Source organism: Amycolatopsis sp. NPDC028719, assembly GCF_055565395.1.
Window position 1 is genome coordinate 1 of the sequence record NZ_JBVHUL010000019.1, and the last position, 57,671, is coordinate 57,671.

Genomic DNA, 57,671 nt, shown 5'->3' on the forward strand with positions numbered 1-57,671 from the left:
CGGGCGGCGCTGGCGAATGCGCGCTTGTCTCTGTCCGATGTGGACGTTGTCGAGGCGCACGGTACCGGTACGACCTTGGGTGATCCGATCGAGGCTGGGGCGTTGTTGGCGACGTACGGCCAGGAGCGGTTCGAGGGTCGGCCGTTGTGGCTGGGTTCGGTGAAGTCGAACATCGGGCACACGCAGTGCGCGGCGGGTGTCGCCGGGGTGATCAAGGTCGTGCTTTCTTTGCAGCACAGTACGTTGCCGAAGACGTTGTTCGCGGAGGAGCCGACTTCTCAGGTGGACTGGGGTTCGGGGAACGTCCGGCTGTTGCGGGATTCGGTGGAGTGGCCGGCGGGTGAGCGGCCGCGCCGGGCCGGGGTGTCGGCGTTCGGGGTCAGTGGCACGAACGTCCACGTGATCGTCGAAGAGGCACCAGCCGCCGAAGCCGATCCCGGGGAGGTGCCCGAACCGGTGATTTCGCTCCGGGCGCCCGTGTGGGTGGTTTCCGGCCGCGGCACCGCGGCCCTCGCCGGCCAGGCGGAGCGGGTGCGCGAGCACGTCCTGGCGCGGCCGGACCTGCCGGCGGCCGACGTTGCGTGGTCCCTCGCCACGACGCGGGCCGCCCTGGACCACCGGGCCGTGGTCCTCGGCGACGATCCGGTGACCGGGCTCGCGTCGGTCGCCGCGGGGCAGCCGAACCCCGACGTCGTGACCGGAGCCGTGGCGCCGGGCGGTGTCGGCCGGACCGTGTTCGTCTTCCCGGGTCAGGGCAGTCAGTGGGTCGGGATGGGCCGGGAGCTGGCTGAAGTGTCGCCGGTGTTCCGGGACAGGTTGGCGGAGTGTGCGACTGCTCTAGGGTCCTTTGTGGACTGGGACTTGGCCGACGTGTTGGCGGGTCGTCATGGTTTCGAGGCCGCCGACGTGGTCCAGCCCGCGTTGTGGGCGGTGATGGTGTCGCTGGCGGCGGTGTGGCAAGCGGCGGGTGTGGTGCCAGACGCGGTGGTCGGACACTCTCAGGGCGAGATCGCGGCTGCGGCGGTCGCGGGAATTCTGTCCCTCGAGGACGCGGCCAAGGTGGTTGCGTTGCGCAGCAAGGCGTTGACGGCGCTGGCCGGCCGGGGCGGGATGCTGTCGCTGGCCGAGCCGGTCGACGACGTCCGGGCGCGGATCGCCCCCTTCGGGGAGCGGGTGTCGGTCGCGGCGGTCAACGGCCCGTCCGCGACGGTGGTGTCCGGTGACGCCGACGCACTGCGGGAACTGGCGGAGTCGTGCGGGGACTCGCCGCGCGCCCGGATGATCCCGGTGGACTACGCGTCGCACAGCGCGCACGTGGACGAGCTGCGCGACGAGATCTCGGCCGTCCTGAGCGGGATCACACCCGGCGATGCGCAAGTTCCGATGATCTCCGCGCTGACCGGGGAGTGGCTGACGGGCCCGGAGCTGGACCCGGCGTACTGGTACGCCTCGCTCCGCGAGCCCGTGGAGTTCGACCGCGCCGTGCGTGCTCTCTCCGGCGCCGGCCACGGCGTGTTCCTCGAGGTCTCGCCGCACCCGGTGCTCACCCCGGCGATCGCCGAGAGCTCGGACGAGCGGTCCCCGGTCGTGGCCGGGACGCTGCGGCGAGACGATGGCGGAGCTCGACGCCTTCTCGGCTCCTTCGCCGAGGCCTACGTCCGGGGCGCCCCGCTGGACTGGGCGGCGGTGCTCGGCGGCGGAGCGGTCGTCGAGCTGCCGACGTACCCCTTCCAGCGGAAGCGTTACTGGCCGGAGCCGTCCGCACCGAGGGCCGCGGCGCCGGTGGACGACTGGCGTTACCGGATCACCTGGCAGCGGGAAGGCGACGACGGCCCGGCCGCCTTGAGCGGGACCTGGTTGGTGGTGGGCGAAGGCCCGGACACCGCGGTGGTCGCGGCCGCGCTGAGCGCACACGGCGCCGACGTCGTGACCGCGGCCGGACCGGAGCACCTCGACGCCGCCGCGACGGCCGGCGTCACCGGTGTCGTGGCCCTGCTCGCGCTCGACGAGGAGCCGCTGGCCGGCCACCCCCTGGTCCCGGGCGGCCTGGCGGGCACGGTCGAGCTGGTCCAGGTGCTGGGCCGGCTCGGTGTGCCGGCCCCCTTGTGGGTGTTGACGCGGGGCGCGGTCCAGGCCGCGCCCGGCGACGTGACCAGCAGCCCGGTGCAGACCCAGGTGTGGGGGCTGGGCCGGACGGTCGGCCTGGAGCACCCGGACCGCTGGGGCGGCCTGATCGATCTGCCGCCCGTGCTGGACGCCGAGGCCGGCGCCCGCCTGGCCGCCGTGCTCGCGGGCGGCGGGGAAGACCAGGTCGCCCTCCGCCCGGCGGGGACGTTCCTGCGCCGCCTCGTGCGGGCCGCGCAACGCCGGGTGGAAGTGCCGCCGTGGCGGCCACGGGGGACGGTCCTGCTCACCGGCGGCTCGGGCGCGATCGGGGTGTGCCTCGGCCCGTGGCTGGCCGAACACGCGGCGCCGCGCGTGGTGCTGACGTCGCGGTCCGGCCCGTCGGCGCCCGGGGTGGCCGGGCTGGTCGCCGCGGTGGTGAACGCGGGATCGGCGGTCGACGTGCTGTCGTGCGACCTTTCGGTGCGGGCTCAGGTCGGGAACCTGGTTCCGTGGATCGAGCGCACTGGCCCGGGCCTGTCGACCGTGCTGCATTCGGCGAACACGCCGTTCCTCGCGCGCCTGGAGGAGACGGATCGTGACGGCCTGGCCGCGGCGTTGGGCGCCAAGGCCGCCGGCGCCGTCCACCTGGACGAGGCGACCGCCGAATCGGACCTCGACGAGTTCGTCATGTTCTCGTCGATCTCGGCGACGTGGGGCAGCAACGACCACGCGGCCTACGCGGCGGGCAACGCGTTCTTGGATGGACTGGCCGAGGATCGGCGGGCCCGCGGTCTGCCGGGGACGTCGATCGCGTGGGGCGTGTGGAACACGCGTGACTGGGACGCCGTCGACGCCGCGATGGATCAGGCGCCGGGCCGCGTGACCCCGAACCGGTTACTGCGTCAGGGAATGAACTTCCTCGACACGGGCCGGGCGTTGACCGCGCTGGGCGAGACTCTCGCGGACGACGAGACGTTCATCGCGCTGGCTGATGTGGAGTGGGAGAAGTTCGCGCCGGTGTTCCGGGCCGCGCGGCCGCGTCCGTTGCTGGACACGATTCCCGAGGCGCACGAGGACACGACGGTCGCCGACGAGCGGGGTGAGTTCGCGTCCCGCCTCACCGGAATGACTCAAGCGGAACGGCGGCGGACGGTCGTCGAACTGGTGCGGTCGCACGCGGCGGTGGTGCTGGGGCATGATTCGGTCGAGGAGATCGTGGCGACGCGGGCGTTCCGCGACCTGGGGTTCGACTCGCTGACCGCGGTGGAACTGCGCAACCGCCTCAACACCGCCGCGGGCGTGCGGCTGCCGTCCACGGTGATCTTCGACCACCCCAGTGCCGCCGCGCTCGCGGACGAGATCCTGGCCGAGGTGTTCGGGGCCGTGGACGAGAACCCGGCCACCGTGGCCCACGCGAACTCGGAAGACCCGATCGCGATCGTGGGCATGGCCTGCCGGTACCCGGGTGGCGTCCGGACGCCCGAGGAGCTGTGGGAACTGCTCGCGTCGGGCGGGGACGCCATCGGTGGCTTCCCGTCGGATCGGGGGTGGAACGTCGAGGAGCTGTTCGATCCGGATCCGGATGCCGAGGGTTCGACCTACGTCGTCGAGGGAGGTTTTCTCAGCGGGGCGGCGGATTTCGACGCCGGGTTCTTCGGGATCAGCCCGCGCGAGGCGTTGGCGATGGATCCGCAGCAGCGGTTGTTGCTGGAGACGTCCTGGGAGGCGATCGAACGGGCCGGCATCGACCCGCGGTCCCTGCACGGCTCCGCGACCGGTGTGTTCGTCGGCGCCGCGTCCTCCGGTTACATCGCGACCGGCGCCACGGTGCCGGGCGCGGAGGTCCACCTGATCACCGGCAACGCGCTCAGTGTGCTGTCCGGCCGGGTGTCCTACACCCTGGGCCTCAACGGCCCCGCGGTGACCGTCGACACCGCGTGCTCCTCGTCGCTGGTCGCGCTCCACCAGGCCGCGCAGGCTCTGCGGTCCGGCGAGTGCGGGATGGCACTCGCGGGCGGTGTCACCGTGATCGCCGACCCCGCCGAGTTCGTGGGTTTCTCCCGGCTGCGGGCCCTGGCCTCGGACGGCCGGTGCAAGGCCTTCGGGGACGGCGCCGACGGCATGGGCATGGCCGAAGGCGCCGGCATGCTGGTGCTGCAGCGCTTGTCGGACGCCCACCGCGCCGGCCGTCGCGTCCTGGGCGTCCTCCGGGGCAGCGCGGTCAACCAGGACGGTGCCTCCAACGGCCTGTCCGCACCCAACGGCCCCGCCCAGCGGCGGGTGATCCGGGCCGCGCTGGCGAACGCGGGTGTCTCGCCGTCCGAGGTGGACGTCGTGGAAGCGCACGGCACCGGCACCGAACTCGGGGACCCGATCGAGGCGGGCGCACTGCTGGCGACCTACGGTCAGGACCGAGTCGCGGACCGGCCGCTCTGGCTGGGCTCGGTCAAGTCGAACATCGGGCACGCTCAGCAGGCCGCCGGCGTGGCCGGGGTGATCAAAGTGGTGCTGGCGCTGAACCACGGTGTGCTGCCCCGGACACTGCACGCCGAGCAGCCGTCGACGCACGTCGACTGGGACACGGGCCACGTCCGGCTGCTGCAGGAGCCCGTCGAGTGGCGGCGGGGGGACCGGCCGCGGCGGGCCGGGGTGTCGGCGTTCGGGATCAGCGGCACCAACGTCCACCTGATCGTCGAGGAGGCGCCCGCGACCGGCGACGCGGCCGAGCCGGCGCCCCGGGCTCCCCTCGTCTCCGGCGGGACGTCGGCCTGGCCGGTCTCGGGCCGGGGCTCCGAGGCATTGGCCGGGCAAGCGGGCCGGCTGCGCGAGCACGTGCTGGCGCACCCGGACCAGTCGCCGCGGGACGTGGCGTGGACCCTGGCGACGACGCGGTCGGTATTCGAGCAGCGTGCCGTGGTGCTGGGGGCGGACCGGGCCGGTCTCGCCTCGGGCCTCGCGGCCGTCGCCACCGGGCAGCCCGCGCCGGGCGCCGTGACCGGCTCGGTGCCGCCCAACGGCGTGGGCCGGACGGTGTTCGTGTTCCCGGGTCAGGGCAGTCAGTGGATCGGGATGGGCCGTGAGCTGGCCGAGTCTTCGCCGGTGTTCGCGGCGCGGTTGGCGGAGTGTGCGGCTGCTCTTGAGTCCTTTGTGGACTGGGACTTGGCCGACGTGTTGGCCGGGAAGCACGGGTTCGAGGCCGCGGATGTGGTGCAGCCGGCGTTGTGGGCGGTGATGGTGTCGCTTGCTGCGGTGTGGGAGGCGGCCGGGGTGGTGCCGGACGCGGTCGTGGGGCACTCCCAAGGGGAGATCGCCGCGACTGTCGTCGCGGGGATCCTGTCGCTGGAGGACGCGGCCAAGGTGGTTGCGTTGCGCAGCAAGGCGTTGACGGCGCTGGCGGGCCGGGGTGGGATGGTGTCGCTGGCCGAGCCGGTGGCCGACGTCCGGGCCCGGATCGCGCCCTTCGGCGAGCGGGTGTCGGTCGCGGCGGTGAACGGTCCCGCCTCGACCGTGATTTCCGGCGACGCCGACGCCTTGCGGGAGCTCGCCGAGTCCTGCCCCGAGCAGGTTCGCGCCCGCGTGATCCCCGTGGACTACGCGTCCCACAGCGCGCACGTCGACGAGCTGCGCGACGAGATCACGGCTGTGCTGCGCGGGATTTCGCCCGGTGCGGCGCGGATCCCGATGGTGTCGGCGCTGACCGGGCAGTGGCTGACGGGTGCGGAGCCGGGCCCGGCGTACTGGTACTCGAGCCTGCGCGAAACCGTGGAGTTCGAGCGCGCGGTCCGCACCCTCGGGGAAGCCGGGCACGGCGTGTTCGTGGAGGTCTCCCCGCACCCGGTGCTCACGCCGGCGATCGGCGACGCGCTCGAGTTCCCGGTGGTGGTGGGCACGCTGCGGCGCGGCGACGGTGGCGCGCACCGCCTGCTGAGGTCGTTCGCGGAGGCCCACGTCCAGGGCGTCGACGTCGACTGGGCCGCGGTCACCGGCGCCGGCGCGGCCGTCGAGCTGCCGACCTACGCCTTCGAACACCGCCACTACTGGCCCGGCCTGGACCTCCGGCGCCCGGCCGACGCCGAGGCCACCGGGGCCGAGGCGGGGTTCTGGGCCGCGGTCGAAGACGGCGACGAAACCGCGCTCGGCGAGCTGCTCGGCGTCGATCCGGCGGAGGTCACCCTGGCGGCGCTGACCGATTGGCGGCGTCGCGAGCGGTCCGGCTCGTCGGTCGCCGACTGGCGGTACCGGGTTTCGTGGACGCCGGTGCCCGAGTCCGGTGCGGTGCCCTCCGGGACGTGGCTGGTGGTCGGGGAGGGTCCGGACGCCGTCGCGGTCGCGGAAGGATTGGAGTCGCGCGGCGTCGTGGTCGTTCGCACGTCGGCCGGCCGGGTCGGCGACGTCGCGCACGCGGGACTCGGCGGCGTGGTGTCGCTGCTCGCCCTCGACGAGACGCCGGCCCCGGCCGCCCCCGGCGTGTCCCGTGGCGCCGCGGACACCCTCGCCCTGATCCGGACGCTGGACCAGCTCGAAGTCACGGCTCCGTTGTGGGTGCTGACGCGCGGCGCGGTGCGGACCGCGCCCGGCGACCGCGCGCGGCCGGTCCAAGCACAGCTCTGGGGCCTCGGGGTCGTGGCCGCGCTCGAACGGTCCGGCCGGTGGGGCGGGCTCGTCGATCTGCCGCCGGTCGTGGACGCGCGTGCGGGTGCGCGACTGCTGTCGGTGCTGGCCGGTGCCGAGGACCAGGTCGCGGTGCGGGCCACCGGGGTGGTCGCCCGGCGGCTGGTGCGCGCGCGGCGTCCCGTGATCCGCGAGCCGTGGGCTCCGCGGGGTTCGGTATTGGTGACCGGTGGCACGAGTGGCATCGGCGCGATCACCGCCCGCTGGGTCGCCGGTCGGGGCGCGTCGCGGGTGGTGTTGACGAGCCGATCGGGAGCCGGTGCGGCCGGGGTGGCGGAGCTGACCGCTTCGATCGCCGGCCTCGGTACGGCGGTGGACGTGGTGGCTTGCGACGTCGCCGACCGTTCCGCGGTCGGGAACCTGCTGGCGCACATCGATTCCACGGGACCGGCGCTGTCCTCGGTGGTGCATTCGGCCGGGGTCGGCGGGAGCGTGCCGGTCGACCGGCTGGAGCCGGCCGAACTGGCGCGGCTGTTGTCCGCCAAGGCCGGGGGCGCCTCGCTGCTCGACGAACTGACAGCCGACCGGGACCTGGACGCGTTCGTGCTGTTCTCCTCGGGCGCGGGTGTCTGGGGTAGCGGTGGACTGAGCGGCTACGGCGCGGCCAACGCCCACTTGGACGCGCTGGTCGAGGACCGCCGTGCCCGGGGGCTGGCCGCGTCCTCGATCGCCTGGGGTTTGTGGGCCGGCGTGGGCATGGCCGCGGGCGAGGGCGGCGACCGGCTGCGCGACTTCGGTATGAAAGGCATCGACGCCGCCCGCGGCATGGCCGCGCTAGGGCAGGTGCTCGACGCCGACGAAGGCGCGATGGTGGTGGCCGGGTTCGACTGGCCCCGGTTCCTCCCGACCTACACGCTGCACCGTACCAGCCCGCTCCTCGCCGACCTGCCCGAAGTCCGGTCGGCGCTGGCCGACGACCTCCCCGGGGCCGGGAACGGCGATGGCGAGTGGGCGTCGCGGCTGGCCGGGATGCCGGTCGCGGAGCAGCGGCAGGTGCTGACCGAGCTGGTCCGCGGCCACGCGGCCGCGGTGCTCGGGCACACCTCGGCCGAGGACGTCCTCCCGCAACGCGCGTTCAAGGACCTGGGCTTCGACTCCGCGGCCGCGGTCGAGCTGCGGAACCGGCTGTCGGCGGCGGTCGGGGTCCGGCTGGCCTCCACGATGGTCTTCGACCACCCCAACGCAACCGCGCTCGCCGAGCACCTCCGGGGCGAGCTGGCCGGCACGGGCGTCCAGGCCGACGCCGCGGTCCAGGTCGTCGCCGCGGCCGCCGGCGAACCGATCGCGATCGTGGGCATGGGCTGCCGTTACCCGGGCGGGGCGACCGGGCCCGAGCAGTTCTGGGACCTGCTCGCCGCGGGGACCGACGCCGTCGGAGGCTTCCCGGCCGACCGCGGCTGGGAAGCCGTCGAGGCGGAGTTCGGACAGCGGCAGAGCTACCGGCGCGACGGCGGGTTCCTCTACGACGTCGCCGACTTCGACGCCGGCTTCTTCGGGATCAGCCCACGAGAAGCGCTGGCGATGGATCCGCAGCAGCGGTTGTTGCTGGAGACGTCGTGGGAGGCGATCGAGCGAGCGGGGATCGATCCGAGGTCGTTGCACGGTTCGGCGACGGGGGTGTTCGTCGGGGCGAGTCATTCCGGTTACGACGGCAGCCTGCCGGTCGACGACCGGAGCTTGGACGGTTACCGGTTGATCGGCGCGGTGTCGGCCGTCGTGTCGGGCCGGATCTCCTACTGCCTGGGGCTGACCGGGCCGGCGGTGACCGTTGACACGGCTTGTTCGTCGTCGCTGGTCGCGATGCACCAGGCCATGCTCGCGCTGCGTTCGGGCGAGTGCTCGATGGCGCTGGCCGGTGGGGTGGCGGTGATGGTGTCGCCGGGTGCGTTCATGGAGTTCTCCCAGCAGGGCGGCATGGCCTCGAGCGGGCGGTGCAAGGCGTTCTCGGAGGAGGCCGATGGCATCGGCTGGGGCGAAGGCGCCGGGATGGTGCTGCTCGAACGGCTTTCCGACGCCCGCCGCAACGGGCACCAGGTGCTGGCGGTCGTCCGAGGCAGCGCCGCGAACCAGGATGGCGCGTCCAACGGGCTCGCCGCCCCGAACGGTCCTTCTCAGCGGCGGGTGATTCGGGCGGCGCTGGCGAACGCGAGGTTGTCGCCGTCCGATGTGGATGTGGTCGAGGCGCACGGCACCGGTACGACCTTGGGTGATCCGATCGAGGCGGGGGCGTTGCTGGCGACGTATGGGCAGGAACGTCGTGACGACCGGCCGTTGTGGCTGGGTTCGGTGAAGTCGAACATCGGGCACACGCAGTGCGCGGCCGGGGTCGCCGGGGTGATCAAGATGGTTCTCGCGCTGCGGCACGAAGTGTTGCCGAAGACGTTGTTCGCCGAGGAGCCGACTTCTCAGGTGGACTGGGGTTCGGGGAATGTCCGGCTGTTGCGGGATTCGGTGGATTGGCCGGTGGGTGAGCGGCCGCGCCGGGCCGGGGTGTCGGCGTTCGGGGTCAGTGGCACCAACGTGCACCTCATCGTCGAGGAAGCCCCGGAGCCCGCGCCGCGCGCCGAGCCGACGCGCCCGGTCTTGACCGCCGAAACGGTGGCCTGGCCGGTCTCCGGCCACGGGGCGGCCGCGCTCGCGGACCAGGCGGGCCGGCTGCGGGAACACGTCCTGGCACGGCCGGAGCCGGCGCCGTCGGACGTAGCGTGGTCCCTCGCCACGACGCGCGCCGCGTTGGAGCACCGGGCCGTCGTGCTCGGTGGCGACCGGGTCGAACTCGCGTCCGGGCTCGCGGCGGTGGCGACCGGTCAGCCCGCCGCGGGCGTGGTCACCGGAGCGGTGGTGCCGGGCGGTGTCGGCCGGACCGTGTTCGTGTTCCCGGGGCAGGGCAGCCAGTGGGTCGGGATGGGTCGGGAGCTGGCGGAGGTGTCGCCGGTGTTCCGGGACAGGTTGGCGGAGTGCGCGGCCGCGCTCAGGTCCTTTGTGGACTGGGAGCTGGCCGACGTGCTGGCCGGGAAGCACGGGTTCGAGGCCGCGGATGTGGTGCAGCCGGCGTTGTGGGCGGTGATGGTGTCGCTGGCGGCGGTGTGGGAAGCGGCGGGTGTGGTGCCGGACGCGGTTATCGGGCACTCTCAGGGCGAGATCGCGGCGGCAGCGGTCGCGGGGATCCTGTCCCTGGAGGACGCCGCGAAGGTCGTCGCCCTGCGCAGCAGGACGCTGACCGTGCTGGCGGGCCGGGGCGGGATGCTGTCGCTGGCCGAGCCGGTCGAGGGGGTCCGGGCGCGGATCGCCCCCTTCGGGGAGCGGGTGTCGGTCGCGGCGGTCAACGGCCCGTCCGCGACGGTGGTGTCCGGTGACGCCGGCGCGCTGCGGGAGCTGGCGGACTCGTGCCCCGACTCGGTGCGGGCGCGGATGATCCCGGTCGACTACGCCTCGCACAGCGCGCACGTGGACGAGTTGCACGGCGAGATCTTGGCGGCGTTGCACGGCATCTCGCCGGGTGAGGCGCGCATCCCGATGGTGTCGGCGCTGACCGGTCAGTCGCTGACGGGGCCGGAGCTGGACCCGGCCTACTGGTACGCGAGCCTGCGCGAGACGGTCGAATTCGACCGGGCGGTGCGGGTGCTCGGGGACGCGGGACACGGCGTGTTCCTCGAAATCTCACCCCATCCGGTGCTCACCCCGGCGATCGCCGGCAGCCTGGACGAGCGGTCCCCGGTGGTGGTGGGCACGTTGCGGCGTGACGACGGCAGCGCCGGCCGTCTGCTGGCTTCCTTCGCCGAGGCCTACGTCCAGGGCGTCCCGGTGGACTGGGCGGCGGTGCTCGGCGGCGGTACGGCCGTCCAGTTGCCGACCTACGCGTTCCAGCGGAAGCGCTATTGGCCCGACACCCCGGTCCCGAAGCTGTCGGTCGGCGACTGGCGCTACCGGATCACCTGGCAGCCGGCGGCCGACGACGGACCCGGCGTCCTGTCCGGCGCCTGGCTCCTGGTCGGGGCCGGGCCGGAGGCCGAGGTGATCGCCGAGGCGTTGACGGACCGCGGAGCCGAGGTCGTGCGCGCGAGCTCGGCCGATCTGGACGGGACCGTCCCGGACGTGCGTGGCGTGGTGTCGTTGCTGGCCTTCGACGAGACCCCGGACGCGGAGTTCCCGTGGGTGCCGTGCGGCAGCGCCGCCACCCTCGCCCTGATCCAGGCGCTGGGCCGGGCCGGGAGCACGGCGCCGCTGTGGGTGCTGACGCGCGGTGCGGTGCAGGCCGTGCCCGGCGACGTGACCACCAGCCCGGCGCAGACACAGCTGTGGGGCCTGGGCCGGACCGTCGGCCTGGAGCACCCGGACCGTTGGGGCGGCCTGGTCGACCTGCCCGCGGTGGTCGACGCCGAAGCCGCCGGGCGGCTGGCCGGAGTCCTCGCCCGGAGCGGTGAGGACCAAGTCGCCGTCCGGTCGCGGGGGACGTTCCTGCGCCGGCTGGTCCGGGCCGAGGCCCGACGGGCCGAGCCCGGCCCGTGGACGCCGCGGGGCACGGTCCTGCTCACCGGTGGCACGGGTTCCATCGGCGTGTGCATCGGTCCCTGGCTGGCCGAACACGCGGCGCCGCGCGTGGTGCTGACCTCGCGGTCGGGCCCGTCGGCCGCGGGCGCGGCCGAACTCGCCGCCGTGGTGGCGGGCGCAGGCACCGCGGTCGAGGTCGTCTCGTGCGATCTGGGCGAGCGGACGAAGGTGACCGGCCTCGTCGGCTGGATCGAGCGCACCGGCCCCGGGCTGTCGACCGTGCTGCACTCGGCGAACACGCCGTTCCTGGCCCGGGTCGAGGACACCGGCCGGGAAGGGCTCGCCGCGGCGTTGGGCGCCAAGGCGGCGGGAGCGCGGCACCTCGACGAGGCGACGGCGGATCTGGCGCTGGACGAGTTCGTCATGTTCTCGTCGATCTCGGCGACGTGGGGCAGCAACGACCACGCGGCCTACGCGGCGGGCAACGCGTTCTTGGATGGACTGGCCGAGGATCGGCGGGCCCGCGGTCTGCCGGGGACGTCGATCGCGTGGGGCGTGTGGAACACGCGTGACTGGGACGCCGTCGACGCCGCGATGGATCAGGCGCCGGGCCGCGTGACCCCGAACCGGTTACTGCGTCAGGGAATGAACTTCCTCGACACGGGCCGGGCGTTGACCGCGCTGGGCGAGACTCTCGCGGACGACGAGACGTTCATCGCGCTGGCTGATGTGGAGTGGGAGAAGTTCGCGCCGGTGTTCCGGGCCGCGCGGCCGCGTCCGTTGCTGGACACGATTCCCGAAGCGCGGGAAGAAGCCGAGCCTGAGACAGCCGATGGCCGGAGGAGCGAGTACGCCGCGCGGCTGGCCGGGATGACTCCGGAGGAGCGGAGCCGCACGGTGGTCGAGCTGGTGCGGTCGCACGCGGCCGCGGTGCTGGGCCACGACTCGGCCGAGGAGATCGTGGCGACGCGGGCGTTCCGCGACTTCGGCTTCGACTCGCTGACCGCGGTCGAGCTCCGCAACCGGCTGACCACCGCCACCGGCGTCCGGTTGCCGGCGACGCTGGTCTTCGACCATCCGACCCCCGAGGCCATGGCCGGCTTCCTCGTCACCGAGCTGACCGGCCGCGAACTCGTCGGCCACACCGCGGTGCTCGACGAATTCGACCGCCTAGCCGCTGGGCTCGCGCCGCCGGACGACGCGACCCGCGCCGAGATCGTCGCCCGGTTGGAGGCGCTGACCCGGCGCTTCCGCGGCCACGCCGATCCGGAGGCGGCCGAGGCCGGCCGGCTCGAACAGGCCACGGCGGACGAGATGTTCGCTCTCCTGGCCGACGAGCTCGACGACCCCGACTTCGACTGACGGCCGGTCCCGTCGGCGCCCACCCACTCCGAACCCAGGTCGAAGGATGTAACGCGACATGCAGAACGAGGACAAGCTGCTCGACTACCTCAAGCAGACGACCGCGAAGCTCCGCAGCACGCGGGCGCGGCTGCGCGAGGTGACGGAGCGGGAACGGGAGCCGATCGCGATCGTCGGGATGGCCTGCCGGTACCCGGGCGGCGTCCGCACCCCCGAGGGTCTGTGGGACCTGCTGGCCTCCGGCGGCGACGCGATCGGCGGCTTCCCCGGTGACCGCGGGTGGGACCTCGGATCCCTCTTCGACGCTTCGGTCGACGCCGGCGCCACGAGCACCGCCGCGCAGGCCGGCTTCATCACCGGCGCCGCCGACTTCGACGGCGGGTTCTTCGGCATCAGCCCCCGTGAGGCGCTGGCGATGGATCCGCAGCAGCGGCTGCTGCTGGAGACGTCCTGGGAGGCCGTCGAACGCGCCGGGATCGACCCCGCCACTCTGCGCGACACGGCGACCGGGGTGTTCGCGGGCGCCGCGCCGTCGGGTTACGCGACCTCCGGCGGCGACCTCTCGGGGTCGGAAGCGCACCTCATCACCGGCACGGCGATGAGCGTGCTGTCCGGCCGCGTGTCGTACGCGCTCGGCCTGGTCGGCCCGGCCGTGTCGGTCGACACCGCGTGCTCTTCGTCCCTGGTGGCACTGCACCTCGCCGTGCAGTCGCTGCGCACGGGCGAGTGCACCATGGCACTGGCCGGCGGCGTGACCGTGATCGTCAGCCCGGGCGAGTTCGTCGGCTTCTCCCAGCAGAACGCGCTCGCGCCGGACGGGCGCTGCAAGGCGTTCGGCGCCGGCGCCGACGGCATGGGGCTCGCCGAGGGTGCCGGCATGGTCGTCCTCGAACGGCTTTCGGACGCGCGGCGCCACGGGCACCGGGTACTGGCCGTGGTCCGGGGGAGTGCCGTGAACCAGGACGGCGCGTCGAACGGCCTGTCCGCGCCCAACGGCCCGTCGCAGCAGCGCGTGATCCGCGCGGCGCTGGCCAACGCCGGGCTGACGACCGGGGACGTCGACGTCGTCGAGGCGCACGGCACGGGCACGACCCTGGGCGACCCGATCGAGGCGCAGGCCGTGCTGGCGACCTACGGGCAGGCCCACCCGGCGGACCGGCCGCTGCGGCTCGGGTCGGTCAAGTCGAACATCGGGCACACCCAGCAGGCGGCCGGCGTCGCCGGGATCATCAAGATGGTGCTGGCGCTGCGGCACGGAACCCTCCCGGCCACGCTGCACGCGGCGGAGCCGACCCCGCACGTCGACTGGTCGGCCGGGCACGTGAGCCTGCTCCGGGAACCGGTGGAGTGGCCGGCCGGCGACCAGCCGCGCCGCGCCGGCGTCTCGGCGTTCGGCATCAGCGGCACCAACGCCCACGTCATCCTCGAAGAGGCACCCGCCGAACCGGCCGCCGAACCGGATGAGGCCGGGGTTCCGGTGCTGCGCGGGGACCTGGGCGTGCTCCCGGTGACCGTCTCCGGGCGGTCCGCGGCCGCGCTGGCCGGCCAGGCCGAGCGCCTGCGGGAGCACCTCCTGGCGCGGCCGGACGTGGTTCTCGCCGACGTGGCGCGGTCGCTCGTGGTCACCCGGACCGCGTTCGAGCGGCGCGCGGTCGTGCTGGGCGAGACGCGCGCGGAGCTGGCGGCGGGATTGGCCGCCGCGGCCACCGCCCGGCCCCGGCCGGGCCTGGTGACGGGCGAAGTCCCCTCGACCGGACCCGGCCGGACGGTGTTCGTGTTCCCGGGGCAGGGCAGTCAGTGGGTGGGGATGGGTCGGGAGCTGGCCGAGGCTTCGCCGGTTTTCGCGGCGCGGTTGGCGGAGTGTGCGGCCGCTCTTGAGTCCTTTGTGGACTGGGACCTGGACGATGTACTGGCGGGCCGGCGCGGTTTCGAGGCCGCGGATGTGGTGCAGCCGGCGTTGTGGGCGGTGATGGTGTCGCTGGCGGCGGTGTGGGAGGCGGCGGGTGTGGTGCCGGACGCGGTGGTCGGGCACTCTCAGGGCGAGATCGCGGCCGCGGTGGTGGCGGGAATCCTCTCGCTCGAGGACGCGGCCAAGGTGGTCGGGTTGCGCAGCAAGGCGCTGACGGTGTTGGCGGGCCGGGGTGGGATGGTGTCGCTGGCCGAGCCGGTGGCCGACGTCCGGGTGCGGATCGCGCCGTTCGACGGGCGGTTGTCGGTGGCGGCGGTGAACGGTCCGTCGGCGACGGTGGTGTCGGGTGACGTCGATGCGCTGCGGGAGCTGGTGGATTCGTGCGACGAGTCGGCGCGGGCACGGGTGATTCCGGTGGACTACGCGTCGCACAGCGTCCACGTAGACGAGTTGCGCGACGAGATTATCTCGGTGTTGCAAGGAATTTCGCCGAGCGAAGCGCGGGTGCCGATGGTCTCGGCGTTGACGGGGGAGTGGGTGTCGGGCCCGGAGCTGGACCCGGCCTACTGGTACGCGAGTCTGCGTGAGACGGTCGAGTTCGATCGGGCCGTGCACACTCTGGCCGACGCCGGTCACGGCGCGTTCGTCGAGGTTTCCCCGCACCCCGTGCTGACTCCGGCCATCGCCGCCGGCCTCGACGCGCGGTCCCCGGTCGTGGCCGGCACCCTGCACCGCGACGACGGCGGGGCGGGACGGCTCCTGCTTTCGCTGGCTCAGGCGTACGTCCAAGGCGTCGCCGTGGACTGGACGACGCTGATCGGAGGCGGGAGCCGGTCGGTCGAGCTGCCGACGTACGCGTTCCAGCACCGCCGTTACTGGCCCGAGTTCCCGGAAACGGCGCCCCGCGCGGCCGGGAACCCGGTCGACAGCTGGCGCTACCGCCTCTCCTGGCAGCCGCTCGGCGAGCTTCCGGGCGCTTCGCCGTCCGGGACCTGGCTGGTGGTCGCCGGCCGGGAAGGGACGGCCACCGCCGGCGAGGTGGCCGGCTCGCTGCGGGCGAACGGCGTCGAGGTCCGGGTGTTCGCGGCCGAGGCCGCCGAGCGCGGAACCTTCGGCGACGTCTTGCGGGGCAGCGGCGACGTCGCCGGGATCGTCTCCCTCCTCGCGCTGGACGAGACGCCGCTGCCGGGTTGTCCGCGCGTGCCGGCCGGCTTGGCGGCGACCACCGCGCTGCTACAGGGAATCGTCGACGCGGACCTGGTCGTGCCGCTGTGGGTGCTGACCCGCGGCGCGGTCGCGGCGCTCCCCGGCGAGATGCCGAGCCTCGCGCAGGCGCAGGCCTGGGCCTTCGGCCAGACCGCGGGCCTGGAGCAGGCGAAGCAGTGGGGCGGACTGGTCGACCTCCCGGACGCGTTCGACGCGGCGACCGGGGCCCGGCTGGCCGGCCTGCTCGCCGCCGGTTCGGGCGGCGAAGACCAGGTGGCGCTGCGCGGCCCGGGCGCGTTCGCGCGCCGGCTGGTCCGCGCGCCGCGTCCGGATGCCGGGGCGGAGCCGTGGCGGACCGCCGGCACGGCGCTGATCACCGGCGGCACCGGCCTGATCGGCGGCCGGTCGGCACGCCTGCTCGCCGGGCGCGGGACTCCCCGAGTCGTGCTGGCCGGACGTTCCGGACCCGCCGCGGCGGGCGTCGCGGGACTGGCCGCCGACCTCGCGGCGTGCGGCAGCGCGGTCGACGTCGTTTCGTGCGACGTCGCCGAGCGCCGGGCCGTCGGCGGCCTCCTGGACCGCATCGCCGCCACGGGTCCCGCGTTGTCGGCCGTGGTGCACTCCGCGGGCGTCGGGCACGGGGCGCCGGTCGTCGCCCTGACCCCCGACGGCCAGCAGGAAGCGTCGGGCGTCAAGGTCGGCGGTGCCCTGCACCTGCACGAACTGACCATCGAACGCGGTCTCGAGCTGGACGCCTTCGTGCTGTTTTCGTCCGGAGCCGCATCTTGGGGCAGCGGTCTCCTCGCGGGTTATGCGGCCGCGAACGCGGCGCTGGACGCCCTGGCCGAGCGGCGGCACGCGGCCGGGCTGGCCGCCACGTCGGTGGCCTGGGGGCTGTGGGGCGGCGGCGGCATGGGCGCGGGGGAGGCCGGCGAGCAGCTCAGCGGGTACGGGCTGCGGACGATGGCGCCCGACCGCGGGATCGAAGGACTCGCGCAGGTCCTGGACGACCGCGAAACCCTGCTCGTCGTCGCGGACGTCGACTGGGACCGGTTCGTGCCGGTGTACACGCTGCACCGACCCAGCCCGTTGCTGGCCGTGCTGCCCGATGCGATCCGTGTCCTGAAGGACGAGGACGACGCCGAGGTGGAGTCCGGCGCCGAGGACGCCCCGCTGCGTCGCCGGCTCGCGGCGTTGCCACCCGCCGACCGGGAGGCCGAGCTCCTGGCCGCCGTCCGTGCCGAGGCCGCCGCCGCGCTCGGGTACCGCGACGCCGACGAGGTCGAACCCGACCGGGCGTTCCGCGACATGGGCTTCGACTCGGTGATGGCGGTGGCCCTGCGCAACCGGCTCCGCGACCTCACCGGGCTGCGGCTGCCGTCCACCGTGGTCTTCGACCACCCCTCCGTCACCGCGCTCGCGGCGCTGGTGTCCGGCGAGCTCCTCGGCACCGCCGCGGCCGCCGTCGCCGAGCCGCTCGTCACCCGGCCGGCGGACGACGATCCGATCGTCATCGTCGGCATGGGCTGCCGCCTGCCGGGTGGTGTCGGCACCCCGGAATCGTTGTGGCAGCTGCTTTCCGACGGCACGGATGCCATCGGCCCGTACCCCCGCTACCGCGGCTGGGACATGCGCACGGCGTACGGCCAGGAGGGCGGCTTCGTCGCCGAGGCCGCCGACTTCGACCCGTCGTTCTTCGGGATCGGTCCCCGGGAGGCGCTGGCCATGGACCCGCAGCAGCGGTTGCTGCTCGAGACGTCGTGGGAGGCGCTGGAACGCGCGGGCATCGACCCGGCGAGCCTCAAGGGGTCGCGCACCGGCGTGTTCGTCGGCGGCTGGATGCAGCTCTACACCTCGGCGGTGGCGGAGAGCGAAGCCGGTGTGCAGGACAGCACGCCGGTCAGCGACGGTGGCGCCGTGCTGTCCGGCCGGGTTTCTTACGTCCTCGGCCTGGAAGGCCCGTCCATCACCGTCGACACCGCGTGCTCCGCTTCGCTGGTCGCGCTGCACCTGGCCTGCCAAGCGCTGCGGACTGGCGAGTGCACGCTCGCGCTGGCCGGCGGCGTGACGGTGATGGTGTCCTCGGGCGCGTTCGGGTTCGGCTCGGCATTGGGCCTGTCCAAAAACGGGCGCTGCAAGGCGTTCTCCACGACCGCCGACGGGATGGGGATGGGCGAAGGCGCGGGCATGCTCGCCGTGGAGCGCCTTTCCGACGCGCGCCGCCTGGGACACCCGGTGCTGGCGGTCGTACGTGGCACGGCGGTCAACCAGGACGGCGCGTCCAACGGCTTCACCGCGCCGAACGGGCCGTCCCAGCAACGGGTGATCCGCGCCGCCCTGGCGGTCGCCGGGCTGACGCCGGACCAGGTCGACGCGGTCGAGGCGCATGGCACCGGCACGGTGCTCGGCGACCCGATCGAAGCGGGCGCGCTGCTGGCCACCTACGGGAAGGACCGGCCCGCCGGCCGCCCGGTGTGGCTCGGCTCGATCAAGTCCAACATCGGCCACGCCCAAGGCGCCGCGGGCGTCGCCGGGATCATGAAGATGGTGCTCGGCATGCGGCACGGCGTGCTGCCCCGCACCCTGCACGTCACCGAGCCGTCCCGCGAGATCGACTGGGAGTCGGGCGGGGTGCGGGTGCTGACCGAGCCGAGGCCGTGGACCACCCCGGTGGGCGCGCCACGTCGCGCCGGCGTCTCGGGCTTCGGCATCAGCGGCACCAACGCGCACGTCGTCCTCGAAGAGCCGCCACCCGCGGAAGCGGAGCTCGACGTCCCGCCCCCCGACGGCATCCCGGTGCTGCGCGAGGAACTCGCCCACACCGCTTGGGTGCTGTCCGCGCGCGGGGCCGGCGCCCTGGGCGCGCAGGCCGCCCGGCTGCGTCCGTTGGCATTCGGCGGGCCGGAAACCGCCGCCGTCGCCGATGCACTGGTCACGCGCCGCGGTGTGTTCCCGCAGCGGGCCGTGGTGGTGGGAGCGGATCGGGCGGAGCTGGCCGACCGGCTCGCGGCCGTGGCCGAGGACCGGCCCGACTCGCTCGCCGCCGTGGGCGCCGTGCCCGCGGGAGGACCGGGCAAGACGGTGTTCGTCTTCCCAGGGCAGGGGAGTCAGTGGGCGGGGATGGGCCGTCGGCTGCTGGTCGAGTCGCCGGTGTTCGCCGCGCGGTTCGCGGAGTGCGTGGCGGCGTTGCGGCCGTTCGTCGCCTGGGATCCCTACGCCGTGGTGGCCGGTGACGAAGGCGCGCCGGACCTCGAGGGCGTCGCGGTGCTGCAGCCGGTGCTGTGGGCGGTGATGGTGGCACTGGCCGAGGTCTGGCGGGCGGCCGGGGTGCGCCCGGACGTCGTACTGGGGCACTCGCAGGGTGAGATTGCGGCGGCGACCGTCGCCGGGGTGTTGTCGGTCGAGGACGGCGCGCGGGTAGTCGCGACGCGGGCGGAAGCGCTGGCGGGCTTGGGCGTCGAGGGCGGGATGATCTCGGTGGTGCTGGGCGTCGACGCCGTGCGGGAACTGCTGACGCCGTTCGGTGACCGGCTCGCCGTCGCCGCGGTGAACTCGCCGGCCGCGACCGTGGTCTCTGGGGAACCGGATGCGCTGCGGGAGTTCGAGCGCGTGCTGCGGAAGCGGAAGATCCGGCGCTGGCGCGTGCCGGTCGCGGACTTCGTCGCGCACTCGCGGCTGTGCGAACCGCTCGAGGCCACCCTGCCCGGGCTGCTGGCGGGCATTGAGCCACGATCCGGTGCGGTGCCGTTCTTCTCGACGGTGCGCGGACACGTCGTGGCCGGCGCCGAGCTGGGGCCGGACTACTGGTACGCCAACGTGCGGCACACCGTCCGCTTCGCCGAAGCGGTGGAGAGCCTGGCCCGATCGGGACATCGCACGTTCCTCGAGGTTTCGGCGCACCCGGCGCTGCTGACCGCCGTCGAAGAGGTGCTGGCCGACCGGGCCGACCTGCCCGACCCCGTACTCGTCGACACGCTGCGGCGGGACGACGACGACGCCGGCCGGCTGCTGCGCTCCTTCGGCACGGCGTTCGTGAACGGGCTGCCCGTAGACTGGACGGCCGCGCTCCCGGCCCCGCCCGCCGTGCGGGCCGCGACGCCCGGCGTCGAGTTGCCCACGTACGCCTTCCAGCACCGCCGCTACTGGCCGGAACTGCCGGAGCCGGCGGCCCGGGACGTCGTGGCCGCCTGGCGCTATCGCGTCGCCTGGCAGCCGCTCGACGACCGGCCGGAAGCGGAGCTTTCCGGTACGTGGCTGGTGCTTTCCGGCCCGGCCGGGGCGGAGCTCGCCGGCGACGTCGCGAGCGTCCTGCGCGACCACGGCGCCGACGCCCGGGTGGTCGAGCCGGTGGACGCGGAACGCGCGACCTTCGCGGGGGTCTTCGAGGAGACCGGCGCGGTGGCGGGTGTGGTGTCGTTGCTCGCGCTCGACGAGCGGCCGCTGCCCGGTCCCGGGCGGGTGCCGCACGGGCTGGCGGCCACCGCGGCCGTGGTCCAAGCGGCGGCCGGCACCGGGGCCGCGCTCCCGGTGTGGGCGCTGACCCGGGGCGCGGTGGCGGCGGAGCCGGGAGAGGCGCCGAGCCCGGCGCAGGCACAGGTCTGGGCGCTCGGGCAGACGGCGGGTCTGGAGCTCGCCAAGCACTGGGGCGGCCTGATCGACCTGCCCGGCGAATTCGACGCCGCGACCGGCACCCGGCTGGCCGCGCTGCTCGCCGCCGGACCCGGTGGCGAAGACCAGGTGGCGCTGCGTGGTTCCGGCGCCTACGCGCGGCGGCTGGTTCGCGCCCCGCGCCCGGAAACGCCGGCGGCCACGCCGTTCCGGCCCGCGGGTACCGCGCTGATCACCGGCGGCACGGGGTGGATCGGACAGTGCACGGCGCGGTTGCTCGCCGACCGGGACGCGCCGCGCCTGGTGCTGTCCAGCCGGTCCGGGCCGGCCGCCGAGGGGGTCGCGTCGCTCGCCGCCGAGCTGGCCCGGCGGGGCAGCGCGGTCGACGTCTTCGCCTGCGACGTCGGCGAGCGGCCGGCCGTCGGGGCCCTGCTCGACCGCGTCGCCGCCACGGGCCCGGCGCTGTCGAGCGTGGTGCACTCCGCGGGCGCCGGACACGGCTCTCGGGTCGCCGACCTGACGGCGGAGGGCATCGAGGAGGCGTCGGCCGTGAAGGTCGGCGGCGCGCTGAACCTGCACGAGCTGTCCGTGGAGCGCGGCCTGGAGCTGGACGCCTTCGTGACGTTCTCCTCCGGTGCCGCGGTCTGGGGCAGCAGCCTGCTCGGCGGCTACGCCGCGGCCAACGCGTTCGTGGACGCGCTGGCCGAACAACGCCGCGCCGCCGGGTTGGCCGCGACGTCGGTGGCGTGGGGCCTGTGGGGCGGCGGTGGTATGGCCGTCGGCCAGGCGGAGGATCTGCTAACCGGGTCCGGGCTGCCGCTGATGGCGCCCGAGCACGGTCTCGAGGGGCTCGCGCAGGCTTTGGACGACGACGAGACACGCCTGGTCGTCGCGGACATCGACTGGGCCCGGTTCGCGCCGCTGTACACGCTGCACCGACCGAGCCCGCTGCTGTCCGAGCTCCCCGACGCCGTCCGCGTCCTGACCGAGGACGACGACGAAGAGACGGCCGCGCCGCCGTCGTCCGCGGCCGCGCGGCTGTCGGCCCGGCTCGGCGCCGCCGGTTCCCCGCTGGAGCAGGAGACGATCCTGCTCGACGTCGTCCGCGAACACGCCGCCGCGGTGCTCGGGCACCCGGACGCGGCCGCTGTCGAGCCGGACGCCACGTTCCTCGAGCAGGGCTTCAACTCCCTGAGCGCCGTGGAACTGCGCAACCGGCTGTCCCAGGCCACCGGCCTGCGGCTGACCGGACCGCTCGTCTTCGACCACCCCACCCCGGCCGAGGCGGCCGCGCACCTGCGCGACCGGCTCACCGGCGACCCGGCGGACCAGGACCGGCCCGGACGTCCGGAGCCGCGGTTCGCCCTGATCGCGGCTCCGGATGGGGAGCCCGGGACGGCCGGGGCGTCCGAGGCATTGGTCGGCCTCTACCTCCGGGCCAACGGCCAGGGCCGGGGCGTCGACGCCATGCGGATGATCACCGGCCTCGCGCACTTCCGCCCGTGCTTCGGCAGCGCGAGCGAGCTGGCGGCCATCCCACCCCTGGTCGCGCTCACCCGCCGGTCCGCCGACGTCGCCGGGCCGGCCCTGGTCTGCCTGCCGTCGTTCGGGGCCAGCGCCCACGCGCAGGAATTCGCCCGCCTGGTCCAGGGTTTCCGCCGGCCCCGGCACGTGCTGGCGGCGGTCATCCCCGGGTACACGCCGGGGGAGCCGATGGCCGACGGCCCCGACGCGCTGCTCGACCTCTGCACCGAGACCGTGCTCGCCGCGCCCGAACTGGCCGGGGACGCCGGCTCTTTCGTCCTCGTCGGGTACTCGTCCGGCGGCCTCATCGCGCAGGCCCTCGCCACCCGCCTCGCCGACCGCGGCCGGAGCCCCGCGGCGATGGTGCTGCTCGACAGCTTCGCCCCGCAGATGGCCGGCGTGCCCGACGAGATCATCGGCGTCCTCCCGGCCGCCGTGCTGCTCAACAACCGTGAGGGCATCGACGCCGGCGGCATCGGCGGCGACGACTGGCTGACCGCGCTGGCCCACTACTACGACTACGACTGGCGCAGCCATCTCCCGTACAACGCCGACCTCCCGACGCTCATGCTCCGGCACGGTGGCGAGCTCGGCACCACCCCCGGCGAGGACGGCGCGATCGACGCCCCGTGGGGCTTCTCCGGTGACATCACCACGGAAGTCGTGCCGGGTGACCACTTCAGCATGATCGGCGCCCACGCGCAGACCACCGCGCGGGCCGTCGAAACCTGGCTCGACGCGCAGTTCACCAGCACCGAGGACGGAACCGATGACTGATCCCCAAGCGCAGCACCGCCTCGCCGTCGTCGGCGGCGGCGTCATGGGCACCAACATCACGGCGCTCGCCCTCGGGCACGGCGTGGACGTCACGCTCGTCGACGTCGACGAGCCGGCCCTGGCGACGGCCCGCAAGACGATCCGCCGGAAGCTCAAGCACGCCCAGCTGCTGGACGTCCTGCCCGAGGGACGGGCGGTCGGCGCCCTGACCACCACCACGTCGCTGACCGACGTCGCCGGCGCGACCACCGTGATCGAGGCCGTCGTGGAGGTCACCGAGGTCAAACGCAAGGTGCTGACCGAGGTTTCCGAGGTGACCGCGCCGGGCACGCTGCTGATCTCCAACACCTCGTGCATCCCGGTCGACGAGATGGCGGGCTGGGTCACCCGCGGCGACGAGCTCGTCGGCGTGCACTTCATGAACCCGGCCTACCTGATCAAGATGGTCGAGGTGATCCGGGGCGCGGCCACCGGCGCCGCCACGATGGCCGCCGTCACCGGGCTGCTCGCCGCGCTCGGCCGCGAGGCCCTGGTCGTCGCCGACGCGCCCGGTTTCGTCATCAACCGGCTGCTGCACCCGCTGATCAACCGGGCCGCGATGCTCGTGGAGGAGGGCGTCGCCTCCGTCGAGACGGTGGACGGGCTGCTGGAGGGCTGCCTCGGCCACACCACCGGACCGCTGCGCACGGCCGACTTGATCGGCATCGACAACCTCGTCGACTCCCTGCGGGTGCTGCACGACCGCACCGGCGACCCCGAATGCGACCCCTGCGAGCTGATGCTGCGGAAGGTCCGCGACGGGCAGCACGGCCGCAAGACCGGCCACGGCTTCTACGAGTACCGCTGAGCGCGGGCGGCCCGCCGGCAACCACACCGAACCGAAAGGCACACCGATGACCACCGCGAACGCCGGCGCCACCGCCGTCGAGCAGAACCTGACCGAGTTCATCACGCGACGGACCGGCGCCGAACCCGAGGTCGACCAGGACCTCTTCGCGACCGGCGCGATCTCGTCGATGTTCGCCATGGAGCTGGTGGTGCACCTGGAGGACACCCACGACATCGAGATCCTCGGCCCCGAGCTGTCCCGGGACAACTTCCGCAGCGTCCGGGCCATGGCGGCGATGGTGCTGCGGCTCCGCGCGGGGGAGGAGGCGTGACCGTCGAGACCGCCGAGATCGACGCACTGGTCGGCGGGGGCCCGGCCGGGTGGGACAGCGCCGGGCGCATCCCGGTCGAGCTGCTGCGCAAGCTCGGCGCGATGGGGGTGCTGTGCGCGGAGGTGCCGGCCCGGTTCGGGGGCCCCGGCCGCACGGGCCTCGAGAACGGCGAGCTGACCGCGCACGTCGGCGCTCTGTGCAGCTCGCTGCGCAGCATCATGACGGTGCAGGGCATCGCGGCCGCCACGATCGGCCGCTTCGGCGATCGCGAGCAGCGCGCCCGGTTACTCGGACAGCTGACGAGCGGCCGGCTGGCCTGCGCGGCGTTCAGCGAACCCGGCGCGGGCTCCGACATCGAGGGCATGACCACCCGGATCCGCCCGGCCGGCGACGGCACCGGTGATCTGGTCGTCTCCGGCGAGAAGGTATGGATCACCGGGGCCGCGTACGCGGACTTCGTCGTGGTGTTCGGCCGCTTCGGCGACAGCGAGGACGGCGCCGTCGCGGTGGTGCCCGCCGACGCCACCGGGGTGGCGATCGAGCCCGTCGCGGCGCCACTCGGCTGCCGCGCGGCGACGCACTGCCGCGTCGTGCTCGACGACGTCCGGATCCCCGCCGACGCGGTGCTCGGCGGTGGCCGCCAGCCGCTTTCGCTGCTGTTCACCGTCGCGCTGTCGTACGGCCGGATGTCGGTGGCCTGGGGGTGTGCGGGCATCCTGCGCGCCTGCCTCACCGCCGCGCTCGCCGACGCCCGCACCCGCGAACAGGGCGGGGTCCCGATCGCCGAGCACCAGCTCGTCGCCCGGCACCTCGCCGGGCTCTACACCGACGAGCGGATCGTCACCGAGATCTGCCGGTACGCCGCCGGACAGTGGGACCGCGGCGCTGCCGACGCGGTGGTGGCCGCCGTGCTGGCCAAGCAGGTCGGCGCGACGCACGCGGCGCGCGGCGCCGCGACGGCCGTCCAGGTGCTCGCCTCTCGCGGCTTCACCGACGGCCACGTGGTGGCCCGGGCGTACCGGGACGCCAAGGCCATGGAACTCATCGAGGGCAGCACCGAGATCTCGCAGCTGGTCCTGGCCCGGCACGCCCTCGACACGCAGTGACCGAACCCGCGAAAACGCAGCGGCAGCAACCGAACGAGCCCGAGGAGAACCCCGTGCCCGACGCATCGACCCTCGTCAAGTGCCTGGTCTGGGACTTGGACAACACCCTGTGGCGGGGCACTCTCCTGGAGGACCCCGAGGTCGAGCTCTCCGACGAGATCCGCCGCACGATCTTCGAACTCGACGCGCGCGGCATCCTGCAGACGGTGGCGAGCAAGAACGACCATGACCACGCCTGGCAGCGGCTGGAAGCCCTCGGCGTCGCCGAATACTTCGTCCTGCCGCAGATCGGCTGGCACGCCAAGTCCGAGTCGGTCCGGGCGATCGCCGACGGGCTGAACTTCGCGCCGCCGACGATCGCCTTCATCGACGACCAGCCCGCCGAGCGCGCCGAGGTCGCCTACCACCACCCGGAAGTCCGCTGCTACGACGCCACGCGGGCGGCCGAGCTGACCACCCTGCCGGAGTTCAGCCCGGCCGTCGTCACGGTCGACGCGGCCCGGCGGCGCGGCATGTACCAGGCGGGGTTCCGCCGCACGGCGGAGCGGGCGGAGTTCGCCGGTCCCGACGAGGAGTTCCTGCGCTCGCTGGACCTGGTCATGGAAATCAAGCGCGCCGACGACGCCGACCTGTCCCGGGTCGAGGAACTCACCCTGCGCACCAGCCAGATGAACGCGACCGGCGTGCACTACTCCGACGCCGACCTGCGGGGCCTGATCGCCGACCCGGAGCACGAGGTCCTCGTCGTCACCCTCACCGACCGCTTCGGCCCGCACGGCGCGGTCGGTGTGCTGCTCCTCGGCTACCACGAGCGGGTCTGGCACCTGAAGCTGCTAGCCACCTCCTGCCGGGTGGTCTCCTTCGGCGCGGGCGCCGTGCTGCTCGACTGGCTGATCGGCGAGGCGGCGACGGCGGGGGTCCACCTCACCGCCGACTTCCGCCGCACCGACCGCAACCGCATGATGGAGATCGCCTACCGGTTCGCCGGGTTCACCGACGATCCCTGCGACTGCCTGGCCGGGCTTCGCGCGGGCGACGCCGAGCGGACGGGCATCGAGTTCCGGCACTTGGTCGCCGACCACCGGCCCGCGCCGACGACCGTCCGGGTCACGGCCCCGGCCCTCGGCGCCGCGCCCGCGGCGGGCGGGCCCCGCACGTGACCACCGAACCCCTGGCCGTCGTCGGCATGGCCTGCCGCTACCCGGGCGGCATCGACTCGCCCGAGCGGCTGTGGGACGCCCTTGTCGAACGCCGCACCGTCGGCGGCCCGTTCCCGACGGACCGCGGCTGGGACCTCGAAGCCCTGCGCTGCGCCTCGGACCGCGGCGGCTTCCTCGACGGCGCGACCGAATTCGACGCCGCGTTCTTCGGCATCCCGCCGCGTGAGGCCGACGCGATGGATCCGCAGCAGCGGCTCGCTCTGGAGGTCGGCTGGGAGGCACTCGAACACGCCCGCCTCGATCCCGCCGCGCTGCGCGGCTCTCGCACCGGCGTGTTCCTCGGTGCCGAGGCCCGCGCCTACGGACCGCGGCCGCACGAGGCCGCGGACCTGGCCGGGCTGCTGGTCACCGGCACCGCGCCCAGTGTCATCAGCGGGCGTCTCGCCCACGTGCTCGGCCTGCGGGGGCCCGTTCTCACCGTCGACACGTCGGCGTCGAGTTCGCTGGTCGCGCTGCACCTGGCCGCGGGGGCGCTCCGGAGCGGGATTTGCGACGTGGCGCTCGCGGGTGGGGTGTCGGTGCTGACGACGCCGGCCTACCACGTGGCGTTCACCGCGCTGGGCAGCCTCGCCCCGGACGGCCGCTGCAAGCCGTTCTCCGCGGACGCGGACGGCGTGGCCTGGTCCGAGGGAGCCGGCGTGCTCGTGCTGGAACGACTGGACCGGGCGCACCGCCTCGGGCACCGGGTGCTGGCGGTGGTCCGCGGCTCGGCCGTCAACTCCGACGGTGCCGGCGTCAGCCTCACCGCGCCGAACGGTGACGCGCAGCAGGAGGTGATCCGCGCCGCGCTGACCGACTCGGGCCTGGCTCCCGCGGACATCGACTTCGTCGAGGCGCACGGCACCGGGACCCGGCTCGGCGACCGCGTCGAGGCCCGCGCGCTGGTCGCCGCCTACGGTCCGGATCGGCCGGCCGGGCGGCCCCTCCTCGTCGGGTCGGTGAAGTCCAACCTCGGGCACACCCTGGCCGCTGCGGGCGTCGCCGGCGTGCTCAAGACGATTCTCGCGCTTCGGCACGGGACGCTGCCCGCGTCCCTGCACGCCGCGACGCCCACCCCGGCCGTCGACTGGGCCGCCGGTGCGGTCCGCCTGCTGACGGAGGCGGCGCCGTGGCCCGAATCCGGGCGCCCGCCTCGCGCGGCGGTTTCGGGGTTCGGCATCGGCGGCACCAACGCCCACGTCGTCCTGGAAGCCGCACCCGCCGTACCGGACGTGCCCGAGCCCGCGCCGCCTTCCGTGCTCCGGGACGCTCTTGCCTGGACGCTCTCCGCCCGGACACCCGCGGCGCTCGCCGCCCAGGCGGGCCGGCTGGCGGAGCACGTCGCGGGCCGGCCGGAGCTGCCGGATCGAGCGGTCGCCTGGTCCCTGGCGACCACCCGGGCCACGCTCGATCACCGGGCCGTGCTGCTCGGCCTGCGGCCGCGGGAGGGTGCCGTGGCGCTGGCGGGCGGGCTGCCGTCGGCCGGCGTGGTCACCGGGCACGTCCGCCCCGGCGGCCCCGGCCGGACTGCGTTCGTCTTCCCGGGCCAGGGGAGTCAGTGGGTCGGGATGGGCCGGGAGCTGGCCGAGGTGTCGCCGGTGTTCCGGGATCGGCTGGCGGAGTGTGCAGCCGCTCTTGAGTCCTATGTGGACTGGGATCTGGACGGGGTGCTGGCGGGCCGGCACGGGTTCGAGGCCGCGGATGTGGTGCAGCCCGCGTTGTGGGCGGTGATGGTGTCCTTGGCCGCGGTGTGGCGGTCGGCGGGTGTCGAGCCGGACGCCGTGGTGGGGCATTCACAGGGTGAGATCGCGGCGGCCACGGTGGCGGGCATCCTGCCCCTGCAGGACGCCGCAAAGGTCGTCGTGTTGCGGAGCAAGGCATTGGCGGCCGTGGCCGGACGCGGCGGGATGATCTCCCTCGCCGAACCGGTGGACGACGTCCGGGCGCGGATGGCGCCGTTCGGGGATCGGTTGTCGGTCGCGGCGGTGAACGGCCCGGCCGCGACAGTGGTGTCCGGCGACGTCGACGCGCTGCGGGAACTGGAAGAGTCGTGCCCCGAATCGGTGCGCACCCGGATGATCCCCGTGGACTACGCATCGCACAGCGCGCACGTCGACGAGCTGCGTGCGGAAATCCTGACCGTGCTGCGGGGGATTTCGCCCGGTCCGGCCCGGATCCCGATGGTGTCCGCGCTCACCGGCGCGTGGCTGACCGGACCGGAGCTGGATCCGGCGTACTGGTTCGCGAGCCTGCGCGAGACCGTCGAGTTCGACCGGACCGTGCGGACCCTGGCCGACGCCGGCCACGGCGCGTTCGTCGAAGTTTCCCCGCATCCGGTGCTGGCCGGCGGGATCACCGGTGCCGTCGCCGTAGGCACCCTGCGCCGGGGCGAGGGCGGCGCGGACCGCCTGCTGGCTTCGTTCGCCGAAGCCCACGTGCGCGGCGTGCCCGTCGACTGGCGCGCGATCCTGCCGGACGGCCCCACCGTCGACCTGCCCACCTACGCCTTCCAGCGGACCCGCCACTGGCTGACCGACGACCACCGCACCCCGGCGGCGGTCGCGCCGTCGGTGCCCCCGGTGAACCCGGAGACCGAACGGGCCGTGCTCGACCTCGTCGTCGGCCACGCCGCCGCCGTTCTCGGCCTCGCCGACGCCGGCGACGTGCACCCGGCCCGGACGTTCAAGGAGCAGGGCTTCAGCTCGGTCCTGGCGATCGAGCTGCGCGGCCGCCTCGCCGACGCCACCGGCCTCGACCTGCCGCCCGGCCTGGTCTACGACCGGCCGTCGCCGGCCGAGCTGGCTTCCCACCTGTTCGCGATCCTGCACCCGGACCCGCTGCCGGCCGCCATCGACACCCTCGAAGCGCTGCTGGCCGCCACCACCGATCCCGAGGCCGCGGCCCGCGCGCTGGCCCGGCTCGCGGCCCTCGCTGGGGCCGTCCCCGCCGGCGCCGGCCCCGGCACCCTGGCCGGAGCCACCGACGACCAACTGTTCGCCCTGATCGACACCGAACTCGGTCGCGACCGCGATCACTGAACGGAGAACCATGTCCGCCATACCCGAACCCGTCGACGACGACCTGTGGCTGCGCCGCTACCGCCGGACCGCGGCGCCCGCCGTCCGGCTGGTGTGCTTCCCGCACGCGGGCGGCACCGCGCCGTTCTACCGGCCGGTGCCCCACGCACTCGGTACCGCGGACCGCGTCGAGGTGCTGGCCGTCCAGTACCCCGGCCGGCAGGACCGGCGCGCCGAGAAGCCGATCGCCGACCTGGGGCGGCTCGCCGACGGTGTTTTCGACGCATTGGCCCGGCGCTCCGGCTTGCCGCTCGTGCTGTTCGGGCACAGCATGGGCGCCGTCGTGGCCTTCGAGGTCGCCCGCCGGTGCGAGCGCGCCGGGACGCCCGTCGCGCGCCTGATTGTCTCCGGCCGCCGCGGCCCGGCGATCGGCCAGGAGACCGCCGACGACCTGCACCCGATGGGCGACGACGCGATCCTGGCCGAGATCCGCTGGCTGGACGGCTCCGCGTCGATCGTGCTCGACGACCCCGACCTGATGGCCGCGGCCCTGCCGTCGCTGCGGGCCGACTACCGCGCGATCGAGACCTACCGCGTGGGCGCGGAAGCCATCGTGTCCTGCCCGGTGACCTCGCTGACCGGCGACCGCGACCCCAAGACCTCGGTCGCCGAAGCGGAGGACTGGCGGTCGCACACGACCGGCGAGTTCGACCTGAACGTGTTCCCCGGCGGGCACTTCTTCCTCGTCGAGGAGATGCCCCGCGTCATCGAGATCCTCGATCACCGCCTGGTGGAAGCGATGTCGGCGCCCGCCGCCGGGTGAGCGCCCGCCCCGAAGAACACCGACCGAACGCAGAGCGAAGAGGAGAGAACAGTGTGCGGAATCACCGGATGGGTGTCCTACCAGCGCGACCTGCGGGGTGAGACGGCCGCAGTGGACGCGATGACCGAGACGATGGCCTGCCGTGGCCCGGACGACCACGACACCTGGATCGCCGAGCACGTCGCGCTCGGTCACCACCGGCTCGCCGTCATCGATCTGCCCGGTGGCCGGCAGCCGATGAGCGTCAACCCGACCGGCGCGCCCGACGGCGCGGTCGCGATGGTGTATTCGGGTGAGGCCTACAACTTCACCGAGTTGCGGGCGGACCTGCGTGGGCGCGGGCACCGGTTCGAGACCGAGTCCGACACCGAGGTCGTGCTGCGCGGGTACCTGGAGTGGGGCGAGGCGGTCGCGGACCGGCTCAACGGCATGTACGCCTTCGCCATCTGGGACGCCCGTGAGCGGAAGCTGGTGATGATCCGCGACCGGATGGGCATCAAGCCGTTCTTCTACTACCCGACCCCGGACGGTGTGCTGTTCGGCTCGGAGCCGAAGGCGATCCTGGCCCACCCGCTGGCCGAGCGGACGGTGACGTTGGACGGGCTGCGCGAGCTGTTCGCGTTCATCAAGCCGCCGGGCAGCGCGTTCTGGGAGGGCATGCGCGAGGTGCGGCCCGGCACCGTCGTCACGGTCGACGTCAACGGCGTGCACGAGAAGGTCTACTGGAGCCTGGAGACCAAGCCGCACGAAGACTCCCGGGAGGACACGGTCGCGCACGTGCGCGAGCTGCTCGACGACACCGTGCGCCGGCAGCTGGTCGCCGACGTGCCGCGGTGCACCCTGCTCTCCGGCGGCCTGGACTCCTCGGCGATGACCGCGATCGCCGCCGACCAGCTGGCCAAGGGCGGTGAGACGGTGCGCAGCTTCGCGGTGGACTTCGTCGGCCGGACCGAAAACTTCGTGCCCGAAGAGTTCCGCGAGGCTCCGGACGCGCCGTTCGTCCGCGACGTCGCCGAGAAGTCCCGGACCGAGCACCAGGACATCGTGCTGTCCGCGGCCGACCTGGCCGACCCGGACCTGCGCGCCGCGGTGGTCCGTGCCCGGGACCTACCCGCCGGGTTCGGCGACGTCGACACGTCGCTGTACCTGCTGTTCAAGGCGATCCGGCAGCATTCGACGGTCGCGTTGTCGGGTGAATCCGCCGACGAGGTCTTCGGCGGCTACAAGTGGTTCTTCGACCCGCTGGTGCACCAAATCCCGACGTTCCCGTGGCTGGTGCAGTTCATCACCAGCGCCGGCGACTCCAAGCCGATCCTGCAGCAGTCCCTGCTCGAGGCCATGGACCTGCCGGGCTACATCACCGAGCGGTACAACGCCGCGATCGGGCAGGTCTCCCGGCTGGACGGTGAGGACGACTTCGAGTACGTGATGCGCAAGATCTCGTACCTGCACCTGACCCAGTACCTGCAGATGCTGCTCGACCGAAAGGACCGGATGTCGATGGCGGTCGGGCTCGAGGTCCGGGTGCCGTTCTGCGACCACCGCCTGGTGGACTACGTCTACAACGCGCCGTGGGCGTTCAAGAACTACGACGGCCGCGAGAAGTCGTTGCTGCGCGGTGCTTCCCTCGACCTGCTGCCCGCGTCGGTCGCCGAGCGCGTCAAGTCGCCCTATCCGTCCACCCAGGACCCGCGATACGCGACCGCGTTGCGGGCGCAGTGCCAGGACCTGCTTTCCAAACCGTCGCACGCGGTCTTCGACCTGATCGACAAGGACGTGCTGCGCGACGCGGTCGCGGTCGACACGCCGCAGATCACCGAGGGGTCCCGGCGCGGCATGGAACGGGCGCTGGACATGGCCGTCTGGATCGACCTGTATTCCCCGGACGTCAAGGTTTCGTGACGATCCCGCCGACGCTGTTCGATTGCGAATTCCGGGGCAGTTGAACAGCGTCGGCCGATGGTATTAATAAGGGGTGAATATGCGAAACGGCGGTTCTCGATCTTTTGTCAGAATCATCGGTACGCTTGCGCTCGTCGCGGGTTTCGTGAGCACATTCGCTCCGGTGGGCGCGGCCGCCGGAGCGGTCTGGGACCAGCTTTCCTTCCCCTACGGGTACAACACCCCCCAGAAGTCGCTCGACGACGTCGCGGCCCTCGACAGCACGCACGCATGGGCGGTCGGCGAGGTGCGGTGGAACGGCCCGCCCCCCATTCCGGCGGGCACGGTCTGCGCGGACCTCTACCGCTGGGACGGTCGAACGTGGACCAAGCAGCCGCCGCTGGATTCCTGCCGGGGCGCGCTGCACGCGGTGTCGGCCGCGTCGAGTACGAACGTGTGGACTGTCGGATCGACCACCACTTACCACTGGAACGGCACCACCTGGACCTCGAGCCCGTACCCGACCGACCCGGACAACCCCCTCTACCTCGATGACGTCGCCGCCGTGGGGAACACCGCGTTCGCCGTGGGCCGCTCGTACCGGCCGGTCGGTGAGGTGTCCACAGCGGGCGTGCTGCGCTGGGACGGGACGGTCTGGCGGAAGATGACCATCCCGCTGCCCGCCGGGAACACCGATCTCAGCAGCGTGTACGCGGTCTCGCCGGACGACGTCTGGGCGGTGGGTATGACGAACCGGTACGGGCCGGGAACCGACGGCCACACTCTGGTGCTGCACTGGAACGGCACCGCGTGGACCCTGCTGCCGAATCCGCCGAAGGCCGCCCTGGTGGAGACCGAACTCGACACCGTGGTCGCCCGCGGCGGCGAGGCCTGGGTCGGCGGCGAGAAGGTGACCTACGAATCCAACGGCATCACGGTGAAGAGCCGGGACGCGGTCGCGATGCGCTGGGACGGCCACGCGTGGACGGAGACCCCGACCCCGGTGCCGGGCAACGTCCAGGGGTCGGCCATCGGTTCCCTCGCCCTGAACGGTTCCGAGCTGTGGGCGGGCGGCAACACCTATGACGGCTCCAGCGGCAAGTGGCGCGGAACGCTGCTGCGCTGGGACGGCAGCGCCTGGCAGCAAGCGCCGAAGCCGCCGCTGTCGGCGTACGGCGTGAAGCAACTCGGCGGTGTCCCGGGTGGCGGCCTCTGGGCCACGGGTCTCGGCACCCGGGAAACGGACGATCAGGCAACCGGCGAGTACCTCGCCCACATCACCGGGCCGGTGGGCTGAGCCGTGCGGTGGGGCCGAGCCGCGTTCGGCGGCTCGGCCCGGTGATCCGGCAGAGCAATTCGGGAGCGCGGGCTCCCGGCCCGTGACTGGCGAGGACCAACGATGAGGCACCGACACTCCCCGGCGCTCGACCGGCCGGTGAACAGACGCGAACGCACCGCTTTCGAGGACCGCGCCGAGGAGGCATCGTGACCGCGTCCCGCGCCGCCGGCGAGCAGGTCTTCCGCCGGAAGATCTCCCCCCTCGAATGGTGGTTCCTGGGCCATCCCGGGGACCTGAACCCGACCTTCGGGATAGTCGTCGAGGGAGAGGGATCGCTCGACACCGGCCGGCTCGCCGAGGCGATCGCCACCGCCTCGGAAGCGTGCCCGGGAGCGCGGCTCGTCCGGCGCGGGCAGGAGTGGGTGGACGGCGGGACGCCCCCGCCGGTGAAGGTCGTGGACATCCCCGCGGACGCCGATCTGCTGAAGCTGCCCGAACTGCGGGACTGCGTGACCGGGCCCTTCTGCGAAGTCGTGCTCGTGCGGCGCCCGGCGGGCGGCCGGCTCGCCGTGGCCTTCCGCGCCCATCACGCGGTGATGGACGCCAATGGGCTGCTGACCTGGGCTCGGGACGTCTTCCACGCGCTGCGCGGCGAGCCCGTGGCCGGTGCGCCCGACGCCATCGCCGACCGGGACGTCTACACCCGGCTGCCGGGCCGGGCCGACAGCGACGCCCCGCGGGCGGACAAGCCCCCGATCATGGGGTCGTGCGAGCCGGTCGCCCGGTCCCGGATCGTCCTCGCGCGCCGCTCCCTCCAGGGCCGGTATCCGGGCATCACGGCCCGGCTGGCCGCACTGCTCGCGGAGGTGGTCGCGGAGCAGCCCGGCGCCCGCGAGGCGGCCTTCTACGTGCCCGTCGACCTGCGGTACTACCGGCCCGAGGTGCGCAGCACGGCGAACCTTTCGCTCGGCATGCCCGTCCGGGTCTCGGCCGGGGAGGACTGGCTGGACGTCCACGCGCGGCTGCTGCGGGCGGTGAAGGATGGCGCGCCGGCCCAGAACGTGGTCCCGGACGTGGCCCTCACCGCGCCGCTGACGGCGATCGAGTCGATCCTGCTGGACACGGACCGCCGGACACGCGCGGCGGAACGCTTCCCGGTGGACGCCGTCCTCTCCCACGCCGGCCGCATCGACCTCGGCGACCTCTGTGCTCCCGGGTTCACCGCGCACACGGCGTTCGTCATGGAGCGTCCGCTGCCGGGCGAGGCGCCGGTGTTCAACGTGCTCGAGCTCGACTGGCACACCGAGATCACGGTGGCCTGGTGGGACGGGGACGTAACGCGGGCGCGTCTCGACGCGCTGCTGGCGCGGCTCGTGGCCCGGCTCGGGACGCACGCCACGCCGTTGCCGCAAGCCGGCCGGCCGGCGACTGGCCCCGGGCCCGTCGACGTCGTCACCCGTTTCCTGCGGCGCGTCGACGAGACGCCGGACGCGCCCGCCCTCGACGGCGGCCCGGACGGCGTCCTGACCTACCGGCAGCTGGAACGGCGCACCGCCGCGGTGGCGGCCGCGCTGCGCGCCCGCGGCGCGGGCCCCGAGACCGTCGTCGGTGTGCTGGGCGACCGGTCGGTCGCCGCGACGATCGCGGTGTGGGGGGTGCTGCGTGCCGGCGCCGCGTACCTCCCGATCGACGCGCGTAACCCGGACGCGCGAATCGCCGGCCTGCTCGCCGACGCACAGGCCCCGGTCTGCTTGGTGCAGCGCCCGTACGACGTGCGCGACTGCCTGCCGCCGGGGTGCGTGCGGCTCGTGGTCGACGAGGATCTCGCCGCCGACGCGGACCTGCCGGCCCCGGAGATCGGGGACGACCAGCTCGCCTTCCTCATCTACACGTCCGGGTCGACCGGCCGCCCGAAGGGGGTGGAGATCCCGCACGGTGCGCTGCGAGCGTGGACCGACTGGGCCATCCGCGACCTCGGGTTCGACGCGGACACGCGCGTGCCGATGCTGGCCTCGCTCGGGTTCGACGTCGCGGCCTGCGCCCTCTACCTGCCGCTGCTCGCCGGGGGCACCGCGGTGCTGCGCCCCGCGGAGATCAACCACGCGATGCTGCGGGAGCTGCTGCTGGACTCGGGCGCCAACACGTTGCTGATGACGCCGTCCCACCTCGCGTTGATCAACCGGCTGGGGTTGCGGCCGAAGGGTTTCCGTGCGGTCGTGCTGATGGGCGAGCCACTGTCCACTGCGGTGGCGCGGGAAGCCCAGCGCGTCTTCGGCGAGGACTGCGCCATCGTCAACTCCTACGGGCCCACCGAGACCACGGTGGTCATGACGCTGCATCCGTTCGACGCGAACGGCTGTGCGCCCGATACCGCTGTGGTGCCGCTCGGTCTGCCCACGACCGGGACCAGCGTCTTCGTACTCGACGAGCACGGGCGGTTCGCCGCCGACGGGGAGACCGGCGAGATCTGGATCGGGGGCCCGCAGCTGGCCCGCGGTTACCGGGGACAACCGGACCTGACCCAGCGGGCCTTCGTCCGCCTGGCCGACGGCACCCGCGTCTACCGCTCCGGCGACCTCGCGCGCCGGGCTCCGGGCGGCCCGCTGGAGTTCGTGTCGCGGGTGGACGACCAGGTGAAGATCCTCGGGCACCGGGTGGAACCGGCCGAGACCGCCCACGTGCTGCGCGGTCACCCGGCGGTCGCCGAGGCGGTCGTGCTCGCCCGCCCCTCGGGCGAGCACAAGGTACTGGCCGCGTATGTCGTGCGGGCACCGGGCACGGCCGTCTCGGCCGATGAACTGGCGGCCTATGCCTCGGCCGCACTTCCGGCGTATCTCGTTCCGGCCGCCACAGTGTTCGTGGATGCCATCCCGCACACCATCAACGGCAAGGTCGACGCGCGCCGGCTGCCGGACCCCTTCGCGCACCTTCCCGTTCCGGCCGCGTCCGCCGGCGGACGCGACGCGCTCACCGCCGCGATCGCCGGGGTCTGGTCCGAGCTCCTCGGCATCGATCCCGAGCGGCTGGACGACGACACCGACTTCCAGCAGCTGGGCGGCAACTCCCTCGAACTTCTCACCATGCTGGCCACGGTCGCCGGCCGGGTGGTCGACCTAGCGGCCCGCGCGGGTTTCGACGCCGCGTTACCGGCGCTCGTCCGCGCTCCCACCCTGCGCCGTGTCACGGCCGCCGTGCAGGATGCGTCTCGGGTAAAAGCCGTTGAACCGAACGAACCTCGGTCTGCCTACGGCGTCAAGTAGCCCTGGGAGAACGCGGCGGCCACGGCGGCCGCCCGGTCGTTGACGCCGAGTTTCGCGTACACGTGCAACAGGTGCGTCTTGACCGTCGCCTGGCTGATGAACAGCCGTTCCGCTGCCTCGCGGTTCGTCGAGCCCGCCGCGACCAGCTCCAGAACCTCGAGCTCACGCTGGGACAGGGGTTCGGACGCGGGTTGCCGCACCTGCCCCATGAGCCGGGTCGCGACGGTGGGGGAGAGCACCGCTTGCCCCTGCGCGGCCGCCTCCACCGCGCGGAAGAGCTCCTCCTTCGGCGCTTCCTTCAACAGGTAGCCGGTGGCGCCGGCCTCGATGGCGGCCAGGACGTCGTTGTCGGTGTCGTACGTGGTGATCACCAGGATCCGTGCGGAAACCCCGCGCTTCGCCAGCTCCTTGATGGCGGTGACGCCGTCGGTCCTCGGCATCCGCAGGTCCATCAGGATCACGTCCGGCCGGAGCTGCTCGCCGGCCGCGATCGCCGCGGCGCCGTCGCCGACCTCGCCGACCACGTCGAAGCGGGGGTCGGCGCTGAACATGCCTCGCAACCCGTCCCGCACCACCGGGTGGTCGTCGACGATCAACAGGGAGATCACGCCGCACCTCCGGCCGGGATGGCCGGCACCGTCGCCGAGATCGCCGTGCCACGCCCCGGTTCCGATTCGATGTCGAGCCGGCCCGCGAGGCGCTGCACGCGCTGCCGCATCCCGGCGAGGCCGAAGCCGCCGTTCGTGGAACCGTTGGCGCGCTTGGTGTTCGGTTCGAATCCCACACCGTCGTCCCGTACGTCGAGGGTCACCTGGTCCGCCATGTACGACAGCGTCAGGCCGACCCGGCCGGCCCGCGCGTGCTTGGCCACGTTGGCGAGCGCCTCCTGCGCCGTGCGCAGGAGCGCCACCTCGACGTCGGTGTGCATCGGCCGGGCGTCTCCGGTGGTGGTCAGCACCGCGTCGACGTCGTTGACCTCCGACCACCGCCGGGCCACGTCGCCGATCGCGTCCGGGAGCTGCGCCTGCGCGAGCACCGACGGCTCCACCGCCTGCACCGTGCGGCGGGCCTCGACGAGGCTTTCGCGGGTCAGGTTGGTGGCGTTCGCGAGGTGCTGCCGCAACGCCGGAGGGTCGCCCAGCGTCTGCTCGGCGGCCTGCAGCTGTGTCAGGATCCCGGCTAGACCCTGGGCGAGCGTGTCGTGGATTTCCCGCGCCATCCGCTGCCGCTCGTCCAGGACGCCCGCCTCGCGCGCCTGGACCAGCAGCTGCGCCTGCAACCCGGCGTTCTCGGCCAGGGCGGTCTCCAGTTTGGCGTTGACCTCGTGCAGCTCGAGGAGGGCCTGTTTCTGCATGTCGTTGCGGTGGCTGCCCATCTCCACGAAGTAGAAGAGCGCACCGGCGAGCACCGACGACACCGCGCCGACGGCCAGCCACACCCACCACATTTCGGCGGCGTCGATGGCGGCGACACCACCGAGGAACGCCGCCGCGGAGGTCATCGCGGTGGCGGCGGCGCCCGCGTACCGCCAGCGACCCTGGAGGTACTGGAACGCCTGCGGGTAGCCGACGAAGGCGAAGAAGCCGTACCACGGAGCGATGGCGACCAAACCGGCGACGAGAATCATCAACCCGGAGTAGTACAGGCCCATCAACGGATGGTTCTCGTGCCATTCGGGGTGAAGCGTCGAAAACCACAGCATCCAGAGCAGGGCGCCGGCGGAGAGACCCAGAATGGTCGGAAGGTCGTCCGGTACTTTCCAGAACAACTGCACCAGCGTGACGGTGATGCTGACGGCCAGGAGGAAATAGGGGAGAACCGTAAAGGTCGCCGTTTCCTTGCTTTCCCAGCGGTCGAACTCCGCGCGCAGCTCGCCCTCGATGCCCACCCTCACTCCCAGCGGAAGTATCGTGCTGCCAGGCCACCGGCCAATACCGTCCAGCCTAGCATGACACCCAGGTGCAGCAGTTGCGGCCAGTGACCGGCGGTGGCGTCCTGTAGCGATTGGACGCCGGCGCCGAGCGGGGTCAGATCACTGATCGTCAGCAGGACCTTGTTCATGCTGGCGCGCGGCAGCCACAGTCCCGCGAAGAACACGAGCGGGAAGAACACCAGGGAGCCGATCGCGCTGGCACTCTTGCTGGACGGCGCGAGCGCGGCGACGAGCAGGCCGATCGCGAACAACGCCAAGGCCAGCAGCAGGAAACTGATCAGGAATGCGGGAAGCTGCTGCGGGAACTCCACGTCGAACGCGAAGTGGCCGATGGCGACCATGATCACCATCGTGATGATGGACAGCACCGTGGCCATCAGCAGCTGCGCCCCGAGCATGACCGCCGGCTTGACCGGAGTGGTCCGCATCCGGCGCAGCACGCCTTTCTCGCGGTAGGAGGCGAACAGCTGGGACAAGCCGCTGAGCGAGAACAGCGAGATGCCCATCGAAATGACGATCGGCAGGTACAGGGTGATCAGCCGGACTCCGCCGAGATCCGCGTTGGGTTCGCGCATCGAGGGGATCAGGCCAAGGATGACGAGCAGGATCGGAGAGAAGGCGAGCGCGAAGAAAACGACGATCGGTTCGCGGAAGAACAGCTTCGTTTCGGTGGCGGTGAGCCGGAGCAGGGCGGGCATGGTTCGGGTTCTCCTCAGGATTCGATGGCGCGGCCGGTGAGCGCGACGAACGCGTCGTCCAGCGTCGTCTGCTCGACCCGCAGGTCGGCCACGGTGATCTGGTTGCGGGCGAGCACGGTCGTCACGGCGAGCAGCAGGTTGCCGGTGCCGGTCACCACGAGCTGGCTCCCGGCCCGCTCGACGCTGGAAACCTCGGGCAGGGCGGTCAGGACGGAGTGGTCCAGCGGTGCGGACGGCCGGAACCGGATCCGCTGCTGATCATCGACCTTCGAGACCAGCCCGGCGGGGGTGTCGACGGCGACGACGCTGCCGGAGTCGATCAGGGCCAGCCGATCGCACAGCCGTTCGGCCTCTTCCATGAAGTGGGTGACCAGCAGGATCGTCACACCCCGGTCGCGGATGTTCTCGATCAGGTCCCACACGTCCCGGCGGGCTTGCGGGTCGAGGCCCGTGGTGAGCTCGTCGAGCACCGCGACCTTCGGGTTGCCGAGCAGCGCGAGCGCGATCGACAGCCGCTGCTTCTGCCCGCCGGACAGCCGCCGGAACTGCGTACCGAGCTTGGCGCCGAGGTTGAGGACGTCGACCAGTTCGCGCCAGTCGGCCGGCTCGCGGTAGAAGGAGCTGTAGAGCTCCATCGCCTCGCCGACCTTGAGCTTGTCGGGGAGCTCGCTCTCCTGCAGCTGGGCGCCGAGGATCTGCCGCAGTTCGCCTTCGTCGCGCTGCGGGTCGAGCCCGCAGACGCTGATGGTCCCGCCGTTCGGCGTGCGCAACCCCTCGACGCACTCGACGGTCGTGGTCTTTCCGGCCCCGTTGGGACCCAGGATGCCGAAGATCTCGCCCTGCTCGACGGCGAAGCTGACCCCGTTCACCGCGGTGTGGTCGCCGTAGCGTTTGACGAGGCTGTCTACCTCGATGATTGCCATGGGAGAAGTGTGGGTCCCGGAGCGGGTGCGGCGGATCGACTCCACGGCTGGAATTCGGGGCGGGGCGGGGTGGAGGACGCTATCAGCCGATCGGTTGATGTGGCCGCTTCCACGGGCGGGAAGGATGGGCCCATGGCGGTGTCGTGATGAGCCTGGCCGCACCCTGAGTGCGACGTCACGACCGATCGACATTGAACCGGGATCGGTTCCGACGAACGTGACTCCGGTCCGTGCCCGGATTTCGGCAGTCCGTTTTCGGAGCGGCTTGTGAATCGGAGCGATTCGTCGACACGCGTCGCCCGGGAAGCCGCGGGTCGGCGGCGAACCTCAGTACGGGTTATTCGGAGGAGAGGATTCGCTGGCGCGCCCCAAGCTCGAGCGCCCGCCTGGCGGTTCGACGGAGCGCATGTCGACGATCGCGTCAAGAATTTCCGGCGAAGCTCGAATCACAGCCGGCAGCTGTTCGAGATGCTGCTGAAGATGGCGCATCGCTGCGGTCAAGTACGTCACTGACCTGACGGTGATCGGCAGCCGCTAGTTAGTGCTGGATCAACCAGGAGCATGAGTGAACTCGAGAAGCTTTTGTGACGGGTGCTGTCACGAGAGCTGCAGGTCAGTGGCGAACTTGAGCGTGGGGTTGTAGATCAACTCGGTCTCGGACACTCAATTACCCCATAGAAGCGCGCGTCGCGGCCAGGTCAGAGTAACAGCAGCTGGTCGCCGACGGTCTCAACTCTCGTGGTAAGTGCGGAATGTGGGCTGTACGCCCTGACTTCGCGTGTCGGGCCGCCGCACATGATCGTTAGGTCATTCGTTCTCAGGTAGTCGGCGATCGCGGACCCATCATCGCCTACGGTCTGGGCGAATCGCACGCGGAGATCGTTGAACAAGTGGTCTTCACGGACGTAGACGTTCTTGGCGAGTTCTGGTGGGCGGTTGCGGGCGCTCGTGTGACCGTGGCAGCAGCGGTAGCCGGGGCGTCCGTTCACCCAGTGCGAGTCCAGTCGGCGGCCGCACAGTTGACATTGCACGACTCCCGCCAGCACGTACGTCCTGGTGCCGCCGTCCTGGGTGAGCCGGGCTGCGCGCATGCCCTGGACCTCGAGGAAGGTGGCCCCGTCCACGAGTGCCGGATGTGTCACCTTCTTCGACTCGGCCCAACCTCGTGCCGCCGATGGCCGGACTGGAGCACCCTGGTGAGCCGGGCCGGGTGTTCTGGCGCCGTGCCGGTTCCACACCTGCCGCCCCGTGTACCGCGGGTTTTCGAGGATCCCGATCACCGTCCGGACGATCCACTCGTGCTTCGTCCGGTGACGATTCCGGTCCCGCTCGGCGCTTGACGGGCATGGGATGCCGCGGTCGTTCAACTCCCGCGCGATCCCGGCCACGCTGCGTCCGGTGGCTCGTTGCTGGAAGATCCACCGCACCCACGGCGCGGTGACCGGATCGGGTTCCAGGCGGTGCAGACGGCGGCCCCAGCTCGCGTGAGCGCGGTTCGGGTGCGGGCCGGCATCGGCGAGGCGGTAGCCGTAGGGTGGCCGGCCGCCGAGGAATCTGCCCTGCACGCAGGTTTGAATGTGCATCGCTGCCAGTACCCGGTGCCGGGCCTGTAACACCTCGCGGCGTGACTGGGATCCGAGCAGAAGCATTAATGCCTGGTGCGGGGTCGTTGAGGTTCACCGGGCCGTTTGCTTCGGGGAGCCACAGCTGGATACCGTGTGCTTGGAGCGTGGTCAGCACGGCGTTGAACTGGTCGCCGTAGAACGCCCGCTCGTACTCGCCGATCACGACGGCATCGAACGAACGGTTCGGGTGCTCCGCGGCTGCCATCAGCTGCGCCGTCGCAGCTCGTTCGCGCCAGGGCAGCCGGCGTGAACATCCTTCGTCGAAGTACTCCGCCACGATCACGCCGTGCCCGCGGATCGTCTCCTCGGCGACGTCGCGCTGCCACCCCGACGACGTTGCCCGGTCCTGGAAGTCAACGGTGGACATCCGCCCGTAGAACGCGAACCTCAGCCCATGACCTTCGACAGTTCGCTGGCGGCGCCGGGCGCCGGCCCGACGCGGCGAGACTGCGCATGGCATGGCGGCTGGGCGAGCGCTACTGATCATCGTGCACCTCGGCGCTTGAGGCGGGTTCGGGTCGAGGGCGGAACGCAATCGCCTGGCACCGATGACGAGATGGAAGCTGATTTGCACCCGAATGGCCGCGTTGCTGCTCGTATGACCGTGTGCGATGTAGTCGGTCGACCTCTGTCCGTGACTAGCAGGCCGGGAAGGCATCGAATGTCGACACACCGTCGTCCCCGTGGCCGGTGAACTGCGGACGAGTTGTGTGACATGAGTCTGTTGATACGTTCGGCTACTGCGTCTCTCTGCGCGCGGCTGGGGGACGTCATGTTCGGCGAGTGCCTTTGGCTCGATGGTCCGGTAAGCAGGCGACCCAGGTCCTGCTTGTGACTCACAGTGATCATTTGGTCACACTGAGCGCCGACAAGATCGCCACCATGTGCGTGAACGGCTTGAACGGCAGAGCCGGCTTCCGATCGCCGCCGGCTGGGCGCGTCTGGCGCGCATGCGAAGGAGCAAGCTGCCAAGGCGCCGATCACCTGTAACGGACGCAGAGGATCATACGATCAGAGTATTGCCTCAACTGTCGTGGTCGAGCATTCTGTACTGTTCGAAACTGGAAGCATCGCCGATTGTCTGTGAGGGAAGCGAACGTTGACCGAAGCCGTGGACTCCGCCCCGAGTTTTGAATTCCAGCGGCCTCGGTCGCTGCCTGTCGTCGTTCTTGCCGACGCGAGCGGCAGCATGGGGCAAGACGGCAAGATCGAAACGCTCAACACCGCCATCCAGGCGATGGTGCGCCGGCTTGCGGCGGAAGACAGCGGCAGCGCGGAGATCACCGTGGCTGTGGTTGTGTTCTCGCAGGAGCATGCAGTGCTGCACCAGGAACCCACGCCAGCCGGCGAAGTGCAGTGGAGGAAACTGCTGCCGTCGGGCAAGACTCCGATGGGGGCGGCGTTTCGCCTGGTCGCCGACCTGATGCGGGATCCGGGTTTCCTGCCTGCGGACGCGTACCTTCCGACACTCGTGCTGGTTTCCGACGGGATGCCGACCGACGACTGGGAAAGTCCGTTGAAAGACCTTTTGAGCACCAAGGCCGCCAAAGCGGTACGGCTCGCCGTTTCGGTAGGCGAGGACTCCGATGCAGCCGCGTACCGCGTGCTCGAGGCGTTCGTCGCCAATCCCGCGTATCCGGTCGTCCGCGCCAACGAGGTGGACAAGCTCGCGGTGTTCTTCCAGGGTGTCACACGCACGGTCACCACCCGGGTTCGGAGTATCGAGCCAGACAACCTGGCCTCACTCGACTTCGGCGAGCTCCGGAACCTAGTGGACTGAAATGAACTCTCCCATCACGGACGTGTCGTCTTTCACGCCCGCGTCCGGTCTACGCGTACGTGACGAGCTTCAGAATGAGTTCGTGCTGCGCGAGGAAATCGGTCGTGGTGGCCAGGGCGAGGTCTGGTCGTTGCAAGGCGGCAGGCTGGCGGCCAAGTTCCTCAACCACGCTGACCGGGCGACGCGCGAGGAACTGCAGGCCCGGCTGCGCCGCATCGCCCGCACCGACCTGCGCGGAATTCCCCTTGCCAAGCCTCAGGCGATCCTCGACGGGCCGTCAGGCTACGTCATGGAACTACTCGAAGAAATGGTGTCACTGAAGACCTTGTTCGTGCCGCCGCGCGGCTTGGACCAGCGACAGTGGTACCGGGACACCGGTGGCCTGCGACGCCGCCTCACGGTACTCGCGAACACTGCCGACGCCCTGCATCGTCTACACGCGCGAGCGCTGGCGTACTGCGATCTTTCGCCTGCAAACGTCCTCGTGCCGCGGTCGGCGTCGTACGACCACGTCTGGCTCATCGACCCGGACAACGTGACCGTCGAGTCAGACCATTCGGCGACCGGGCTGTTCACTCCCGGCTACGGCGCGCCGGAGGTCGTCCGGGGGGAACGTCCCAACGACGCGCTGAGCGACCTGTTCTCGCTGGCTCTGGTCGTGTTCCGGGTGCTCGTCGCTGTCCATCCGTTCGTGGGCGCCGCGGTCCGGAACGATCCGGGCCTTGAGGCGCAGGCCTATTCCGGTGCTCTTCCGTGGGTGGATGACCCCGCCGACGATCGCAACCGGGCGACTTCCGGACTCAAGCGTGACTGGGTGCTCACCGGTGGGCTGCGTCGGTTAGCCGGCAGGGCCTTCGAGATCGGTCTCACGAACTCGCAGGCGCGCCCTGCCGCCGCGGACTGGCGGGACGAGCTCATCCGCGCCGCCGACTTCACCATTCCCTGCCCCGGCTGCGGGATCACCGGCTACGCCTTCCTGGAGAAGTGCCCGTGGTGTTCGGTTGGGAGACCAGTCTTGCTTTTTGCCGCCCTGCTCACGCGGCTGCCGTCGTATGCATCCAAGGGTGATCCGGCCGTGCCATGCCACACCATCGTCCTCGCTCCCGGCGGGCCCGTGTCTGTCGACGCACGGCGGGCGCTGGCCCTACTCGATCCGGGGCCGGCGGGGCAGCCGGTGGATCCGTCGTCTCCAGTCGCCGAGGTGAATTGGCAGGTCGGGGGAGACGTGACGGTTCGGCGCACCGGACACCAGCGAGTCGGCCTCGTCGACCGCGACGGTTCGCGGTCGCTGGAGCTGAAGCGGTCGGAAGAGCGCTTGCTACCGCGTGGCGAAGCGGGTTTCTGGGACGTCCGGTTCGGTCGGCCGGATCAGGTGCACCGGATATTGAGCATCAGCCGCAACCCAAGGGAACGCCGGTGACCCTTTCCGAGAACCTCAGCGGCCCGCCCGAGTTCTTCTGGATCACCGGCCCGGACCAGCGGCTATCCGCGAGCCGGGCGCGCCACGGCGAAATCCTGCTGGGGGAGCGTAGCGGCATCATGGACGCGGCGCTCTACGCAGCAGACGGTGAATTGCTTGCTGAGTGGCCCGCACGCGCCGTCGACCGCGAGTCGGAAGACCGCCTCCGCACCGTGATGGGCTCGTCGATCGCGATCGTGCACAAGGTGACTACCGAAGCGGGCGCCGGACACCGGCTCCTGGTCCGGGCGCACCGGTACCGGCAGACCCACCTGTGGGAACCGATGACAGCAGGCGTCACCGACGCCGCGCTGAACAGTCTGCGCAGCCTTGCCGGTGACCTGAAGGGGCAGGACCCGGTTGTGTGGTTGTCCGAGCAGCTGCTGCTGCCCGCGGCGCCAGGCGGGCCTGCCGCCGCTCGGGTTGTGGCCGTGGCGCTGCCGTCGGCCGAGCTGGGGGCACCAGAGCCGTGCCGCCTGCGCGGTCGAGACTTCGAGGCATTCCTCGACCAGGTCGACGGCCAGTGGTGGATCACGAGGGTTCGGCGGGTGGGCGCCGGTCAACTGTCCGAACTGGTCCTGGTGCACGTCGATCTGAAGCTGGTGGACCGGTCCACGGCGGCCAGACTGCGAGAAGACCTACGAGCCAGGCTGGCACGGCTGGGCGATGCCGCGCCTGGTCAGTCTTTCGTGCGCCGTTGGGAGGAGTATCAGCGGCTGGAAAACGAGCAGGCGCTGCGGGAGATCCATGCGCTGGGCTGCCTGACTTACAGATCGTGGCGCTGGCTGGACGCCGGCGGCGGCCTCGCCCAGTTCACCGTCGAGCAGCAGGGCGGCCAAACGTTGCTGCACCACCTGGCCCACCAAACCACTGGCCGGGTGCAGTTGGAAGCGAGTGCCGTGAAGCCACCGGTCCTCGGAGGCGCGGCGGTCGGCACCTCAGACGGGTTGCTCGACCACGAGCTCGGTGAGCGTGGACAGGTCGGCGAGGTGCTGCGCGTCGACCTCGCGCGAGGCGTCGTCGAACTCAAGATGCTCCAGCAGCCTGACCGTGCGGGTGAGCTGGACACCGCAGAGGCCCCGCGACAGGGCTTCCTCTTCCGGTCTTACCGGGGTGACTATCGACGGCTGCAACGTCGTCAGCATGCGATTGACCGGATCCGGAAGGGTCTGACCCCCATGCCGCACCTGCTGGGAGTGCTGGAGGGCAGCCCCCTGCGCGGGCCACGCCGTCACCGTGAGAACGCGGTGAGTGCGGGCGTCCTGCGGTTCTTCGACGGCAAGCTCAACGACGCCCAGCGGGTCGCCCTCGACATCGCGGTCAATACGCCCGACTTCGCGGTCATCCAAGGACCGCCGGGGACCGGGAAGACCGAGTTGATCGCTGCGCTCCAGGTGCGTTTGGCCGAGCTCGGGCGGTCCACTGCCACGGTGAGCCGAAGCATGATGCTCACCAGCTACCAGCACGCCGCTGTCGACAACCTCGTCGAGCGCAGCAAGGTGTGGGATCTCCCCGCCTTGAAGATCGACTCGCGTGACCGCGGCTCGACCGTGCACCTTGAGTCGTGGCGGCGAACCACCGAGAACCATTTGCGCGCCCGGCTGTCCGAAGGGGGCGACGACGGACTGGCTGTTGCAAAGCGAGCTGTCTCGCGTGCGGCCACGGCTTACCGCGTCTCACCGCTCGATGCCGCCGACACGGCGGTGATGCTCGACGATCTTCGGAGCCGAACCGCCGGTCTCCTTTCGGACGAGGTGCGCCATCGCCTCGACGATCTCTGCGCAAAGCTGACCGCAGTCCGGCAGGCGGCCGCGTTCGACGCGTCACCTCGCCGGGAGAGCCTGCGCCGTGCCGTGCGCGGCTTGCGGGTCTTGCCTGTTTCATTCGCGGACGACGGACCCTTGACCGCGGCGAAGCTCTCGGTGCTGCTCGGCGAGGCCGAGGTGGCGGAAGTTGGTGCCGACGTGTTGGACCTCGTCGAACGCGCGGCCGCATGGACCGGGGACGGTGCGCCGAAGTTCCTCGACGAGCTCGCCGAGGCGCGGGGAAGGTTGCTGGATCTCTTGGCTGGGACGACTCGCGGACTGGTCCGGCCCACCGTTCGTGAAGACGTGGTGGTGCTGCTGCGCGACGCGCGGATCGACTTGGACGAGCGGGCACGGACAACGGCACACGGGGTGCAGACCGCGCTGCTTGACTACCTCGAAGACCTCGGAAGTGACCCCGGATCGGTGCTGGCCACGCTCGGCTTCTACACGACATCGCTGGGAACGACCTGTCAGCAGGCGGACTCGCCGAAGATCCGGGACGCCAAGCGTGGTGGTCTCGACGGCGGGAGCGAACGGGTCACGTTCGACACCGTCATCGTCGACGAGGCGGCCAGGGCCAACCCGCTCGACCTGATCATCCCGCTGGCTATGGCCGCGCGTCGGGTAGTGCTGGTGGGGGATCACAAGCAGCTGCCGCACATGCTGGAGCCCGATGTCGACCGGGAACTACGTACCCGGGAGCCGGAATGGGCGCGACTACTCGAGGAAAGCCTGTTCGAGCGGTTGTTCCGAATGTTCGGTTCCGAGGAGGCGCCCCGTGCGTGGACTCTCGACGCCCAATACCGCATGCACCCGGTGCTCGGTCGGTACGTCAGCGACAACTTCTACGAGTCGAAGCTGAAGTCACCGCGGCCGGCGGAGGAGTTCAGGCACGGGCTCCCCGGCTATGAGGGAACCTGTGCGGCATGGCTGAGCGTTCCGAAGGCACATGGGCCGGAGGAATCAGTGGGAGCTAGCAAGAGCCGTCCCGCCGAAGCCCGCGTCGTCGCAGCCGAATTGGAGCGGCTGCTGGCGGCCGAACCCGACCTCACGTTCGGGGTGGTCAGTTTCTACAGCGCGCAGGTTCAGCTGATCCGGAAAGAACTGACGAAGCGCAATCTCTTGGAGGAGACTGATGGCGGATGGGTGCCGCTCGGAGCCGCCGGCCGGAACGGCGCGGGGGAGCGGGTCGAGCGGCTCCAAGTCGGGACGGTGGACGCCTTCCAGGGCAAGCAGTTCGACGTGGTTCTGCTGTCGCTGACCCGCTCCGGCGACCCCGCGGACGCACGGCGCGCCTATGGCCACGTTCTCGTGCCGAACCGGCTCTGCGTGGCGACGAGCCGACAGAAAAAGCTGTTGATCGTGGTCGGCGACGATGCGATGGCCGACCCCCTGACCGCGTCCCCGGACGCTGAGCGGCTGACCAGTTTCTGGCGGATCTGCCACGAGAACGTGGCCGGACGCATCCGGCGGGCGGAGGTGAACCGTGCCGGTGCCTGACCGTGTCCTCGTCTACCATGTTCCGCCGGAAGCCGAGTCCGAGTTCCTGCTCTGGCCAGTGCTTATCTATCGAGTTGTCGCCCCGGTTCAGGCCGTCCGGAAGATCGACGTCTTCGAGAAGGTGGTGCTCTCGTTGTGCGCGGCCGGCGTTCGCCGCAGCGACGACCTCGCACGGCACACTGGCCTGCACGTCGAGTTGTGCGAGCACATCGTGACCCAGCTGGTCGACGGACGCCGCCTCGACCGGGCCAGAGGGCTCACCGACGAGGGCCGCCGGGTGCACCAGAGCGGCCGCTTGGCCGAGAGCGCGGAGCTGGTGGTCACCCACGTGTTCCAAGACGTTTTCTCGGGTGAGCTCTTCCCTCGCTCCGCCAAGGAGCTGCGGTACCAACGCGTCGACTCGCACCTCGACGACCTGGTCGCCGTACGACTGGGTAAAAGCGGGTCGCCGCGGATCGTCACTGCGACGGCGGTCGCCTGCACAGACCCGGGAGACCGAACCCCGGAGCCTGAGGCGATCATCAACGCTCTTGCCCAGCACCGGCAGGCCGTCTCCCGGCACGGGGGAAGCACGCAGGAGAACGGTCACGAGCTCTTCGATGTCTACGGCGAGGACGACCTGTCGGCTGAGGAACGATTCGAATACCTTCCGGAGGTCCACCGGGTCGTGGAGATCGGGGAGGCGCGGCACGAACTGTTGCTTTGCTCGCTGGACGTCAGCGGCTCGCCGGCCGACGACGGGCTCCCGCCTGATCCGTTTGGACTCGGGCCGAGCTTCTTTTTGCGGCAGCTGATGCGCGCCCGGGGTCGCGCCGACCAGCGGTTCGCCGCGTGGTTCGAAGCGGCTCGGGCCGAAAAGGGCAAGCAACTGCAGGAGCGTTTGCGCGATGCGACCGTCAGTTGGGCGGATCACGTCGAGGAAGAGCTGGTGAACCGGCTTGGCGAAGGCCTCTTCACCCATCCGCACACCCTCAACCTGCTGAAGGATGTGTACGAAAAGGCCGGTGGCCCGGCATCGGATGCGGCCGCCGAAAGCGTCCGCGTCGTGACATTCCGCATGTACGAGTACCTGTTGCTCAGGCTCGTCGAGCTGTATCCGCCGCCAGCGGACTGGTCGGGTGCGCCACTCGCGGCCCCGGCGGAGAGGGCGGACCGCCAGCAGGCTTGGGAGGTGCTCGAAACGCTGGCCATTCGGCTCGGCTTCGACCAGCTGCCCGTTCCCCAATACAAATCCGCACTCGGGAGCACCCTGGGCCGGGACTGGGGCCGGGTGACCAAACACCCGACGACCTGGGAGCTGATGTGTTGGTCGATCGTCAGCGCTGCAGACCCGGTCAGTCCGCACCGGCGTGACCATCCCCTGGCCGACCTCGCGAGACGTTGGCCGAAACTACTCACCGACCTCCTTGCTCTCGGGCCGTTGCGTAATGACAGCGCCCACGGACAGAGATCGGATCGGACGCTCGGCACGACCGAGTGGAGCGTGCAGCTCGCTACCGAAGCAGCCAGGACAGCATTGCTTCTCCCGCCGGAGAACGACTGAAGGAGCCGCCCACAGTGGGCAAGAACAACCAACGAAAGGGCGCGGCAGCCCGGCGTCGGCCGAACCTGCGACCTGCCGGGACCGACACCGCCGCGCTGGTACGTCAAGCCGCCGAACTCGCTGCCGAGGAGAGCCTGCTGGCCAGCGCCCAGGGCGTACCGGCTGTTGACGACCACACGGTGCCGCAGACGCCCGCCGCCGAAGCAGACTCGGTCACGTTGCGCGCCGCGCTCGACGCCGCGCGGCAAGCCCATTCCATCGCTCAGCGCAGGCAGGCGAAATGGGAGCAAGAGAGCGCGAAGGTCGCCCAAGCAGAAGAACGCCTGACAGCGGATCGCGCGACGCTGCAGTCCGACAAGGCGGAAGTCGCCGACGAACGGCGTGCTCTCGCCGAGGAGCGGAGCCGGCTGGAAGCCCTGGAGACCAGGCTGGCCGACCAGGCCCGCGAAGCGGAATCCGGCTTCACCGCTTTGCGGGAGGCACGGCTGGGAAAGCTCGAAGAGGAGCTTGACGACCTTCGCGCGTCGTGGGAGCAACGCCGCACGAGACGGCTCGCTGAGTTCGAAGAGATGCTGGCGGAGCGCGATCGGGCAGCAAGCCAGCGGATCGCCAGCATTGAAGCCAGGCTCGCCGAGCGAGAGGACCTCCTGCTCAAGACGGAAACCGAGCTCAACACCCGACTGGCGGAGGTGCGCCGAGCCGAGTTTAAGGCCGGCGCCCAGGAACAGGTGCTCCGGCAACAAGAGCTCGACCAACGGTTGACTCTGGAAGAAGACTACCGCGCCGAGTTCGACAAGCTGACCTACGAGGTCGCCGGCTGGAAGTCGAAGTTCGAGGCCTTGGACACCCTTTCCCGGCAACGTCAGGAGGAGATCGACCAGCTGCGCGCAGCCACCGTCGCGCTCGGCGACCCGGTTCGCGCCGCTGAGCGCTTAGGGTGGCTACAAGTGGAGAACGAACGGCTCCAGCGGGCGGCGGAGGTCGTCAGCCCCTTCGATGAGCAACGGTACGATGCGATGGTCCGCCGGGTCGGGGATCTGGAAGCAGAGCGGAGCGAGCTGGTGCGGCGCGTCGCGGAGTTGCAGCGGGACGCGGCGCTGAACAAGATCAGCGTGGCCGAGCGGGACACCAACCGCCTGGTCACCGAGTCGCTGAAGGCGCGTTACGACGTGCTCAAGACGGAGCACGATGCGCTCCGGCTCGAAGTAGATCAGTTCCAGCAGAGCAAGGAAGGCCGGTCACCGTTCCCGGAGTGCCGCCGGATGGACGACGACCAGGCTCTGCAGCTCCCACCACCGCTTCCGAACATCGCTCCACCACTCGTCGACCTGGTGCACCGGATCAGTCATCACATCGCCGCCCGCGGTCGCTACTTCTCGCCGCATGATTTAAGGTGCTTCCTCGGCGGGATGGCGATGAGCAAGCTCCACCTGCTCCAGGGCATGAGCGGGATCGGCAAGACCAGCCTCCCGCGCGACTTCGCGGCCGTGATCGGGGCCGGCTGCGAAGTCGTGCCAGTGGCCGCCGAATGGCGAAGCCCGCAAGATCTGATGGGGTATTACAACCCCTTCGAACGCCGCTTCTACGAGAGCGCCTTCACCAAGGCGCTCTACCGTGCACAACAGCCCCAGCACGCGAGGAAGCCGTTCTTCATCGTGCTCGACGAGATGAACCTTTCGCATCCCGAGCAGTACTTCAGCGAGCTGCTGCACATTCTCGAGCTCCCGTTCTCCGGGACCCCGCAGCGCAGAACTCTCGACTTGATGACCGCCCGTGTGGAGCCGGCACCTCGATTGCTGGTGGAGGGACACAAGCTCGTCGTCCCAGACAACGTCTGGTTCATCGGGACGGCCAACCAGGACGAGACGACGGTGGCGTTCGCCGAGAAGACTTACGACCGGTCCTACGTCACGGAACTGCCCGAACGACCGGACCGCTTCGCGGCCGAGGAGGTCAGCCCGGTCGCGCCCTTCGCGACCCAGGCGCTGACCCGAGCGTTCGACCAGGCGATCGCTGTGCACAGCGGCGAAGTCGAGCGGGCACGAAGCTTTCTCGAAGGCGTCGCCGATTACACTCGCGAGGAGTTCGGCATCACGCTGGGGCCGCGCACCGTCCGGCAGCTCGAGCGGTTCGTCCCGGTGGTTATCGCTGCAGGTGGGAGTACTGGCGAAGCCGCCGACCAGTTCGTCGCAACCAAGCTGCTGCGCAAGCTCCGGGGCCGTGTCGAGATCCGCGCCGACAGGCTCAAGTCCCTCAGGGAGCACATCCAGCTGGAATGGACTGGATTCGGCGGCGACCCGTGGGAGCCCACGGACGCCATGCGCCTGCTTGACACCGAGGCTCGGGATCGCGGGCAGTGGTGAACGGGTCCTACGACAAGGTCACTGGCCGCTGGAGCGACGCCCAGGCGACTGGCGTCCTTGCTGGCCGGTACGGCCGGAAGTCCGAGGTGGGAGGGTGGACGCCGGTCGTCGACGCCGGCATCGAACTGCCCGGCGGGGACGCATCGGACATCCGTGGCCCGGCGGACGAGGCCGTCCTGGGATACATCAGCCGCTTCCCAGCCCGGCTGCGGGACGCCGGCCCGTCGCTTGCGGCATGGCGCGAAGTCTCCCCGCTGGTGGTAGCAGCCGACGTGCACGGGGCACTGCGGCCGCACCCCATCGAGGCACGGCTTAAGACGCATCTGGGGCACCTGGTGGCCGTCTGCCGTTCACCCCACGATCGGCTTCGCTCCGAGCATCAGCTGATGCCGGTCAGCGCCGTCCGACGAGTCTCGTCGCGCACGATCAGCCACCTGGCCCAGCACAGTGAAAACTGGGCCGCGCGCAGTCGGGACGGCGTGCTGCCCAGCCGCCTGCTCGGCCCGCTTACGGTTGCCGACCATGAGCTGGTCGAGAACCGCGTCATCGCGAAGATGCTCGACGAGCTTTGGGCGTACGCAACGAACCGAGTGGCGCAACTGAGGCGGATCAGATCCATGATCGACGCCGTCCACGAACTCCTCGACAGTGCGAGTGACCGTGGCTGGCGCAGCCGGAGCCCTGCATTCACGCAGGTAGGTAAGCTCTTCGCAGAAGGCCAGATCGACGTCGCCCTCGACATTGCTCGTCGAGAAGCGGAGAGCCTGCGAGCCAGTCTTGCGGGGTTGATGCACAGCCCGCTGCGGACCGCGGTCAGGCGCACCTTCAATCCTGGCCCGCGTGTACCCCCGACTAACTTGTTCGTAAACGACACCCACTACCGCCGGTGCGGCGAACTGTGGGAAGCTGGACCGGCCACGGCCGCTCTGGGGGCGCGGACGAACACGGCATCAGCGCAGCGGCGAAGTGGTCTGAAGGATTTGACCTTTTCGTCGGTGCCCTCGTCGTCCAAGGCCTGGATCTCCTCGGCTTGCGGCCAATCGTTGACGCGCCCGCACCGCAGATCGGTGCGCTCGTCGAGGCCTTCGAGTGCGGTGGCAGCCGGATAGGCCTGGACTTGGGGCTGGACGGGGCACTCACTCTGCTCGTCCGCGCAGTTCCCGCCGTTCGAATCGTCCCGGTCCCGCAGTGTCTCACAGCAGTGACAGACTCTCACGAGGTGCGCCGGATGCTCGACGCTGTCGGCCGAGGGACCGAGGATCACGACGTCCCGATCGTGATCGTCTACCCTGGCCTGCTCGACGAGCGGTTGCGACTGTCCGCTGACCTGCAGCGCAAGGCGCACCATTACCGAACACCCGGCCATGGGGTTTGTGCCGTTGTCCCGGTCAGCCCACTCGAGATCGACAGTTCCAGCCGGATCGCCCGGGCTGTGCGGTGGGCGGTCGATCGTCGGCTGTACCTCGGCTACCCACCGCGGGTCGGGACGACCACTGTCGAGGCGGCTGAGTTCGGCCGCCGTTTCGCCTGGCTTCGAGAGGCTTCTTCGGGGGTCGAGGTCCAAGAGATCCCCGACCGCGGCCAAGAAGCGCGGATTCGTCACGAGATCGGCATCGCCTTGACCGAGGCGACTGGCAACCGACGTCGAGCTGGCGACGACGAACGTCGCGATCGGCTGGAGATGGAGCTCACCGCGGCGGTCGACGATCTGCGCGGGATCACCGAATGCCCGCTGTGTCGAAAGCCCGCGAGATACCCGAGTCGTACCTTGACCGGCCGTCGAGACTCGACGTATCGCTGCGAGTGCGAACATTGCGGCGGCACGTGGGAAACACGGCTGTGCCGGTCCTGCGGCGACCGGTATCCCGTCCTCACCGCACCCGAAGCCCGTGACCTGACAGGAGGCCCCGCCCAAGTCGTGGAGAAACAGCTCTCCCATAACGTCTTCGCCGAACCCTGCTGGGCGCGAGCTCGCGTCTACATCTGTTCCAGTTGCGGGGAGTGCGACATGGCTGCGAAGTTGGACTGCGCTCGATGTGGCTGAGGTTAAGGACCGACTTCGTGGGTGTGCGATGCCGAGACAAGTCGCTGGTGTGTGCCGCGGTAATCCAAGTTTTGCTGGCTTTGTAACACACTGGGCAGCCGCGCCGAAGTAGTGCTGGTCAAGCCGAGAGGAAACTGAGTGCGGAGGGTAAATGGGGAGGCGAGCGACGAGGCGACCTTGACTGGGAAGCGTCAAGGTAACGGCAGCGTCGAAGGCATGGAGGTCTCGGCGTCGGCGGTGGAGTCAGCTGGCGTTCCAGTCTCCTCCGAGGCGAAGCTGCTGCGGGAGCGCTTGGTCAAATGGTGGGCACGTGGCGACGCCATCGTGCTGCCTATTGTTTCTTTTCTGGTCAACGCTTACGGTCGGTACCCCTTCAGTAAGGTTCTATTTTTATTGGCTCTTCCGCCCCTGCCGCAAGAGCTGCGCTTCCTGTCGGACAGTGGTGTGTCGAAGAAAGACAGGAGGGTTATCTATGGAGCTGCGACGCGCCAAGGGCTTGCAGTGGCGCTCGGGCTTGTGGCCTTGCTTGCAGCGGGAGTGGCAGTCCAGTCGTGGTTCGCGAAGCCGGTATCGGACTCAACCCAGCGTGGGACTGCTCTGATCGCCGAACTCGCGGGAGCCATCGCGCTTGTCCTCGCTCTGCCGAGTAGGTCGCCGCGGCTGAGACTACTGGTATCGATCGCTCGGTGTGCCCGTTTGGTCGTCATACTCGACTCACGCACAACTAGAACTTCAGCTCATATGCCCCTCGCACGCTTCGTGGAGGACTCAGTCCATCGTCGGCGCCGGGTCTCTGGGGTCGCTTGGGCATTGACACGTGACACGGCTCTCGTGATGGGACGTTCGAACACCTTGGGGGGGACTGTTGGAGAGGTATTGTTATGGTTCGCTGAGTCGCCCGCCGACCAGCGACGGCGTCCGATCCTAGGTTCTTACATTGCTGAGCTCGTCGCTGCGGTGGTGTCCGACCGTCCGATTCCAGAAACTCAGTTTCTGCCCGCTGCTCGTTTCAAGAATCGATCTCCGCGTACCCGAGTTATCCGTTTGGGAAGGAACCTCGGTGGTGGTGCGTTGATGACGGGCGTCGTTGTAGCAGTCATCAGTGCAATCTTGCGAATTTGGATCAAGTGAGCTGTGAACGATACAGCTCGAGTGCTGCTGGTACTGTCGCCTATTCGGCTGGCGCATATTTGCCCGAGTACACCCGTTGTCGTAGCGTTTCGTTACCACGAAAGATTGCCTCCTCGTGTTCGCTTGCGTCGAGCCGCATCGCCGGTCATATGGCGTGCAGGCCGTGTAGTGGCGGCCCATCATCGAAGGTTGCAGCTGCTGCTCCGGTCGTAACGGTGGGGTCGTCGAGCAGGCCGACCGGTATCACCTGGGCCACCTCAGTAGCCGACGGGCAAAGCTGGCGTTCGAATTCCAGCTGGTGAGGCGTCGGCTGCAGGCGCTCACCTACGGTGCCTGCTCCTCTGGCAGGGTCTGTGCATGACCAAGTTCGCGTCCGTCGACGATCTGCTGGCCGTACTCCAGCTCGGCGACTCATCGGGTGAAACCGAGCTGGCCGATGACCTGCGGAAACGCTTCGACATTGCCCCCGGTGACGAGCTGGCGTCAGCGTTGAGGTCAGTACCGCCTGGCGAAGTCCTCGCCGCCTTGACCGCGGCGATCGCGCCGGTGGCAGCGATGGTGCGTGAACTGTACGAGTGGCTCGGGAAGCTGGGCGGCGTCCAGTCGACGGCAAACCTCACCGTGCGGGTGACGGATGCACAGCTACGGTCGATGGACCTCGATCCTGCTCGTTACGAGGCATACGAGAGGAAAGTCCTCGAAGAAGTGTCGGCGACGGAGTTCGATCTCGCACTGCTCCCGTCGGGAAGCCCGATCTTCTCCCTGCACGACTTTCATTGGAAGCCTTCTTGCTTGACCGGTGACGTCACGAAGGCCGCGCGCTGTCAGACCTGTCGCCCCAGCACGGCGGGAGACTTTAGCCGACTTGAGAGGCTTCTTCGCGCAGCGTCCGCCTCGATCGCACTGTCACCACAGCACGCCGCGCGCGACGACCTTTCCTCCTTTGCCGATAGGCTGCCCGGGCTGGTCGAAACTGTGACCGCGCGACAGGATGGCGGGAATACATGTCCTCACGATCGGGACTACGTGTCCGACTATCTTCGTCGCGGACTGCCGGATCTCGCCGGCTGCTTCCGTGAAGTCACCGTCCACCAGTTGAAGAGTTTCTTTGAGCTGCCCTACTGGAAAGCTCGATGGCAGGTGTTCGAGTTGTGGACGCTGAGCGTCGTCCTCGACAGCTATGGCACCCGCGACTGGACGCCGGTCCTCGTTGACGGCGTATGGAACCTCAAAGCCGGGTCGACGAATCCGGCTCCTATCGCAACAGCCGAATCGATTGAAAGCAGCGAAATTCGTTGCTACTACCAGCACGAGTCATCCCCACCCGCGGGTCTGTTCGACGGCACGCGCGATCGTCCCGAGATGCTCGTCACCCTGGCTGAACGAAGCGGTAATCCCTTTGCGCCCGGCTCGGCTGTCGAACCGGTCTTGCTCGCGGTCGAAGTCAAAGCACGCGCCGACTACGGGCCACAGGAGTTCAAAAGTGCCGTCTTTCCGCTTCTAGAATGGCGGCCACGGCGTATCCTCGGCATGTCGTACTTCCCGGTCACCGGAGCCGATCGCCTGCAGGTCCAAGAAGTGGGCGCCACGTCGATCGGGGTCGCCGAGGCGGCCGCGCCAGGCACCGGTTCTGTCGTGGAGACCAGGCTGTGGTTGAAGGAACTATGGCGGGAGCTCCCGAGACTGCGCATCACCTGGGTCATGGTCGACGTCAGCGGCAGCATGCCGAAGCGTGGTGCCCAAGACTATCTGGAGAAGCTGGCGCGGACGCAGATCGATGGTCTGTCTCGAGAGCATTTCGAGAGTATTTTGCGATCCGATCTGCTCTTCCTCGGCACCTTTGGTGGGCCGCCGCAGTTGAGAGTAATTTGGAAGCTGACGTCGCGTGAGATCAAGAATTCGCGCCTCGACTTCGAGCCGGGCAAACGATCGCAAGATCTCGGCGAAGCGGTCGACCAATGGTTGAACCTGGTCGGCCGCGTCACGCCCCGTCTGGGTGAGTTTCATTTGCACTTGATCACCGATGGCGTGTGGAACAACGACGACATGGCCGCGTTCGAACGGTGTTGCCAAGCCGGCGTCGAGGTGCATGTCCACGCTCTTGATGACGACGTCTGGAGTGGGAGGGATGAGCTGTTGCCTTACCTCGTCACCCATTCGGAGTGACCGGAACCGGTTCTGTCAGGTGTTTGCTTGGTCTTGGCGGCGCGACTGGGCGCGACGAGATCGGCGCGCCGGGTCGCCCGGCCGACCATGGCTACGTCGCTTCGAATGCCTCATCGGTCGCTGGCCTGAAGGAGTACTCGATGGACGGTGGAACGACGTCGGGCTTTTTGGTGCCGGGGCGAGCAGGCCGTCCGCGGTCATTGCCTTCAAGGCCCGCGTCAGCACACCGGGTGAAGAATCTGTTTCTGGCTGGCCTGGGTTTCCACGTCGAGCGATCGAGCACGCTGATCAGTTCGGTGTCATGTACCAAACCGTCCTT

25 protein-coding genes are annotated in these 57,671 nt (G+C 70.9%); 19 read left to right on the top strand and 6 right to left on the bottom strand.

All coding sequences use genetic code 11. From position 1 onward, the window contains the following. From ACZ4TR_RS48310 to ACZ4TR_RS48360, 11 genes are all read left to right on the top strand, one after another. The coding region (locus ACZ4TR_RS48310; protein ID WP_465295864.1) for a type I polyketide synthase at positions 1 to 12,630 on the top strand (12,630 nt) is incomplete at its 5' end. A 58-nt stretch (positions 12,631 to 12,688) separates the two neighbouring features. Next, positions 12,689 to 22,654, top strand: a complete 9,966-nt coding sequence (locus ACZ4TR_RS48315) for an SDR family NAD(P)-dependent oxidoreductase (protein ID WP_465295866.1) — start codon at positions 12,689 to 12,691, stop codon at positions 22,652 to 22,654. After that, entirely contained in the window at positions 22,647 to 23,501 is an 855-nt protein-coding gene (locus ACZ4TR_RS48320; RefSeq protein ID WP_465295868.1) for a 3-hydroxyacyl-CoA dehydrogenase family protein, read from the top strand. The genes ACZ4TR_RS48315 and ACZ4TR_RS48320 overlap by 8 nt, the downstream gene beginning before the upstream one ends. 46 nt (positions 23,502 to 23,547) lie before the next feature. Then, positions 23,548 to 23,814 carry an acyl carrier protein gene (locus tag ACZ4TR_RS48325; protein ID WP_465295870.1) on the top strand — a complete coding sequence of 89 codons (267 nt, stop codon included), beginning with the start codon at positions 23,548 to 23,550 and terminating at the stop codon, positions 23,812 to 23,814. Next, entirely contained in the window at positions 23,811 to 24,920 is a 1,110-nt protein-coding gene (locus tag ACZ4TR_RS48330; RefSeq protein WP_465295872.1) for an acyl-CoA dehydrogenase family protein, read from the top strand. Before ACZ4TR_RS48325 ends, ACZ4TR_RS48330 begins: the two co-directional genes overlap by 4 nt. A gap of 53 nt (positions 24,921 to 24,973) precedes the next feature. Beyond that, entirely contained in the window at positions 24,974 to 26,080 is a 1,107-nt protein-coding gene (locus ACZ4TR_RS48335) for an HAD-IIIC family phosphatase (RefSeq protein WP_465295874.1), read from the top strand. Then, positions 26,077 to 29,157, top strand: a complete 3,081-nt coding sequence (locus ACZ4TR_RS48340; protein ID WP_465295876.1) for a type I polyketide synthase — start codon at positions 26,077 to 26,079, stop codon at positions 29,155 to 29,157. Before ACZ4TR_RS48335 ends, ACZ4TR_RS48340 begins: the two co-directional genes overlap by 4 nt. Before the next feature lie 10 nt (positions 29,158 to 29,167). After that, positions 29,168 to 29,959 (top strand): thioesterase II family protein, encoded by a 792-nt coding sequence (locus ACZ4TR_RS48345; RefSeq protein ID WP_465295878.1) that lies wholly within the window; start codon positions 29,168 to 29,170, stop codon positions 29,957 to 29,959. A gap of 51 nt (positions 29,960 to 30,010) precedes the next feature. Further along, complete coding sequence (gene asnB, locus ACZ4TR_RS48350) at positions 30,011 to 31,861, top strand: asparagine synthase (glutamine-hydrolyzing) (RefSeq protein WP_465295880.1); 1,851 nt, start codon at positions 30,011 to 30,013, stop codon at positions 31,859 to 31,861. Positions 31,862 to 32,006: 145 nt separating this feature from the next. Further along, complete coding sequence (locus ACZ4TR_RS48355; protein WP_465295882.1) at positions 32,007 to 33,137, top strand: beta propeller repeat protein; 1,131 nt, start codon at positions 32,007 to 32,009, stop codon at positions 33,135 to 33,137. Between the two features lie 188 nt (positions 33,138 to 33,325). Next, positions 33,326 to 36,379, top strand: a complete 3,054-nt coding sequence (locus ACZ4TR_RS48360; RefSeq protein WP_465295884.1) for an amino acid adenylation domain-containing protein — start codon at positions 33,326 to 33,328, stop codon at positions 36,377 to 36,379. Here ACZ4TR_RS48360 and ACZ4TR_RS48365 read toward each other — a convergent pair. From ACZ4TR_RS48365 to ACZ4TR_RS48390, 6 genes are all read right to left on the bottom strand, one after another. Then, positions 36,364 to 36,987 carry a response regulator gene (locus ACZ4TR_RS48365; RefSeq protein WP_465295886.1) on the bottom strand — a complete coding sequence of 208 codons (624 nt, stop codon included), beginning with the start codon at positions 36,985 to 36,987 and terminating at the stop codon, positions 36,364 to 36,366. The two genes, ACZ4TR_RS48360 and ACZ4TR_RS48365, sit on opposite strands and share 16 nt — an antisense overlap. Beyond that, on the bottom strand, positions 36,984 to 38,267 hold the full coding sequence (locus ACZ4TR_RS48370) for a sensor histidine kinase (RefSeq protein ID WP_465295888.1): 1,284 nt from the start codon (positions 38,265 to 38,267) through the stop codon (positions 36,984 to 36,986). The genes ACZ4TR_RS48365 and ACZ4TR_RS48370 overlap by 4 nt, the downstream gene beginning before the upstream one ends. A 2-nt stretch (positions 38,268 to 38,269) precedes the next feature. Beyond that, positions 38,270 to 39,010, bottom strand: a complete 741-nt coding sequence (locus ACZ4TR_RS48375) for an ABC transporter permease (protein WP_465295890.1) — start codon at positions 39,008 to 39,010, stop codon at positions 38,270 to 38,272. Between the two features lie 14 nt (positions 39,011 to 39,024). After that, positions 39,025 to 39,933 carry an ABC transporter ATP-binding protein gene (locus ACZ4TR_RS48380; protein WP_465295892.1) on the bottom strand — a complete coding sequence of 303 codons (909 nt, stop codon included), beginning with the start codon at positions 39,931 to 39,933 and terminating at the stop codon, positions 39,025 to 39,027. A 327-nt stretch (positions 39,934 to 40,260) separates the two neighbouring features. Further along, a complete protein-coding gene (locus ACZ4TR_RS48385; RefSeq protein ID WP_465295894.1) occupies positions 40,261 to 40,443 on the bottom strand; it encodes a hypothetical protein in 183 nt (60 codons plus the stop codon). A 188-nt stretch (positions 40,444 to 40,631) separates the two neighbouring features. Beyond that, entirely contained in the window at positions 40,632 to 41,582 is a 951-nt protein-coding gene (locus ACZ4TR_RS48390) for a recombinase family protein (RefSeq protein WP_465295896.1), read from the bottom strand. 1,075 nt (positions 41,583 to 42,657) lie between these two features. Between ACZ4TR_RS48390 and ACZ4TR_RS48395 the strand changes: the two genes are divergently transcribed. From ACZ4TR_RS48395 to ACZ4TR_RS48430, 8 genes are all read left to right on the top strand, one after another. Further along, on the top strand, positions 42,658 to 43,338 hold the full coding sequence (locus ACZ4TR_RS48395; protein ID WP_465295898.1) for a vWA domain-containing protein: 681 nt from the start codon (positions 42,658 to 42,660) through the stop codon (positions 43,336 to 43,338). Positions 43,339 to 43,420: 82 nt separating this feature from the next. Then, a complete protein-coding gene (locus ACZ4TR_RS48400; protein ID WP_465295900.1) occupies positions 43,421 to 44,758 on the top strand; it encodes a protein kinase domain-containing protein in 1,338 nt (445 codons plus the stop codon). Next, positions 44,755 to 48,105 (top strand): DEAD/DEAH box helicase, encoded by a 3,351-nt coding sequence (locus ACZ4TR_RS48405; protein ID WP_465295902.1) that lies wholly within the window; start codon positions 44,755 to 44,757, stop codon positions 48,103 to 48,105. Before ACZ4TR_RS48400 ends, ACZ4TR_RS48405 begins: the two co-directional genes overlap by 4 nt. Beyond that, a complete protein-coding gene (locus tag ACZ4TR_RS48410) occupies positions 48,092 to 49,648 on the top strand; it encodes a hypothetical protein (RefSeq protein ID WP_465295904.1) in 1,557 nt (518 codons plus the stop codon). Before ACZ4TR_RS48405 ends, ACZ4TR_RS48410 begins: the two co-directional genes overlap by 14 nt. Before the next feature lie 14 nt (positions 49,649 to 49,662). Then, positions 49,663 to 52,011 (top strand): AAA family ATPase, encoded by a 2,349-nt coding sequence (locus tag ACZ4TR_RS48415; protein WP_465295906.1) that lies wholly within the window; start codon positions 49,663 to 49,665, stop codon positions 52,009 to 52,011. Further along, entirely contained in the window at positions 52,008 to 53,120 is a 1,113-nt protein-coding gene (locus tag ACZ4TR_RS48420) for a DUF2357 domain-containing protein (protein WP_465295908.1), read from the top strand. The genes ACZ4TR_RS48415 and ACZ4TR_RS48420 overlap by 4 nt, the downstream gene beginning before the upstream one ends. Before the next feature lie 119 nt (positions 53,121 to 53,239). Then, positions 53,240 to 54,055, top strand: a complete 816-nt coding sequence (locus ACZ4TR_RS48425; protein ID WP_465295910.1) for a hypothetical protein — start codon at positions 53,240 to 53,242, stop codon at positions 54,053 to 54,055. 1,488 nt (positions 54,056 to 55,543) lie between these two features. Further along, complete coding sequence (locus ACZ4TR_RS48430; protein ID WP_465295912.1) at positions 55,544 to 57,352, top strand: vWA domain-containing protein; 1,809 nt, start codon at positions 55,544 to 55,546, stop codon at positions 57,350 to 57,352. Positions 57,353 to 57,671: the final 319 nt, after the last annotated feature.

What these genes read in the sequence shown, in the direction of transcription:
- ACZ4TR_RS48345 (WP_465295878.1), top strand. Translation starts at nt 29,168, where the DNA reads ATGTCCGCCATACCCGAACCCGTCGACGACGACCTGTGGCTGCGCCGC.
- ACZ4TR_RS48315 (WP_465295866.1), top strand. Translation starts at nt 12,689, where the DNA reads ATGCAGAACGAGGACAAGCTGCTCGACTACCTCAAGCAGACGACCGCG.
- ACZ4TR_RS48390 (WP_465295896.1), bottom strand. Translation starts at nt 41,582, where the DNA reads ATGCTTCTGCTCGGATCCCAGTCACGCCGCGAGGTGTTACAGGCCCGG.
- ACZ4TR_RS48425 (WP_465295910.1), top strand. Translation starts at nt 53,240, where the DNA reads ATGCTCGACGCTGTCGGCCGAGGGACCGAGGATCACGACGTCCCGATC.
- ACZ4TR_RS48380 (WP_465295892.1), bottom strand. Translation starts at nt 39,933, where the DNA reads ATGGCAATCATCGAGGTAGACAGCCTCGTCAAACGCTACGGCGACCAC.
- ACZ4TR_RS48320 (WP_465295868.1), top strand. Translation starts at nt 22,647, where the DNA reads ATGACTGATCCCCAAGCGCAGCACCGCCTCGCCGTCGTCGGCGGCGGC.
- ACZ4TR_RS48430 (WP_465295912.1), top strand. Translation starts at nt 55,544, where the DNA reads ATGACCAAGTTCGCGTCCGTCGACGATCTGCTGGCCGTACTCCAGCTC.
- ACZ4TR_RS48375 (WP_465295890.1), bottom strand. Translation starts at nt 39,010, where the DNA reads ATGCCCGCCCTGCTCCGGCTCACCGCCACCGAAACGAAGCTGTTCTTC.
- ACZ4TR_RS48325 (WP_465295870.1), top strand. Translation starts at nt 23,548, where the DNA reads ATGACCACCGCGAACGCCGGCGCCACCGCCGTCGAGCAGAACCTGACC.